The organism is Leptospira ryugenii, assembly GCF_003114855.1.
GTDB classification, from domain to species: domain Bacteria; phylum Spirochaetota; class Leptospiria; order Leptospirales; family Leptospiraceae; genus Leptospira_A; species Leptospira_A ryugenii.
The window spans coordinates 864,455-922,125 of the sequence record NZ_BFBB01000008.1 but is presented as its reverse complement, the minus strand read 5'-3'; the positions used below and the strand labels follow the sequence as shown (position 1 = coordinate 922,125).

Genomic DNA, 57,671 nt, shown 5'->3' with positions numbered 1-57,671 from the left:
ATCTGATTTTCTCACCAAGAGGTGCCATTTCCTGGTATCCTCGTATAAATGATGTTTTATGAGAAAATTTTTCCAATTTACCTTCGTACTCATCGTATAATTCCGCAGTCATTAGAATCTCTGCATTTGACGCAGTGAATTCACCAGTAATGGAATAATGGCAATCCATTGTTTTTGACAACGAATACATATCTTCGACAAATGGTGGCCTTTTATCAAAAAATTGTTTGATTTTTAATTTCAGATAACGCGGGTCTTGTGCAGGTGGTAGATATCGATTTGACTTACGTAGTTCATTTAGCTCCTCTTCGCTTTGGACTTCTTTCTTTTTTCGCTTGGCAGAGCCTTCACTCTTTTCTTCAACCAATTGGTTCAATGTTTTTTCTGGGTTGGGGCCAAACGAATGGTAGATGATTTGTGGTTTTGGGTATTCCACATACACATATTCTAAATTTCGAATTTCGGATAAAATGACTGAAGGAAGTCCTTTTGAGAGGTATTGGAACTTTTCTTCCTTAGTTTGCGATCGAAAGGAAAAGATGCATAAATTTCTTTCTTTCTCATAGGAGGCTGTTCCTTTCACCGAGACCGACGGAAAGTTATAGTATTCGTCGACTGCCCAAATTGCTCCGGAATATGGAACTAATAGGCAAAGGATCATCAAGGATGCGATGGATCGTATGCCTATCATTTGATTTTCTCCTCACTGGAAAACGAATAAACCAAAGATACAATTCCTAAAACTGGAAGCAAAACAGAAAGAGGACTGACTGAAAAATAATCTTTCGAAAACGAGATCTGCTCTCCCAGGCCAGGCCCAAAGGAAAATACATCTGTATTGATCCCCAAATAGGAAAATAATGCAATCGTCATGATAACAGAAGGTATTCCAGTAACAAATAGAAATTCTAATATATTTCGAGTAGCAGGAATATAGTGGAAAATAAGTAAATGAGAGGAATTTGCTCCTAATGCTTGTGATGCGGATATAAAACCACTCTTCCTTATTTCTCTCAACTTTCCTTGCAAAGTTTCGAATGAGATGGCCCAATCTGAAAAGACAATCGAAAGTAAAATACCCAAAATAGAATCAGAAAGTATTGCTATCGTAACCAAGGCAACAAGTAAGGAAGGTACGGAAAGGAATACAGAGGCAAATACTTCCGAAAGTAGTGCCAAGAATTTATTTTTTCCCATACCTGCGAATGAAACGAATGTTGCAAAAAGAAGTGTTAAGATACGTGAAGGAATTGTGATGAGAATCGTAGTGAGTGCACCATAAGAAAGCATTGCCCAATGGTCTCTTCCCAATCGATCACATCCAAATGGGTGAGCCAAAACTTCGAGGGCACCTAAATGCGAAAGTTGTAGGTCTACCCTTGTGGGAGATTCAAATAAAAACAAACCGACAAACACAAATAGAGCAAAGATGAATCTAAATAAATTCCGAATCGAGACTGTCATTCAAAGGAACTCTCTTTATTGGCCATCAGACTCTTCTGCCAATGAAATGATGTTCTATTTACAAAATAAAAAATCAAACCAACATACAAAAGTAAGGTTGCCAGAAGATTTCGATCCATGGATTTGATCGAATAATACATTGATTTTCCGATACCAGGGAAAAAGAAAATCTCTTCCACAATCATCGCACCAGAAACAAGAGATCCAAAATCCAAGAAAACCAATATCATTGTAAAAGGTAAAACCTTACGAAAGATTTCAACATATACGATATGAGTCCAGGGATACTGCCTAGTCTTTAAGAGATTCACATATGCCGTATTCACTTCCTTCCAAATTTCACTTACTTGGAACAAATAGATTCGAGCAAAAATTCGAATCCCTAATGTAACACCAGGTAGTATCACATAATACGTATTTAATGATTCATAGCCACCAGGTGGAAGTAACTCCCATTGGTAAAAAAAAAGGATCAAGAATAGAACGGCAAAAACAAAGATAGGAGTCGAAAGAATCAGCTCCGAAATTCTCTTCAATGTACTCGCTAGAATCTGTGATTCGACATGCAATGTAAATAAGGATAACAAAATACCCAATCCAGCTCCAAATAGAACAGCAAATAGAGCCAAATGAAATGTAGGGAGGAGACGTTGGGAAATATGATGGTAAATAGACTCTCCAGAATCCGTTTGCCCGGAAGCAAAGACAAGTGAGTTCAAAAAGGATTTATAATTGGAGAAGAAAGTCCCAAGTTGGTTGGTTTTTATGCTACTTTCCAGATTACTCAAACCAGCATCTGCGTATAAATATTGTTTATCGGTAGATCTAAAACTAGCTAAAGTAGAGGCACATATACTTAAGAGTATGAAAAAAAGTAAGAAGCGGGTCAGTTCAGATTTCACGGCTCAGTTTGCCGAGAGAAACGCCTTTTGAATCTCATCAAAGTTTTTCGATTTGATTAATTTCTCTCTTTCTTCCGGTATATTCAGTGTTTTTGCAATCAAAGCAAGAGTCTTAATGTGGTCTTGGAATTTGTTTTTAGGTACGATTAACATAATGAAAATTTGTACCAGTGCATGATCTAAAGCTTCAAAATCTATCCCTTGTGGCGCAATTGCCATAGCACATTTCAATTCATTGACATAGTGTACAGAACAATGTGGAATCGCCACACCACTGCCGATTCCAGTGGACATAGACTTTTCTCGATTTAAAAGAGAGACTATAATTTCCTCTTCGTTACTTTTTTCGATACTGCCTGTTTGGACAAGATGAGCCATCATCTTTCTGATAGCATCTTCTTTGGAAGTTGCGGAAAAATTGAATATGATATTCTTAGGATCGAGAATCTCTAACAACTGATTCATACGTTCGGTTCTACTTCCATTATTTTTGGCATTCTTTATTTTCCAAGAAAAACCCGATTCAATAGAGACTCAATGAAGAAAAAAAAGAGATATATCAAAATCGGATATGGGATCCACTTACCTACCACAAAAGATATCGGCAGAATGATCACAAACGTGAGTAAAGAGGCATAAAAGGAACCATAAAAGTTTCGGCCTGGGATCAACTGTAAAAAGAAACCCAAGGAGGCATAAGTAACTACCAAGGGAATTGGAAGGCTGGCACCGAACGAACTAAACACAAAAAATGTAACTAACCAAGCCACAAAAAAAGTAGCTAGGATCGATCTCCGAAATGCAAACCAGGACACAGATACCAACAGATACACAGAAAGGTACTCCGCAGGAGCCCTAAATTGGTCCAATTTAAATCCTTCTCCAGCTAACAGTGGCAATGAGTAAAAATTGCCTAAAGTATCTGATTTTATCTCTCCTAAAAGGAATAAATCCAAACTTGATGGTGCTTCCATTTGCCTTAATGGAACCGCCAAATATGTGAACAGATAGTCCCATAGAAAAGCAAAAGTTAGGACCAACAAACTAAGATACATTCTTACCCTATACTTGGAAAGCAATAGAAAATGAACAAACATTCCCGTAGCCAAAGAGAGTGGGAATAATATTTGTTGGTGAAACGGGAGAGGTAAAAGCAAAAACAAAATCAGTAACTGCGCAAGTAAAGAAAAGAGATAGGTCTTTTCATTGTATCGCATTAGAAAGAAATAATATCCGATGAGTAAGACAATAGCCTGGACCGAAGTAATCCAGGCAAAATTTGGAAGAGCTAATACATAGATCCCATATACGAATAAAAGAGTCAAGGTATAGAATAAGTCCGCAAAAATCTCATAAGACTTGAGTGTCCAAGAATTTTCAGAAAGAATATAAAGACTTTTTAACATTAGGCTGACTTTTCCAACTGTATCATGGTTCTTAAATCAATACCGGCAGGACAATAGAGAGTGCATATCCCACAATCAACACAGTCCTCTTTTACAAATTCATCATTTCTATGTTTTACAAGTGCGAATGGATTTGCTTTGGTTGGACAATAGGAATTGCATTCAAAACAATCAATACAAGCGAAGGCACTTCTCTTTACAGGCTTTCTTTCATAGAGAAGCAAGATGCTATGACGATAGATATTAAAAAAACCCATCGACTGTATATCAATCGATTCGACAGACTCAAACATCGATTGGAAGGAAGCCACTTTATAGCGGTTTTCCATATCCTTACTTAAAAACTCCAACGATTGGCCGTTTGTTAAAAGGTAATAACGTTGAACTGTGTCTATCCTTCCGCTTTTGTCCACCAAACAGATGTAAAGATGTCTTTTGGTAAAAGGTTCCCCGTAGTATAACTTTCGTAAGATATGGTAAATGGTTTCAGGACCTAAATAGAGAATCTTTCTATCGCTAATGTCCTTCTTGGCATCTATGATATTGCACTTCCTCTCTTTTGACAAAAAATATTCAGGAATCCCATCTGGGTGCGCATAATCATCTGTGTTTGCGCGGAGGAAGGAAAGGATGTTTGCTTTCGGAAAAATCTTCTGCAACAAAATGGGAAAGTCTTGGCAGGCCTCCGGCATCTCTTGCCATAACATTTCCGAAAAGGGAAGGAAATGATAACGGGAATAAGGTGCTAAATAAATATCAAAGCTAGTTTGTGGTGAGAAAGAACGAAAGTATTGGTCAAGTGGGCAGTCAGGAAAATCAAGAGAAGCAAGCGCGCCTTTGGTGCATTCTGCGAGTAGGCTTTCTAAATTGAGTTCTGGAATCTGGAGTGGTGAATTTGTCTTCCAAGCACCATCTTGTTGGACATAGAAAAACGATCCATCTTCACTTTTTGTAACGATGCCATGGACTGGTGCTAGGATCCGCATTTGGTCTGTAAAGACCAGGGTATCACCGAGTTCGACTCTACGAGGGAAATCACCTTCAATTACCACTCCCGTAGGAACGGGAATGACAAATTGACCTTGTATGGTTCTTTCTCTACGATTCTCGGTTTTGTGTAACTTCCTTGTAAAGGTACGGGGAAGCTTCGGAAAGTTCACTTTGACTAAACGGCTTTCACCATGTAAATTTCATCTTTGATGGGAAGCTCTTTTTTGAGGTTCTTGATGTAAGGTAGGATCTCTCCCATTTCCTCATAGTATTCACAATTGGTTTGCATACGGCGCGCCACAGTGAAATACTTATAGAGTTTTTCTTCACCAGAACGTTTAGACCATTTCTTTTTGTTACACTTCACACGAAGTATGTATTTGTCTTGTTCTGATTCATATTGCCGAACCACAACGCAGTGTAGGCAGTTCGCACAGTATACTTTTTCACTCATGGAGGACCTCTAAGCTAAGTTGAATGTACAATCTTTAAAAATGACCCGATCCGTCAAGTAAAGTACCCTGGCCTAAGCCAAGGCACTCGCTTCTTTCTCTTCGGCGGAGGCTGGTCGGAATTTCCAGAAAGATTCAGCAATGGAGAGAAAGGAGACATAAAAGAATCCTATCGCATATAAAACCATAAACCCAATCACATAGGGCTTACCCACTAGGAAGGAGAGATAAATGCAAAGGACACAATACAAACCCATGAAAAACTCTAGAATCGCTCGGTAATCCACAGGAACGACATACTTCATCTTTTCTTTTAAGTTGTCTTGGCTCCCTTCAATCCGAAGTTTTGGGGTTCGCTTGAATCCGGACTGGATCCCAAACACGGCTTCCATCCAAGCGAAAGTATTCATCACGGCAATCCCAGTCCCTATCATAACGAGGACTGGCAAATAGATGAGTTTTTTCTTCCAATTGGGGTATATCTCTCTTTGGGAATAGGCATAAAAGATGACAGGTCCTAGTGAACCGACGGAAAGGAGAGCGGCTGAACCGAAGAGGATCTCTATCGGAAGGTCATCCATTTTGAAGCCGGCCCAATACTCCATGAGAAGTAAAGGAGCAGTCAAAAGAATATTCAGAATCATAAGCGGATGGACTGAATAGTTGATCAAATGAGTGATTGCTTCTGCTTTGATCTTCCAAGGTTCATTCGACTTCCAAATGGTCGGAAGTAATTTAACGGCAGTTTGGATGGAACCTTTACACCAACGAAATTGTTGGGATTTGTATGCATTCATAGTGGCAGGAATTTCTGCCTTACATACAACATCTTTGATATAACGGAATTTCCATCCTTTCAATTCGGCACGGTAAGAGAGATCAAAGTCTTCAGTCAAGGTATCGTGTTCCCAACCACCTGCATCTTCGATACAGGTCCGACGCCAAATACCGGCAGTTCCATTGAAATTCATCCAAAGGGAAGCACCATTTCTAGCGACCTGTTCGATCATGAAGTGACCATCGATCCCAAAACTCTGTGCCTTTGTGAGGATATTATAGTCCTCATTGAGGTGTCCCCACCTTGCTTGCACCATGCCTATTTCGGGGGATTTGAAATAACCGAGAGTTCGGAGCAAAAAATCTGGTTCAGGAGTAAAATCCGCATCAAAGATTGCGATGAATTCACCTTTTGCTTTTTGCATCCCTTCTTCGAGAGCTCCTGCCTTGTGGCCCCTTCGGTTGGTACGGTGAAGGTGCTCAATCCAAATGCCTTGCTTTTGGTATTCCCGCACTAGGCCTTTCACTTTCTCAATGGTCTCGTCGGTGGAATCATCCAAGACTTGGATTTGGAGCTTTTCCTTCGGATAAGAGAGAGCGCAGGCAGACTCAATCAAACGGTCTACGACATAAAATTCATTGAATATGGGCAATTGCACCGTAACTGTCGGGAGCTTCTTGTCATTTTTTTTCAAGAGGAGGCCCTCATCCTCCGCACAGTTCTCTTTGTACTTTCTGTAGAGAAACACCATCAAGTAGGTGTGGAGACCGAAGTAAAATAGGAAGAATATATCCATCCCGTAAATGGCTAAAAAGGAAAATGATAAAAACGTAAGCATGGCTACACTCCATTTCTAGAATCGGCATCCCAACGTCAAATCTTTTGTGCACCGCCAAAATATCTTCTCCGAACACTCTTTCCCTTGAATCCAAACAGTGGTTTGAAAGATTTGGAAGCCATGGATTCTCCTTGGAAACGTTTTTGGGAAACTGGGCTTTTTCCCTTTCTAGAAATTAGCTTAGGCTTATCCTTAGGATACACTCTATCCTTTCTGTTTTTTGTTGCATCTAACGAGTTGCGCCTAGTAGACACCTCGGATACCAGTTTCCCTGTTTTACAAGCAGTGCTTTTGGTTTTCTTTGGTTTTGGATTTTTACTACGCAAGTATGTCCCAAAAGCGCCCAAAACTCTGCTCTTGTTTCTGTTTTCTGGAAATACTTTGCTCTTGGTGTGGGTTTACCTTTATGCCTCCAGCGAGTTTTTAATCGATTATATCTTTTCGTTTCAATTCATACTTCTCAGTTCGGCACTAACCTCATTTAACACGGGTATGTATTGTGGTTCGATCAAAGATTTTCGTTCTTTAAGTTTTGCATTGGGAATCACACTATTTACTTTTTATTCCCTGTTTGATATTGGAATCATTGTTCCACTCAACACATTGATTGTAGTTTTACTATTTTTGTTAGAAGTCTATCTGAGTAGTATTTTTTTCAAACAACCAAGTTTCTCGATACGATTTTATAAAATTCGTTCCAAGATAGGCAATCATCCATTTTTTACTCCATTTTATCGATCAGCCTTATCCATGTTAATTGCGTATTTGGGGTTACATTTATATTTCCAACCAGGGCCCAAAATACCAGTCATCCTTTCCATCTCTTTTGCTCTCTTTATGGGCAGAATTCTCTCTTTGGTAAACGGAATCAGAAGAGAGACGAAAGCAATTTATCTCATTGGAAGGATACTACTTCTCACTGGTTTTTTCTTTTTTATTTACCAATCCTATTGGAATTATTTTTATATAGCGCTTTGTATCATTCTTGCCGGACTTGTGGGTTTTTTCAAACCAAACAATACCAAAGTCAGCGAATACGCGTTTGTTGCACTTGAGGCGGTGGCCTATTTTGGTCTCTCGCTTTTGTTGTATCATTGGAATTTACCCATTTCTCTGCGTACACTTTTGGCTTTGCTTTTTGTACCTATTGTAAGCTATCAATTCTTCAGAACAAGGTCGACGGTTAAAATACCCAAATATGCATTTGTTGGGATTAGCGGACTTTCTGTACTGTTTTTCTTTTATCCACCATCGATTCGGTCCACTACTCCTTTCTCCAAAAAAGAAATCTACGAACCTATACCATTTAAGATTTCAAATATTGAAATTGCAAAAAAGGACTATATCTTTTATCGCACGATTCTCCCACAAGAATCCAAATCCTTTCTTCCTAAAGAATCTGAGATTGAGGATAAGGTTGTGATTTTAGGTTTAGTGGAAAATACAACGCAGATGATTTCTTACATTGAAAAATTAAGAAAAGAAAATCATAAATTTATCATCTTTGTTTCTCGGAAAAAAAACCAAACATCCACAGCGACAAATGCACTTTCCTTATTAAAAAGACAAAGTTTCTGGGGATATGATATTTACTTTCCAGCATATATGGAGAGACCGTTTCAATTTTCTGACCTCATCCCAAAGGATTGGCGCTTCAAATACTTCCAAGATAAATTAGAAAACGCTGATACCAACGAAATTCGTCTTCAATTGGAAAATACGATACGTTACTCTTCTGGTGACTTGAGAAAGGACGCTCTCACCATCAAACGTCTTTACTATGAATCTTATGCGGAATATGCAAAGTACTACTTCCGCATAGGTCAAAACAAATTGGCCTTAGATGCCATCATCCTTGCTCGTAAATTTGAAAATCCTGATATCGAACTCTTACGCATTGCCTACAATTCTTTAAAATTTACCTCCCCGGAGCCTGAGTTCATTCCAATCCTAGAAGACTTATCCTTACAAAACGAATTTAAAGAATTTGCCTGGAATACTCTCATACCAATGTTTGAGTCAATAGGAGATTGGAAAAATGCCCTCTTCACGATGGAATCTTTGGAACGATACTATCGAGATAAAAATGAAATCAGTCTGGCAAAAGAATTGGAACTCGTTCGCGTGCGACTCTACCTAAACCAAGAAAATTGGAAAGATGCAGAACCTCTCATCAACCAAAGGGCAAAAGAAAATCCAGATTCTGTCATCTGGGAAAGATTGAAAAATGAAGTTTTGGAAAAAAAAGAATCAGCAAAAAGAGTTTACCAGAGACCTGAAGCAAGAGAGGCTCGCATCCAATAATGCACCCATCTATCCTTGGTATCTTAATTGCGATTTTTTCTGTCTTCCTTGCCATACTATTGGAAGGAGCCTCCCTACGATCCTTTTTCCATTTGCCTGCATTTTTATTGATCTTTGGTGGTACGATTGGGGCTAGCATCGCATCTACTTCTCTTTCTCAACTAACAAATGCTATTAGTGCAATCGGTGCCATACTCCGAGATCGAGATCAATTCGATGTTCAAAGCATCTTCTTTCGCTTTTGGGAAAAGGCAAGAAAAGATGGTCTTTTATCTTTGGAAGAAGAAGCCAAACGTTTACAAAACCCTTTTTTGCAAAAAGGCATACAACTCATAGTAGACGGCGGTGATCCCCGAACAATAGAAGAGATTCTTTGGGAAGCCCAAGAAGAGTTGGAAAAAAAAGAAATCCGTGCGGCAAAATTTTTTGAAACTGCAGCTGGTTTCTCTCCTACCATTGGTATCATCGGTACAGTACTTGGACTCGTAACAGTTTTAGAAAATTTAGAAGGAGGCACAAAGGTCCTTGGCCAAGGGATAGCAACTGCCTTCATTGCAACTTTTTATGGGATTTCTTTTGCAAACCTCATCCTACTTCCTCTCTCAAACCAATTGAAAAGTATCTCCAAACGCAAATCTAACGAACGACAGGCGATTATCCGAGGTGTCTTATCTTTGCAATCCGGTGAAAATCGTAGGATTTTATCAGAACGTATGGAACCTTTTGTAGAAAGATAAGTATAGAAGCGATCATATGGCTTTTATTTGAAACAATTTGTGAATTTTTGTGTTTCGGAAATCTTTGGGGATGCTTTCTAAAGATCTATCCAAACAAGTATAGCCTCGGCTTAACCACTCTTCCTCTGGGATTAGCATCTCAAACTTTCTAAAATTGGTGGAAAACCAGATCTCCCCGCCTGGCGATAAAAATTTTCCAAGAAGAGAAAGTAAAATATTCCTATGTTGCGCTTGGATGTCCCATTCTTGTCTCATTTTTTTACTATTGGAAAAAGTAGGAGGATCTAAAAAAATCAAATCATACCTTTGCCGGGCTTCATTTCTAGATTCGTCAACTAACCACTGTAAAATATCGGTACAAATAAAGGAGTGATCTTCAGTCTTTATTCCATTCAAATTAAAATTCTGTTTTGCCCAGTCCAAATATGTTTTCGATAGATCTATACTCGTTACCTGTGAGGCACCTCCCAAGGCGGCAGAGACACTGAAAGATCCCGTATAACAAAAAAGATTTAGAACACGTTTACTGTTGGCTGCTTTAGAAAACCAGGAGCGTGTGAGCCTGTGGTCCAAAAATAGACCTGTATCCAAATAGTCGGACAAATTGACCAAGTATCGGGCAGAGTGTTCGGTGACTGTGAGTGCCTTTTTGTCCTCGTCTAATTTTTCGTATTGTTCTTTCCCTTTTTGTTTTTTTCGAGTTTTTAAAAACAATTGTGCTTTGGAGAGCTGAAAGACAGAGCGAACTATATCTGAGATGGTTTCAAAGCGTTTCTCTTTTTCTTCTTCCGTTTGGAAACGAAGAGAACTCTTATCGTATAAAACATAATCATCCAAGTATCGATCAAGGATAACGGGTACTTGGGGAATGTCCTCTTCATACACTCGATAGGCTTGTATTCCCTCTCTCTTGGCCCACTTCTCTCTCTCTTTTTTGAGTTTCTGGAGGCGATTCTCGAACATTTGTAATGCGCCTGTCAGGATCTGATTTTGTTCCATAGTTTTGTATAAGACTGGAAAAAATAACCGTCTTACTTGTTATCGTTTATAAGGGCATCCCTTTAGAATGCCAATTTGAAAACAAAGATGAAAACAAACTATTCTTTGGTAAAACGATTTCTTTTTGTCCTTCCCATCAGCTTTTTTCTGAGTAGTTGTGTGCTCAATCCATTTATCCAATCCCTTTTCAACTTTGAGCAGGGAAAAAAGGATCTAAACCCTTTTCTTTTCGCATTGGCGATCCCATCTCAAAGCCCCGAGCCCACAAAATCATTTGCCTTCAGCAATTGTTCTCCTGCCTTACAACTCTACAAAAATGAAACACAGTTGCTTGTGGCAGTTTACAAAGAGAATGAGTCCAACAAAGATTCTACCATTCAGTGGACAAGCTCAAATGCAACGATAGCTTCTGTCTCGGAGACAGGCCTTGTCCAAGCAGTGGGAGTAGGCATTGCGACGATTACCGCTAGTTCCAATGGCCTACAAGCCAGCTGCAGGGTGAGAACCTTTTCTGGAAATCTCTACGTTAGTTTAGACCAAAACAACCAAATTTACCACCTAACAGTAAACCAAAGTGATGGGATATTAAGTCCAGATAGTAGCTATAATGTAGACCTTGCTCCTACTGGTATCGCCGCAGACCCTTTGGGTCGGTTTCTGTACGTCGCAAATTTTACAACAGGCAGTATCAGTAAGTTTACAATCAATTCAAGTACAGGAGCATTGACTGCAAATGGATCGCTCGGAGGCATCACCAATCCACGAAATATGGTCATCTCTCCCGATGGCAACTTTCTTTACCTGGCAGCAGAAGGGAACCAAAGGATTCTCACATATCCAATCCAAGCCTCCGATGGTGACCTATTAACACCTTTGCAAACAGACACAAATGCTCTCACTGCTAATGTTGGCATTTCTCCAGACGGAAAGTACCTTGCTTCCCTTGTAAATTCCCTTTCCCGGGTTAGGACTTATAGTCGCAACTCTACCTCGGGTGAATTGTCTGTTGCAAAGACAAGCGAGAACCTTTCTCACACAGGTTCTGGAAACATCGGTTTCAACCCTAACGGAAACTATTTTTATCTCGCAAATAATGCACACATATTTGCCTTTCAATTCAACCAGACAAGTGGCGATTTTACGCAAATTGGTTCGGCCACATTACAATCGGGGAGTGCGATTGCGAATGGGATTTGTGTCCACCCTTCCGGAAACTTTCTATACACAGTTGGCCTAAGCGACCAAATCGTCCGCACATACAACATCAACCAAAGTGATGGATCCATAAGCTTCGCAAATGAGATCAATACGTCGGGAGGTAGCATACGTTATTTGGTCTTTGACCCCAAAGGTAAGTACGCATACCTAGCAGACAATTCGGGAGATTTAAAATCCTATTCCGTCAATTCGCAGACAGGTGCCCTATCTTCCTTACAATCGATTAATTTGAGCGCAGGCCAATGGAATCTCCACTTCCAATGATGCGAAAAAATCCTTGAACCCACTGTCTTACACGGGAACTATGCAGGCTAATGCAAAACAAGGAATTGTTGTACATCTATTGTGATGGCTCCTCTCGTGGTAACCCAGGCCCCGCAGCCATCGGTGTTTCTTTCCAAACTCATGAAGGTGAAGAGCTTTTTTACCTCTCCGAAAGGATTGGAAACGCAACCAATAATATTGCGGAGTGGACGGCACTCAAACGAGGTATGCAAGAAGCCATCCAAAGGGAGGAGAAAAAGGTAAAATTTAGATTGGATTCTGAATTGGTCGTAAAACAGATGAAAGGTGAGTATAAGGTAAAGAATGTGGGCCTTATGGAAATGAAAAAAGATTGTGACCTTCTCAAACAACAATTCGAATTTTTTGAAATCCAATATGTGCCGAGGGAACAAAATACCAGAGCAGATGCCTTGGCAAATTTAGCCCAAGACCAAACATGATCCGCCTCCTGTTGCTTTCTCTACTCATCTCCACACAATTCTTTTGCAAACCATCTGCTGTAGACCAGTTCGATCGGATGAAACGAGAGGCTAGTTTTTGGCGGCTTGCTCGTTTCTGCGCCGAAAATGAAAAGGAGCTCCAAAGCCGAGACGAGGAGTGCAAAGCCGCTTTCCTTAGTTCTGAGAAACAATTGCAAAGAATTTTCCAAAGGCAAATGGACCTTTCGTTCGCAAAGTTGCGTATACCGAAGGGAGAAGCCGAGGAAATCGAAAGCCTCCTTCGGGCCAAAACAGAGTTTGGGATTCGTTACTGGGAAATCTGGAAACAAACTGTGATTTTCGAATAGACAAAGCGCTCCTGTCAGCAAAATCAAAGTATGCAGGCCTCGGATCCCTCCCAGATTCTCAAACAGATTGGTCTCAAAGTGACCAAAAATCGTGAAAAGGTCATATCCATCCTCCAAGAGTCCAACCGACCCTTGAACCACCAGGAGATCATGGAAAAATTGCCAAAGGATGAATCTTGGGATCGAGTTACCATCTACCGAGCATTAGCTGACCTGGAAGAAAAAGACCTTCTCAACTCATTGCATTCTACAGACAGAGTTACCTACTTTGAACTCAAAAAAGATGATGGTAAACACAATTCAAAGGTGCACGGACATTTGATCTGCAACCAATGTGGCAGGATAGAATGCGTTGAGGAAGCTTGGGACGGAATACCCACAAGCAAACAATTGAATGGCTTTCGTGCAGAGTCCGTGGAAGTTGTCTTCCGTGGTAAATGTAAAATTTGCCTTTGAGCCTTAGCTCTCGGATCCCAGAGCCCCACCTGGCTCATTTGCGTTTCCTGATCGCCACCATCAAATCTGCGGGCCATGAGGCCTACCTCATCGGTGGCTCGGTTCGGGATCTCTGTATGGGCAAGACCCCAAAAGACTTTGATCTCACCACCTCAGCCCCCCCAGAGACCATTCAAAAGCTCTTCCCTAGGGTCATTGCCACAGGCATCCAACATGGCACGGTTACTGTTCTCTTAGACAAAATTCCCTATGAAGTGACTACCTACCGCATCGACAAAGACTACCAAGATGGTAGGAGGCCAAGCCATGTCGAGTTTGGGACGAGTCTATCCGAAGACCTACGGAGGCGTGATTTTACTATGAACGCATTAGCCTATGACCTGGACCGTGACCTTTTGGTGGATGAGCACGGGGGACAAGAAGACATCCTTCGGAAAACCATCAAAACAATTGGCAAAGCTCGGGCAAGGTTCGAGGAGGACGGCTTACGTCCCATCCGCGCTCTGCGCTTTGCCTCTGTCTTGGGATTTTCCCTTGAGGCCGAGACCAAGGCGGCCATAGCCCAAACCAGAGCTGTGACGGCAAAGGTCTCCGTAGAGAGGTTTTTAGACGAATTGCTGAAATCCTTCCGTGGTCCCTCACCAGCCACGATGCTCCGCCTCCTTTGGGAAGAAGACCTCCTATCTCTGTTCTGCGAAGGATTGCCAAGGGAGCCTTTGGATCGGGAAGAACTTGCCCTCCTAGACCAAGTCCCAAAAGAACCAGTGCCTTTCCTTTTGGGGCAATGGAGTCTTGCCCTATCCTCCGAGGCTTCCCCCTTGCTTTGGGAGGGCTACTTCCAAAACCTACGCTGTTCACAGGCACAGGTGCGGGGGGCTCTCTTTTACCGTACGGTCCGTAACTTCCCAAAAGAGGAAAGTTATCCCTCGGATCGTCTCTGCAAAGAGAGATTCCTTTCCCCTCTCAAACTGTTTCTAAAACAAAGTAAAGAACCAGAAGCCCTTGTATGGGAATTTCTTCTATCGCTACCGGAGCCGCTTTGGCAAAGGGCCAAGCTGATTTGGGACAAACAGCACGCCTTGGTACTGGCAGATTTGGTTGTCAATGGACGAGATTTGGAAAAAAATTTCCCAAACCTAGAAAAACAAAGGTATGGGTACGTTTTGTCCGAACTTTTGGCACGCGTTTGGGAAGACCCAAACCGAAACGAAGTACGTGTCCTTCTAGAACATTGTGCTGAAATAATCAGCAATATGCAAGCTACTTAGCTGCTTTTCCCATTGTAGAGGAAAAGACTAAATATTTTTTGTCCATTTTTTACTCAATTTGCCTGCACCTCTGGGCATTTTCATCCAATAGAAACATTAATTTTTTGGGAACCATCCTAGCTGGTACGCTACTTGCACTAGACTTGGCATAGGAGAAATGGCAAATGAGAAATAAATACACTCTCTTAGTAGCTTCGGCTGCTATTCTAATCAGCCAAGGGTCTCTGTTCGCGCAAACGGCAACACCAGCCGCTAAACCGACAAAAGACAAAGCTTGGTACGACTTAGTCAATTTTTCCGGTTATGTGGATGTATATTACAACTATACAAGCAACAACCGGCAAGGTGGAACTCAAGATACAGCGGGGACTTTTCACACATATAACAAGCAATTTGCGGTAAATGCAGTGAAACTTTCTATGGAGAAGTTGGCAGATAAGGAAAGCCCTTGGGGTTTCCGTTTAGATATGCAAAATGGACAAAACTTGATGTACCAAGAGCGTCCTTACCAAACAACGAACTCCTTGCACAATATGCAGTTATTACAACAGGCATATGTGTCCTTCTACTTCCCAGTATTGAAAGGTTTGACTGTGGATGCTGGTAAGATGGCAACCCACATCGGTTTGGAACTACTTGACTCCAAAGACAACATTGCTTACACCATCGGGTATGTGTTCTTCAACACAATCCCATTTATCCACACTGGTGCCAGAGCTAACTTGCAGATTTCAGATAAGTTAACCACTTCTCTTTATCTCTACAATAGTGCACAAGGTACTGGTTACACTGCCAATGGAAACCAGTTTGGTTATAACGGTCTAACAGCGTATGGCGATACTTCCGCAGGCCTTTCCCCAAGTTTAGCAAGCACCCAACAGCATGCATATGTGGACGGTCCGAACCCAACACGTTCCATCGGAACACAGGTGCGGTACGAAGCGACAGATAAGTTCACTGTGGTTTACAACACCTTGTTTGCCAATGACAACATCAAGGGAAGAGACAACAACGCTCTTTACTACATAAACAACAGAATCGGAAATGGTGGTTTTGCCCAGCAGTCTAACTTTAGACAAGACCATTGGATGATCCAAAACTTAATCTTGATCTTCAAGCCTACTGACCGTTTGACAACCATCTTTGACTTCACACATGGAGAAAGAGTTGGCCAAACAAACACTGCAGCCTTTGGTTGGGAAGAACCGGGAATTTCCAGAGGAAGCTTCAAAACAGCTACTGGTCTTAGCGATGCACAAGTTGCTCCGCTCCCAGCCGCGCTCGTAGAAGCAGGGTTCACAGATTCCACATCTTTCACTCGTCCTAACACGATCAAAAGAATCTACCAAACGTATCAATTGCAAGCTAAGTACCAGTTCACTGAGAAGTTTGCCCTTGGTTTCCGTTATGAGTACTTGGATGACAAACGTTACGGTGGAATCTTGCCTGTTAACCCGCCACTCTTCAACGTAACCCCAGCTGATCGTTATGACCTACGTTTCCAAGATGCTCTTGGTTCCAGACCGTCCGGAAGCAACTTAGGACAGATCCGAACAATTACCTTCACACCAACCATCAACTTCACAGAGAACCTTCAAGTGAAGATCGACTTACGAAGAGATTACGGTCCTGGTTCACAGTTCGTAGACGTTAACGGACGAGCTGCAAGCTACCAAAACGGTATCATCATCGGTGCGGTTGCGAAGTTCTAAGGAGAAACAAATGAAACTCAACTCAATGAAAAAACTAACAATCCTTCTTTTCATCTCCACTATGGCGATGATTACGGTGAGTTGCAAGACCGAGGATAATAGCGATAGAGGATTAAATACCGCTCTTCTCTACCTCGTGAACGATCGAAATACACCAGATCCTGACCAAGTGGTTTGTTTGCAAGCTTACAGCCTCGCAAACTCTTGCGTGAGTGGCTCCCTCCAGTTGTTCAATGCGGGTGTTGGTTGCAGTAGAGCAACTATCGGCGCAGTAGACCCAACTAAGGGAACAACCAGCGAACAAATGGCCGCTCTTAGAGAGTGTGTCCGCGCTGCGGTGAACGATCCGATCCAGCCTTGCAATATGCCACAATTTTCCTACCCAACTGCGGGTCAGGTTGTGACAAATTACATCAAAGCTAAGTGTTCTGTAGCAGAGTATACAATTGCTCCTGCAACAGTGAAAACAAAGAACGATATCACTAGCCTCTTAAAATACTAAGAGACGTAAGTCTATCGGAAACGACAGGAGGAGAGGTAGCTCTCCTCCTTTTTTATTGCTTCTCGGTTTCGGAGTCTTTTTTCTGATTCGGGTTTAAAATTTTATAAAACTTAATGGAAGGTTCTTTTTCAGAATCTGGTTTAATATGTTCCACACGTTCCACAGAAAAACGACGAAAGATGACTGTGATTTTTTGGTCGGGCTCCGATTCGGGAGAAAACTTGGAAACAGGTCGGTAGTATTCCCAATAAATCCTTTCCCCGCTGTGTTTGACTTCATCTGGTTCTCCCAGATAGTTCTTCACATAGATATCATTTTTTCCTTGTAAAATGTCTTTGATATCTTGTCTAAGTTTCAAGCCCGCCAATTGCTCTTTGCTCAGATTGGCTCGTTCTATGTTTGCTTTCTCTTCTGCAGAGAGAGTTTCTTTCATAGTCCTCGCTACCATTTCATTGCATTTGACTTCATCTTGGAAGGTATCCATACACTGCTGGAATACGATCTTCTGGTCCTTGATCCCAGTTTGTGCAGTGGAACAAGCAATGAGACTGTATAGAAGGACAAGTGAGCATTTATTTTGGTACATGCTCTCAATCCTAAACAGCATTCAGAATTTGGATAGTAGAAATCCTAGGTAAATTTCTATGAATGTAGGAATAATTTTGACTAGTTTTGCGTATAATAGAAGGTAAGACAGGATGAAAGTAATGAAATTTTTCGATCACCTAACCATACAGAAGCGATTGATATTGCTGCCGATCCCTTTACTCATTCCCATCATCACCCTTTTATTTTTGCTCACCTCCGAGCAAGACAGAACGATCAACTTCTCAAAACTGGAAGTAGAAGGTATCCATGCCTTAAAACCTGTTTACCTTTCCTTAGAAGAAGGGCTCACACTCTTAAAGATCGGGAATGAAGATAAGGACACCGTCCATGACTTTGTCCAAAAGAGCAAGGCACAAGTGCTTGCAACAGGTCTCGTAGACAAGTCTACTCCCGAGTATAAAAACTGGATCACGCTAGCCAAAAAAGATACCTATGTGGACAAGGATGCGATCCACTTTCTCCAAGCGGCAAAAATCCTCTCTTTAAAGTTAGGTGACAATTCAAATCTAATTTTGGATCCGGATGTAGATTCTTATTACCTGATGGACATCATGATCTTTCGGATCCCAGAACTCTGGCAAATCGTAGCAGATTTGAAACTAACCCTCAGGGAAGAATACAGTGAAGCCCAACAAAAGTATCCTCAATTTTCAGAAGCCGCCAAAACCAAGGCAGTGATTTCGATTGCTGCCATTCGTAAGGCCAAAGAGGACATTAAATTTTCATTCCACAAAACGATCTCTGCAAATGAGACAACCAAAGAGGATCTAGAAAAGGCAATCAAAAGTCTAGACAAGGAAGTTGATTTGGTAACGAGCCAGTTAGAATCCTTATTTACAAAGAGCAAAGAAAAGCCCAAAGACTTTAACCCTGCTTTTGATACGATCCATCAATTAACAAAGATTGGACACTCTGTTCAGATACTTGCGATGGAACACCTAGAACGGTTGATCCAAGAAAGGATCGGTCGCTTTGTTCGAGCAAAGTATTTGTCTCTAATCTTTGTCACATTGCTTTTGGTTTTTTCTACTTTGTTTACCATTGCCATCATCCAAAGCATTACAAAACCTCTCACTCATGTCCTTGAAAAAGTCGAGGAGCTTTCTAGCGGAGAGGCAGACTTGCGTAAGACTTTACCAGCCACTGGCAAAAATGAAATTTCAAAAATTTCATTCTCCTTCAACCAGTTCATCCATAAACTGGCAAAGATCATCAACCAATTGAAAAGCTCTTCATCAGATGCTAGAATGGCATCCGATAGCTTACGAAAAGAATCAATGTCCGTTTCTGATTCGGCACAAGAATTGGCGGCGACCTCCGAACAATCTGCAGCCTCATTGGAAGAATTAACAACAAGCTTTGAGATTATGTTTGAATCCATTGCGAGTGAAACCAAAAACATATTCAAAATCGTAGACGAAATGAAAAAGATCGAAACATCCATTGGCAAGATGGATACTATGTTGATTGATCTTGACCGACAAGCTGTTACGTCATTCGACCTTGCGAAGCAAGGTGACCAAGCGGTCAAAAATACGGACAATGCTATGGACGATATCCGTAATGTAACTCGAGATATCAGTGGCATAGTTGAGCTTATCAATGAAATTTCAGAACAAACAAACCTCTTAGCTCTCAATGCCAGTATCGAGGCAGCTAGAGCAGGTGATGCGGGCCGAGGCTTTGCTGTCGTTGCGGAAGAAATTTCTAAACTCGCCGATAAAACTCAAGAATCGGTCAAGAATATCAAAAAGCTTGTGGAAAAGGGAAATGGAGCCGTCAAAACAGGTGCGGACCATGTTGGCGAAACTGTGAAGTCTCTAGGAAAGATTTTAGAAAAATCTGCCGAAGTACAAAGTTATGTGGCGGAAGTAAAAGAAGAAATGATCAACCAAACGAGCAGTATCGAACGCATTAACGAGGAGTTAGTCGGTTTGAAAGATATGGCTGAAATGATCGAGTTTTCCAGCCGTGAACAGAAAAAAGCTTCAGAAGATATGGTAAACTCCATCAATGTTCTCTCCGGTGGCGCACAAACCTTGGCTACCAACGCAGAAGACCTCAAACTTTTGAGTGAAAGACTCCACCATGTATCAGAGACCATTAAAACAATCTCCGATGAATTTATCACGGACTAGATTATTTTTTACGTCTACTAGTCTTTCGTTCAGAACCACCGCCTGAACTTGTGATTGTGGATACGTTTGTTTTGTTTTGATTTTTCTTCACTTCATTGCCAAACATATCCACTTCCGCTCTCGTTTCTTCGCCTATTTTTTTGTATTCTTTCGGAGAAGATTCGCTAACAGAACTTTTATCACTTTCAGTCACTTCAATTTTGAGAAGGAAAGAGATAACTTCATTTTTAAGATTGTCGACTAACTGATCAAAGAGTTTAAACCCTTGCAATTTGTATTCGACTAGGGGATTTTTTTCTCCATACCCAACTGTCCAAATCCCCTCTTTCAAATGGTCCATAGCATACAAATGGTCTTTCCATCGGTGGTCCAAGATATCTAGGAAAACATTTCTTTCAATTGACTTCCAAATCTCTTCACCGATCCGAACATTTTTATCTTGGTAGGTTGCCTTTATCGCAGAGGATACATCTTCAAACAATCGTAATTGAGGATTGGATTCTTTGCGGTATGTCTCTGCATCCAAAGATATACTGACACCAAGAGACGCGAGCCACTCTTGCAAACTTTCCAAGATCCAACCGCTGGTGTTGTTTCCTTCGCAATAAGCGATGATTTGGTTTTCAGTCACTTCGTCGATAAATTGGATGACTTTTTCAGAGATAGAACCTTTTTCAAGTAGCTCATTTCGAATCCCATAGATATAGATCCTTTGGCGATTCATGACATCATCATACTCTAGCAGGTGTTTTCTGATGTCAAAGTTATGGCTTTCAACTCGTTTCTGTGCTCTTGCAATTGCATTTGAAACCATGCTATGCTCCAACTCTTGCCCTTCTGGCATTTTTAAGGTGTCCATAATCCGAGCAATGCGATCAGAGCCAAAAATTCTCATCAAATCATCTTGTAAGGATAAATAAAACCTCGAGGAGCCTGGATCCCCTTGTCTTCCGGACCTTCCCCTTAACTGGTTGTCAATTCGTCGAGACTCATGTCTTTCTGAGCCGATGATGTGGAGTCCGCCGACTTCAATGACTAAGTCATGGTCTTTCTTCCATTTTTGAGCAGATTCCAATATATCCTGGCAAACTTTTTTAAGAGAACCATTTGCAATTGAATTTATAATTTCAGAAGATTCGTCAAACTTCTGTTTAATGAGTGCTTCACGGAATGAATAGAGCACATCCATTTCGGCTTTGGATTGTATTCCTAATTTTGCAGCTTTTTCGTCTAAAGACTCGAGTTCTTCCTTGTACTTAGCAGCTCCTCCTAGAACGATATCTGTTCCTCTACCCGCCATGTTTGTTGCTATGGTGATTGCTCCTGGTTTTCCAGCATTGGCAACAATTTCAGATTCTCTTTCGTGTTGTTTCGCGTTTAAGACGTTGTGGGCGATACCATTGGCAACCAGCAATTTGGATAACACTTCGGATTTTTCAATGGAAATGGTACCCACTAAGACTGGTTGTTTGTTGGCATATTTTTCCTTAATGTCTTTTATGACTGCGTCAAACTTTTCTCTTTCCGTCTTATACACACGGTCAGGTAAATCATTTCTTTTGACTTTTACATTTGGTGGAATAACGATTACGTCGAGGTTATAGATTTTTTTGAATTCCTCAGCCTCTGTATCGGCTGTTCCTGTCATACCAGCTAACTTGGAATATATCCTAAAGTAATTTTGAAATGTAATAGACGCTAAGGTCTGGGACTCTCTGGCAATCGGTACACCTTCCTTTGCTTCCAAAGCTTGATGGAGCCCATCGGAATAGCGTCGTCCTTTCATGAGACGACCTGTAAACTCATCTACGATAATGACTTCGCCAGCTTGCACCACATAGTCTTTATCTTTTGCAAATAATTTGTGTGCTTTGAGTGCTTGGTTTACGTGGTGGACAAGTTCTATGTTTTCGGAATGGTACAGGTTTTCTATGCTAAGTAGTTTTTCTACATGATGGACACCATTCTCAGACATGATCACGTTGCGGGCTTTTTCATCAACTTCGTAGTCTTCGCCTTCAATGAGCTTTGGGATGATTTTGTCTACTTTGATGTATTTGTCTGTAGATTCTTCAGCTGGACCGGATATGATGAGCGGAGTTCTTGCTTCATCGATGAGGATTGAGTCCACCTCATCCACAATCGCAAAATTGTGCATTCTTTGCACTTTATGCTCCAGATAAGAAACCATATTGTCTCTCAAGTAGTCAAAACCGAACTCATTATTTGTTCCGTACGTAATGTCCGATAAATATGCAGCCTTTCTTTCTTCGTGGTCCATATCATGCTGAATGACACCCACTGAAACTTTTAAAAATTCATAAATAGGCTTCATCCAATTTGCATCGCGTTTGGCAAGGTAATCGTTCACAGTTACAACATGAACACCTAGTCCAGACAGGGCATTGAGATAGATCGGCAAAGTGGATGTTAAGGTTTTTCCCTCACCCGTTTTCATCTCGGAGATATTGCCCCAATGCAGAGAAATACCACCCATCATTTGCACATCAAAATGCCTCATACCTAAAGTTCTGTAAGCAACTTCACGCACCGTTGCAAAAGCCTCAGGGAGGATATCATCCAAAGTTTCGCCTTTAGCTAACCTTTCTTTAAATTTTATAGTTTGAGAGGAAAGCTCTTCATCGTTTAATTCGCGGATGTTCGCTTCAAATGAATTGATTTTTTCTACTATGGGTGTGAGTCTTTTTAGATCCCTTTCGTATTTACTTCCGAATAAGAGTGTTAGTATTTTTTGAAACATATATTTTCCATTAGAGATTTAGAATATTTCGGAATATAATTTTACCAGATTCTTCCATTTGTTTTTGTTTTTCTTCCAAATGATCTAAATCTGGTTTGCCTTGTTTGAGAAACTCTTTGTGAACCTCTTTCCAAACTCCTAGCATTGGTAAAGTCGCCTCGATATGTGCCTGGAAGGCAAATACTCTATTTTCATAAGAATACATTTGGTTTGGATACATATCTGTGCTTAAGAGATGTTTTGCGCCTGGGGGAATCGAAAATACATCCTCATGCAAATGAAATCCCATGAGCTCATTTGAGTTGATGCCACGAAACACTTCGTCCTGCGTATCAATAATTTTCATGGGTGCAAATCCCAATTCTGGACCTTTGTCTCCCTTTTTGACCTCGGCACCCAAGGCTCTAGAGATGATCTGACCGCCAAGACAGATCCCAATGATTTTAGAGGAGCGTACCGCAAGGGCATTTTTTACCAATTGCAAATAGGGCAAAAGAAGAGGATCCTCTCCATTGTTTTGAATCGAGTTCGGACCACCCAAAAGAAGGATCAGAGGGAAGGTGATGTGTGCTTCAGGCATCAAAGAAACTCTTGTATCATAGGCATTGTGATAACTAACTCGATAGCCCTTTTCCCTTAACAAAGGTTCTATGATCCCAGGGCCTTCACAATCTATAAATCGTATAACAAGTGCTCTCATAGAGAATTCATCCCAAATTGAAACTTAAAAAACTTAACTTTTTGGTCAGCCAATATCACTTCTGGCTTGGACTCCTCTGAAATAGAACCTAAAAAATTATAATATAAACGCAAAGGTTTGGTTTCTAAGAGAAGGGTTTCTGGTGTTCCCGTAATGAGTCCCTTCTCCTTCACGCGAAAAGGAGCCTTCATAAATAGAATCGGAACTTCAATGCCACGGTCTTGTTTTTCTTTCTGCATCCTGGCCTTCGCCTGTGAATAGACCTCTCCCCATGGCGCATCCTCTTTTGCATCAACGCTCACTTGGTATGGGTCTACGACCATGTACAAGGCATGGCGCGGAAAATTTTTTTGGATTTCACGGGCTAGTAAGTTGAGAGTGGGGATTTCCTTCCAACAAGGAACACAATCAGGAGAGTAGACATTCAGTGCAAGGTAGTCCAAATCAAGATCCGCCAATCGAACTGTCCTTCCCTCCCAGTCCAAGGCGGACCAGTCAGGCTCCTGAAAGTAGGAGGACTTGGCCGGAGCACAGTGGGGAAGAACCGAAATGATCAGAAGGCAAAATGCCAGGAGAATCTTTTGTCTCATTGCTAGTCTTTCTACTATCCTCCTCTGGCTGAGGAGGCTGTAAAGTATGATTTCAAAACTTTCCCTTGACAGTAAGGGTCCGTTCTAGAAAACTGTCCTAACATTCCACTCCTTCCTTCGGAGACCCAAAGCATGAGCCAATCGCACAAAGAAGATTTCGATATTGTATCCCTAATTGAACTCTGCCGAGAGAAAAAATACGAAACTTGTGTCGCAGGCTTTGGAGCCATTGACAAAATTGAAAAGATTAGCTTACCAAAAAAGTTAAAAAACCGCAAACTAACAGTCCAAGCTCTCTACGCTCTGACAAACCAGTCCATCCAATGGAAGTACCTCTCCAAAGAAGAGAGAGACCAAATCCAAGCAGAAAAAGACAAAATCGCAGGCGTTTCTTCCACAAACACTACATCCTTTGCACCTCATGCCGAAGAGGATATTGATGAAGATTTCATTCCAGAAGAAGAAGCAAAGAAACCAGAACTTTTGGATGAGGACGGCTATGAAGACGAGTTTGGTGACGATTCTGATGATGACGACGACGACTTCGATGACGACGATGATGATGACATAGAAGATGACGATGAAGAAGAAGAGGACTAAGAGGTAAGCCAATTCCTTTCCAAGCAGTCCTAACCGAAAACGGACTCTCCAATTTCTACGACCCTTCTCTCAATCTCTATCTACACTCACAAAGAAACCCTCAAATCGAGGGTTTTCGTTTTTTAGAGCGAGTGCTAAGTTCTACTTCAGATACTATCTGCATCGTTGGCCTTGCAGCTCTCCACCATATTGAGGCTATCACCCTCCAAACCAAGATGGGAAAGAACTTGATTCTCATCGAACCCCTTGAAGAAGTCCGAAAGGAACCTCTTTTCCATGCAAAAAAAAAGGACCTCTTCCAAAAGCTAGAAATCTTGGGATATTCGGTCCTCTATCTGGACGAAACCTGGGAACAATCCTCCTCAATCATTTTATCCTTTTTTAGAACAGCTATGTCCCGGAGCCTTGAAATCATTGCCTTCCCAAGCTACCAAAGGCTCCTCCCCGAGCTTGTCCAAGCTGTCCAAAATTCTCTTTCACGCTTACTCAGCCAACCTAATGTAAATGAGGCGACTATCAATCACTTTGGTCGCACTTGGACGCACAACTATCTCAAGAATTGGAATCTAAACAAAAATAGGCCAATTCCTGCCGGTTACCTTCCTGAAAAATGTTTTTATAAGAAAACTCTTCTCTTCCTAGGTGCAAGTCCTGAGTTAGAAGAACAAGTGGAACGCATCCAAAAGATTTCAACTCATTGTATTACCCTTGCTAGTGATACTGCAGTTCAATTCCTTCTAAAACAAGGGATTCGGGTGGATATGATTTTGTCTATGGACCCGGGCCGAGGGACTCTCTATCATTTTTTACCCAAGGTCCCTGATCATATCCCCATTATAACTTGGTTAGGTGGTAGTACATATTTATTTTCTTTGCCGAATCCTATTTGTATCCTGAACACAGGTTATCCAATGGACCAAATTCTTGAGTTTAAACTTTCTACTCATTGGCCATTGTTCAAAAATCCAAGTTTGAACTTAATTGGAACGGCAAAAGCCTTAGCAGAATGGACTCAGGCAAGTAATCTCGTTATAGCTGGCGTTAGTTTTTTAGCAAAAAATGGAAAATCGCACTGTCGCGGAACCGGATATGAATCATTCCGAATTCCGAATATTCTAAGAAAGAAAACTTGGGAAGACCTCCACCATACACAATTGTACAAAAATGACTCTTTGAAACACCAAAAGGCAAAACAAGTCCTTGAAGAGACAAATGGTTCTTTGGATCCAGCGATCATACCAATTCAAAACCTTGGTACAGAATCCTTCTCTTCCGAGAGCAATCAAACAGAGGGCATTCACATCCTTCCATTTCAGGGATTTCCCGAAATTGATAAGGCGGATTGGAATCAGGCTTTCCAACAGGTTCCCGGTGTTGTTTGTAGGGAATCCTTTCTAAAATTCTTCTCTGTTTAAGCTCCAAACAAGACAGGAATTACGCTTAAATCAAGATCTGCAATCTCTCGGTTTGCGGCGATCACCTTTCTCGCAACAGAATTCCTAGGTTTTGTTCGAGTGCTTGTCATGGAATTTACGATAGATTCCAATCGTTCATTCATAAGTGAATGTAGTTCTGCTTTCTCAGCTTCTTTCCATTCGGACCATGGCAGTGATGATTCTTGGTTGGGTTTCATGTTCTTATCTCCTTTCGATAGAACCATCCTAACAAAGTACTGGGACAAAACTCACAGTTTCTCCTAAAAAAAATAAATCAATTGCGCCAAAGAGAAAATCATGGAATAAGAGTGTTTACCAGGAAAAAGCAATCCGTGAACTTTCAGGAAATCATTTCTCAATTAGAATCATCTAAAGAATCTCGCATCAACTATTACTTTGTTACAGAGGAGCAAAACCAAGAAATCTATGCGCTCCTAGTCCACGTGATGGGCTATATGGACAAACTCTTTCTGGTAGAAGTCGTTTTTACAGTTTTAAAAGAACTTCTAATGAACGCAAATAAAGCGAATGCTAAGCGAGATTACTTCCAAAGGCAGAGTTTAGATATCCAAAATCCAAAAGACTATGCAAAAGGTATGGCGCAATTCCAAGAGAACATCATTCAAAAATGGAATGAACAATTGGAACATTTGGAAGGTGGAAATTTTTATATTAGTTTATTAATGAAAGTTGAAGGTAAAAACATTCATTTTGCGGTAGAGAATAATGCTCCCATCACAACGGAAGAGTTAGCAAGGATCAACAAACGGATAGAGGTAGCGAAAAACTACAATGATCTATCTGATGCCTTTGCCGATGTTTCAGATAGCACAGAATCTGCTGGACTCGGACTAGTATTGATTCAACTCTTATTAAAAAATTCTGGCATTGGCTCTGAGAGATTTCGCATTCACACAAATGACAAGTTGACGAGAGCAACACTAACCGTTCCGGAAATCACAACACCGCAGGAAATTACCACAACTCTAAAAACCAAAATATTGAATGAAATTGATGGTCTTCCTCCTCTTCCGCATTCATTGACCAAAATCATTCAGCTTTGCAACAATCCAGATTCCGATCTGAATATGATTGCATCCGAAATTGAAAAAAACCCGGCCTTATCTGCCGACCTTTTAAAATTATCAAATTCCGCATTTTTTGCAAACCGCAGCCAAGTAGGCTCTATCATACAAGCAGTTAAGGTCGTGGGTTTGAAAAATCTTCGAAACTTACTATATGTATCTGGTGTTCGCAAGATCATGGAAGGTCAATACGGAAAGGTTATGGATGTATGGGACCATTCAAATCGTTGCAGTTATTATGCACGATACCTTGCAACCGAACATACTGTAACCAATAAACTTGCAGACATTATTGCTGTGAGTGCTCTTTTACATGACATTGGAAAGTTTTTGTTGCTTTCTGTTGACCGAGCATTTTTCAAAAAAATTGAAACCTTCCAAAGAGGAACAGACTCAGGAAATTCCACACTCTTAGAAGAAATGGCAATAGGCCTTAGCCACCCTCAGTTGGGAGCACTCTTGGCTGAAAAGTGGGAATTCCCTCTGGACCTGCGAGTTGCAATCGAATACCACCACAAACCTTTCATGGCGCCGAGTGAATTACGCGAGTTAGTTGAGATCATCTATATGGCCAATATGATGAGCGATTTCCAAGAAACCAAAAAAGGTTTTTATGCCATAGACAAAAACCTTTTAGCAAAATTTGGCTTGGATAATATCGAAGTCTTCACCAACGCTGTTAAAAAAGTCGAGACCCTATATAAGAGTGTCAGCAAATAAGCCGATCATTCATTTCGAGCAAGTCTATTTAACTCGAAACGATCACCACATACTCGAAAATATCAGCTTCCAAGTGAAAAGAGGAGAAAGCCTTGCCATCCTTGGACGAAATGGCGCTGGAAAGAGTAGCATTATCAATTTACTCTTTGCTTATCTTTGGCCCACTGCTGGTCGTATATTTGTATTAGGGGAAGAGTACGGAACGGTACCTCTTCAACCCATTCAGAAAAAAATTGGGATACTACAAGCCAACCACCAAGAACAACTCGTACAAAGAGGCTTAAGCTGTCTTGAGGTTCTTGCCACTGGACTTCACCAAACGCTAGGTCTCTACAAAGAGATCACGGAAGAGGAAAGTTTTATTGCACGGAACCTCCTCCAATCATTTTCTATGTTGGAAAAAAAAGACCAAACCTATCATAGCCTTTCCTCAGGAGAAAAAACAAAGGTTCTCCTCCTACGCGCCTTTGTGGGAGACAGAGAGATATTGGTTTTGGATGAACCAACGGCGGCACTTGACCTACGAGCAAGGATTGACTTTGAGAAGAATCTAAAAGAAATCAAATCCTTCCAACCAAACATCACTCGAATTTTGATTACACACCGACTCGAAGAGATCCCTCCCGATTTCCAACAAGTTCTCTTATTAAAGGAAGGCCGCCTTCTTGCCTTTGGAGAAAAAGAAAAGATTCTACAAGGTGCTATTTTATCGGAATTGTATGATATCGGTTTGGGAGTAGAAGAAAGGCAAGGTAGGTTTTATACCTATTTACTATAGTCTGCCATCCGTGAACTACAGATGGCAGACTGTCTGAGGTCTTATCTCTCGAACATCCTCTGTTCTATGAACTGTGTCGCTTGGCATGATCCCATACCAACATCGGTAATGGATTTATCCGCTTCGATACAGAAGATCTTCCACCATCGATTTGTATGGTTTGCTCCTAAAGAGTAGTTTCGCACTTCCCCAATAGAACCCTTGAAGACTCGCACAGTCGCACCAGATACTCCCATGATGGCTTCGCCAGACCAATTGTAGACACTGTAATAACGCACTGGCTGAGCCCAGATATTGCCCTTTACAGTGATGGTCTCTGGACCAAAGCCAGTGGTGATATCAAAGTCAAGGTCACCATTCCCCACACCCAGTGGGCTTCGGTTGTTCCATACAATTCTGCCGTTTTTGTCGGTTGGCGAATACTGCATATGGGAATCCAGGTCTCTTGGTTTTGCACCCCAGGACAAGACGACTCTCATTTCGTTTTCCGCAAGGATAGGAGAGACAAGGATGTTTTGGTTGGCGGGTGTTTCAGAACCCGCCGCGACAACGGTTCGGAAGGTTGTCGCATAGGCTTCTACAGCACTTGTGCAATTGCCTCGTTTTCCAGAACCAGTAACTTCCAAGGTATAGTTTCCAGGAGGGACGTTTGGTATCGCATAAGATCCGTCAGTTGCAGTTTTCACTCCAGGGATGGTCTGACCATTTTCATCGATAGCATAAGGTCCGGATTTTACATTCACTCCAGGTCGAATCCGGGCGGTAAGGTCACAGACTCCCGTATTGTAAAGGGCCGAGAGAGCACGACCGGAAATTGCCCCAGGTGTTTGCGAGCCCGGGACAAAGGTGATGATATCAAAAGTCGTTGTCGCGTTTGCTTGGATATCAACGATTCCTTCCACTGTTTTAAAGCCACTCGCAACAAATCGCACTTTCCAACGACCCGCATTGATTTGGAAGAGATTGTATTGGCTAGCATTTGAAAAGGTTGTAGCACCAGAGCTGAGAGAGGCAGGTAAGACCCCGTCAGTTGGTCGGATCAATCCAGTGTTTGGGTCTACAACTTCCAAAGAGTAAGTACCCGTAAAGGCAAAGCCACCTGGAGTTCGGACAGAACCAGCGAGGTTCCCACGTCCGCTGTTGGTGATCACAGCTGTGTTGACGATGACAGTTCCGCCACCACTTCCCACTTCCACTGGGAAGTAAGTTACAATGCCATTCTTTTCTACGCGAAGGCTATAGTTGCCTTGTGGAACAAAGAGGAAAGAGTAAGATCCATTGGAGGAAGAAAGTAGAGAACCTATGGTCTGGTCTTGGCCAGCTTGGCGTAGGCTTGGAACGGAACAAGTATTGTTCACAAAAGTACCGCTACAGTCCCGCCGAACGTCAGCCACAAAATTTCCACCTTCAAACCTTCCTAAGGTGAGTGTGGCGCCTTCTACCGGCAATGTGGAAATGGCATCTGTTACCGTTCCAGAGACTGTAGAACGGACATTATGTACGGCAGTTCCACTGAAATTGAATGTCACGGGATTTGTTGCATATTGGTTTGTGGCAACAGAGGATACATCTAAACTAAAACTTGCAGGAGCTAAGTAACTAGCCCTTGGGCTGGAGACGGTTAGATCTACAACTATGGCTTGGTAAGTAGACTGTCTGAAGTTGTATTGGTTTCCATTTGAGATTGTGACCGAGGCATAGACATCGTCTTCGACAGCTATCGTATCCGCTTGTGCGAGAGTCTGTGCAGTTCCCGACGCAAGGGCTTGGAGGGCATAGGATACTCTTTGCGCATCTGAGGTCAATTGAGACGGAAGGGTAATCACATAAGAAGATCCATTGAATGCAAAGGATCCACCAGAAGTGATTGCGATGTGTGCCAAAGCCTGTCCGTTGCTATTTGTATTGCCTAGCAAAACCACATACAAACCTGTTTGGTTGCTATGGATGCTTGGGTTAGTAGGCGCAGTGTCTCTGACTGAGATGGTTCCGGCAATCTGCGCTCGTCTATCGATCGATGTGAGTGTGATCTGGCCAGCATTCACATCATTGCCATTGAGTGTGATACTCACAGGGTATTGTGAGCATGGTGTCCCCTGGTTGGCACACCAGGTTTCGTAGCCAGGTGCTGAAATGGTATAGGCCCAGAGTCCGGCTTGCGCGGTGAAATACACTTGTTGGTCAGAGGGACGCACTTCATATACTTTCGAGCCCCATGTTTGGTAGTTCCAAGGACCATTGCCTTGGTAGGTTTGCAGGCAAGAAAGACTTGGGTTGGTAGCACAAGAGCAGATTCCAGAGGAGGGATTTGCCAAACAATTCACTCCTGCTACAGCACTCAAAGCTTCCAAAATCCAGAGCTTTACTGCATTTCCAAGAAGTGGGTCTGTGCTTAGGTGGAAGAGTTGAGAAGGCCTCTGCAAACGGTCAGGACGGAAATTGATCACGGATCCTGGAATGTGAACACCATTGGCATCTCTAATAAAGCCAAATACATTGGATTGTTTTGGTACTACGCTGATAGGAGAAGGTAAGGATTGGTTTTTATTGCCCCCATCGGGTGAGGCCGTGAAAAGAAAGGATTGCGAAACTGTCACTAGGTTGGGACCGGATACCTCGACATAGTAAACTCCGCTCGGAAGACCAGATCCGTTTAGTTGGAAACTTCCATTGCCAGTAATGCTTACGGTATCAATGATTGCGCCTTGCTCATTTTTCAATTTGATCGTATATACAGTCGTTTGGTCATTTGAAACTGCCCCGTTGATCACTGAACCAGAAAGACTGAGGCTACTTTCTTGAGCAGCTAACCAAGGTAAATTGGTCTCACCAAGCCCAACTACAGTAGTAAGCGATGGGTTTGTGCCTTGGAATGTAAAGTGGATGAATTCTGAAATAGTTCCATAGGTTTGGCCACTGGTAGTGACACTGGAACCATCGTAAACGATTGTATAATTTCCATTGGAAAGGTTCGGAATTTGGATAGAGAACTGACCAGAAGCATTGCTTGTGGTGCTCGCTACAGTATTTCCATTGGCATCCACTAGATTGATGGTAATGCCAGCCAATGGACCCGATGGGACAACAAATCCATCTGCATTAAAACCACTTGTAACCAAAGACCCTGTAATTTGGGCGGGACCAGAAAGATAATATAATCTCTCCGCATACAAAGTCCCTACATCTACTAAGGTAGGGCCTGAAATACTAGGATTGAATACGAAGGAAAAGTCTTGGTATGCGTAGTTGAGTCCATTGCCATTGTTAATCAAGACCCGGTAATTGTTGTTAGGCAAAGAATTGAAATCGAAGGAAAAATTTCCATTTGCATCTGCATTGGTGCTAGCAACTAACACAGATTGGCTGCCATTTGCCACTTCAATCCGAACGATGATTTGCGAAAGATCCACACAATTTGGATAGGAAGGAGAGCCTACTTGTCCGCACACATCGTTCGATGGATTGCCAGCAACCACTGGTTGGATCTTTCCAAAAACCCTAGCAGGTCCTGAAGTCGGAATTTCTTGTTCCGCGTTGTTTTGGGGGATCTCGCCCGTGGAAGAAGGTGAGACGGAACCATTGGAAGGCGGAAGTGCCACGCCATTGGAATCAGGAGGAGTTGTAGAACCAGCCGAATCAGAGGGATTGCCCGCTCCACCTGAGCCAAGCAAAAACCAGAAAGGCATAGATTTTGACTTTTTAGAGCAACCTACTCCAAAAGAAGCTAATACAAAGAGAAGAAAGAGAGTCCCTTTCTTAAACATACATTCACCTCAAACAACATTCGCATTCGTTTACAATTGGGCCAGACGATCCAAGGATGCCTCCTGACCAGGGTCTAGACTCAGGTATCATAAATTTCATGACAATCTTTTTTTTTCGTCCTGGTTGGAAAAGAGGCAAAACCGGACTTTCACCCTACACTTCGGAAAAAGTCATAGGAAACTGAGACCTGCGGTGTTTTTTCTTTCAATTTATCGGCGGGTTTCATAGGAATGACGGGTGTTCGACCTGAGTTTGGCCCATTTCCCCGTACATTACCTATTGATTCCCTTTACCTACGGATTTGTGGGCTGGGTGACCAATTGGCTGGCCCTAAAAATGACCTTCTACCCCATCCGTTTTTGGGGCATTCCTCCCTATCTTGGATGGCAGGGCATCATCCCGAGAAAGGCTCATAAGATGGCCAGCAAATCGGTAGATGTGATCACAGGACGTCTCATGAATGTCCAAGAGGTTTTCCAAAAAATCGACCCTGTACGTGCAGAGGCGGAATTCTTACCTAGTTTGGAACGTTCCATTGATGATTCCTTAGATGAGTTTGCCAGAGCCATTGACCCAAAAATTTGGGAATCTCTTCCCAAGTTGGTGAAAGAAGAAATCCAATTTAAGATCAGAAGGGAGTCTGGATATACAATTCGAAAGGTGATTCGGAATTTACAATCTGACATCAATTCCCTCTTCGATGTAAAGGCTCTCGTATTAAAAAAACTATCAGGAGATAATGTAAGTTTGGTTGTGGAACTATTCCAAGAGGTAGGCGCACCAGAGTTTAAATTCATTGAACGATCAGGTTTTTATTTTGGATTTCTTTTGGGATTGGGACAGATGGTCTTTTATTTTTTCTTTCCGATCTGGTGGACCTTACCTTTACAAGGAGTGATTGTAGGTTATTTGACAAACTACCTAGCTTTAGAAATGATCTTTCGTCCCTTACACCCAAAATCAATTCTGGGACTCTTCACCTACCAGGGATTATTTTTAAAAAGACAGAATGAAGTCTCTCGACTCTATGCGAAGTTGGTATCAAAGAAAATTTTGACTGCAAAAAATATTATGGAAGAGTTGGTGTTTGGGAAAGCTGCAGAGGAATTGCTAAAGCTTGTGAGAGATAGCATAGAAAAGCAAGTGGATCATCTTTCTACTATCGCAAAACCTATATTATTCGCTACTGGCAAATTACCAGAGTATGAAACTGCTAAGGCTGTCATTTCCGCAAGACTTTCCGAACATGCGATAGGCAATGCCTCCCAATTAGAAAATTATCTTGGTGAGGCATTAGATCTAGAAAAAACCATGGGAGATAAAATGGCAAATCTTCCTCCCGAAGAGTATGAATCTATTTTACGATCTGCCTTTCAAGAGGATGAGATGTTGCTTATTCTTGTGGGTGCAGCATTGGGTGCCGTTGTTGGTTTCTTACAAATATTTTTTATCTAAAGAATCGGAATAAATGAAACAAATTCTTTTGACAGGAGTTTCTGGTGTAATTGGAAGTAAGTTATGCCTTCGATTGTTGCCCAAATACAAAATCATAGCCATTGGCAAACAGTATAGCAATATACCCTCAGAAATTAGACACCACCAAAATTTTAAATTCTATGAACGGGATTTTGAAAACGTACACTCTGTACAAGATCTGCAAATTTCTGAATCTGTTGATTTGGTTCTACACCTAGCTGCGGCCGTTTCAGGAAGTAAAATTACCTACCAACAATTTGAACAAATCAATGCCATTTCTACGAAAGTGCTTGTCACTTGGGCCAACTCGCTAGCAAAAAAACCGATTTTTGGCTTAATGAGCTCTGTGTCTGTTTACGGCAACCCAAGTGGAAAGATTGTTCCTTCCTCAGATCGACTGGGAGAGAGTTTCTATGCCAAATCAAAAATTCTAGCCGAGGATGCAGTGATCTCCTCTCAACTTAGATATTCGATCTTTCGGATTGCTTCTGTATATGGCGAAGGTACAAAAAGTTTTATCACAAAGACCAAAGCCTTGTTTCAGAAAGGGATCCGTCTGCATCTCTGGGAGGAAAAGGAAAAATCCATTTTGCATATTGAGGATCTCTTAGCTGCCTTGGTGTTTTGGTGCCACAAGTCCCTTGGTGGAGAGACGGTGCGTCCCATCTATGTTCTGAGTGAGCCAGAACCAATCCGTATAGTTGAGTTGTATGAGCTTTTCCAGGAATGGAAAGGAAAACGATCCTTTCTGATCCCTGTCCCTCTCTTTCCTTTTTTGGTACGACTCTGGGAAAAATGGCACACCTGGAGGAGGAAACAAAACCCTCACCTAAGTAGAGAATTTCCGCTTGCAGGCCTACTCAAAGCAGTGTGGATTTACGATGAGGAATCCTGGAAAGATTTAGGAATAAAACAGCAGAGGAGCTTACGAAAAGCGAATATTCATAGTCAATAATTCACTAAAGGTGTGCCGATATTCTAAACAATGAAGACACTCAGAATTGTATTTTTACTCTTTTTCCTATCCTACCCTCTCATGGCAGGCACATGGATCGAAGATTCATTGGGCTTTGCTTTTGAATTTCCACGAGGATGGAACAAAGCCGTTTTGCGGAATTCTGAGACGGCACGCATCCAATTCTATAAATCGAACCGGGAGGCAGTTCTCCAGTTGGATGTGGTTCGACGTACCAAAGAATATGATTTGGATCGGTTTATTGAGGAGTCAATAGACCTTTTTCTTAAGCGTTATACTGACCTAAAAGTTGTCCGAGAAAAAATGCTGGAAGATCAGTTTCCAAGTTTTGATGAATCGGTTTTTTTGGTCTTACATTACCATGAAAACAAAACTTTGGTAACCAATCGATTTCTCTTCCATAAGAAAGGAAACATGTACTATGTTTTGCAAACTAAAACCCCTCGCAATCGATACAACCAATACGCAAAAGATTTTGATCTAATCATGAAAAGTTTTCGTATGGAGCCTAGAATTAGAACCAGGTGGCGAAATGATAGTTTGGCCTATCTAGACCCCGTAAGAGACGAAAAGGCAATCCAGTACATTTCAATAACGATTCGTCCTATTGAATCCTATCCAAACCAAGAAGGTGCCCCTCAACAAAGTAGTGACCAGTGGTTGAACTCTGTGGAAGGTTTCCGCAATCCATTTTCTGCTGATGGTGATTATCCCAAAACAGAGCCAAATAACAATGGATTGATTTCTCCCCCAAGCACCTCACCCAACACAAGTGAACCAGGTAAAAATCCAAATACTGAACAGAGCGGGCCGGTATTGCCACCCGAAACGGATCCTCTTTGAGCTATGTCCTTCTCAGATTATTCTCGGTTTCTCTTTAATTTAGCTACTCTAAGCAAAGAGGAATCGAAAGAATTTGAGAGATCTCTTTCCGAACGAAATGTACGATTTCTATATATTTTAGCGCCCATTATCGTCTTTCTCAATAGTATACACATAGTTCTTTTTTACTATGGACTAGAGGGAAGTTCTCCTATCGAATACAAATGGCGTTTAGGTATCATAGTATGCCATTCTTTGTCACTGTTATTCTTTTCCTCTCTCTTTCTAACTTTATTTTTGCTAAAAGATAAAGTTGATAATCGCACCAACATTGATCTGTTCATTTCAATTCTTTCTTTTATGATGGGGATTTCTTTTGGAATAGGACTTTCCTCCTTAGACCAGCTCATTACGCCCGCTATTTCACCTTTTCTTTTTATTTGTGTAACTAGCCCAATAATCATTGTTCTTCGGCCAATTTATTCCATTTTAATTTTTTTGGTTTCGTATACGATTATGCATTTTCTTATGACGTCCTTTCAGACAAATGAGGCAATCTTACTTTCAAATAGGGTAAATGCACTCTCTTTCGTAGGAATCGGAGCTTTTTCCTCTTTTTTGATGTGGAATACCAATTTAAAAAGATTTCAACAAGAGAAGTTAATCAAAAAGCAAAAGATAGATCTAGAAAAAAGTTATAGTTCTTTACTGGAAACATCAGAAACCATCAAACTTGCTAACTCAACGAAGGATAAATTCTTTTCTATAATTGCACATGATCTGCGATCTCCATTTAATTCAATCCTGGGTTTTGCAGACTTGATAAAGACAGATTTATCAGAAGGCAGATCTGAAAATTTGAGCCAATACATTGAGTTTATAGAATTGAGTGCAAAAAAAACAATTCAGTTATTGGAAAATCTACTTCTTTGGGCAAGTTCGCAAACAGGCAAACTTCAATTTTCACCTAGCACTTTTGACATTGCGAAAGTTATACAAAATGTTGTTCAACTTGTATACGGTTCCGCAGAGAAAAAAGATATCTCGATCCAAATCGTCAACTTACATACATTGTACGTCCATTTAGACGAAGCGATGATTCAAACCATTCTACGGAACTTAGTTTCAAATTCGATCAAATACACCAAAGTAAAAGGCCAAGTCAAAATCGAGATGCAATCCGATGGGCAGGATTTAGTTCTCAAAATTAGTGACAATGGGATTGGAATACGACCTTCTATTCGCGAATCTCTCTTTCGCATTGATCGATCTATTTCCACAGAAGGCACAAATGGAGAGTCTGGCACTGGCCTGGGTTTGATCCTTGTGAAAGAATTTTTGCACCTCCATAAGGCAAAGTGGGAGATACAGAGTGAAGTAGATAAAGGGACGCAGTTCTTACTTAACTTCCCACAATGTGTTCGAGACCAGGTTACGGAAAAGGACTAGGCCTTGTTTAGAAAAGGCAAAGCTTTTTTGTTTAATGTGGTGACTAGGTGATGATCATCTGCTAAAATTGTTCCATCGCCTATGTCTGGATTCAAAAAACCCATGCCACTCCAACTGAAGCGAGTTGAGACTGCATCGCAATCATCAACTTGGCAGGCAAAATTTGAGAGCATGGAAGCCTTTCGGATGAAGCTCTTTCTGCCAGAAAACCAAGTCAGTTTGGAATTTGGTTCCGATATCACGGTCCACTTTCGTGATAACAAGCATTCCTACCAATTTGATTCGACTGTTTTATCGGAGCGCGAGGGTGAATTTATTTATATACGAAAACCAAAAGTAATCTACAAAAGAAGGCTGTAGTTCCCTCTTTTTCCTCCTCCTCAGAATTAAAACTTGTCAATTTAGAATTATTCTACCAGACTAAATCCAATCATCGATTTATTTTTGGGAGTATCGAATGGAAAACTTAGATGTTAACGCCTTGGGCTTGTTTGCCGTGCGTTGGGTTCATTATGTAGCAGGGGTTTGTTGGATTGGACTTCTCTACTTTCTCAATTTAGTCAACGTTCCCGTACAAGGCAAATTGGATGCAGGTGTCAAAAAAGTTTTAGTACCTGAACTTATGCCTAGAGTACTTTTCTGGTTCAGATGGGGTGCAATGGTAACTTTCCTTTCTGGTTTAACGTATTATGCTCTACTCTTTGAGAAGGGTGGATTGCGTGTTTCCGCGCCAAACTGGACTTCTTGGATTTTATTGGGGATGCTGCTAGGAAGTATCATGTGGTTCAATGTGTGGTTTGTCATTTGGCCAAGCCAAAGAAAAATTATAAACGGAGTTAAGTCTGGAAATGCAGCAGACCCTTCGATTCCAAAAAGAGCTCTTCTCTTTTCAAGGATCAATACCTTCTTGTCAGTTCCCATGTTATTCTTTATGGGATTCGGAAGACATGCAGGAAGCAGCGTTCCATTCTTGTCAGTTGATGGCTTGGTAGTTCTCTTGCTCGCTGGTGGAATTGGATCTTTAGTGGTTTGGTTCTCAATCAAACAATCAGGAACAATCAGTACGGAAGTATAGATTGTGATTTAGGCTACCAATTTTCATTGGTAGCCATCTTTCAAATGTTTATGGCTTCGCCGAGCACTGCAGCCGAAGCTTCCATCACCCCTTCGGAAAGGGTGGGATGAGAGTGGATAATAGAAGCGAGCTCTCGAACCGTTAGTTCCATACTTGCACCTACCGTAAGTTCAGCGATCATTTCTGTTGCAGCCCCCCCAATGATATGGGCTCCTAAAATCTCACCATGCTGTTTATCTGACACAATCTTTACCATACCTGTTGTATCTCCTTGCGCTTGCGCACGTCCGCTAGCAGTAAAAGGAAACTTTCCTACAGAAACCTCATAACCCATGCTAATCGCTTTTTTTTCCGTAAGACCCACGCTGGCAACTTCAGGATGGCAATACGTACAACCAGGAATGTAGGCATAATTCAAAGGATGTATATTTAGGTGGTGAGGATTTCCATTCCTAATCGAGATGTGTTCTGCTGCGCGGATCCCTTCCGCACTGGCCACATGCGCAAGACTGGGTGTTGGTATACAATCCCCGATGGAATAGATATGTTCGACACTCGTTTTGTAATGCGCATCTACTTCAATGAAACCATTTTTCATTTTGATTCCAATCTGCTCTAAACCTAGATTATCCGTATTGGGAGTGATTCCGATGCCAACAATCACCTTCTCAAACGTTAGTTTATCTTTTTTTGCTGTCTTACGGTCAAGTAAGGTCAATTCCACGGAGTCCGCTCCCATACTAGCAGACTCAAGACCAAAGCCCAGATGAGCTTCTATCCCTCTTTTTTTAAAAGATCGTTCCAATATAGCTGAAATCTCCTCATCCTCATTCGGCAATAGATGTTCTTGGAATTCAACCATGCTTACCTTGGATCCCATGGAAGCATAGAAGTCAGCGAATTCGACTCCAATGGCACCCGCGCCGATAATGGCCAGAGATTTGGGAATGCTAGGAAGTACCATTGCATCTCTAGCAGCTAATATTTGTTTGCCGTCGAAGGGCAAAAAAGGCAGAGCCTTACTACGTGCTCCAGTTGCAATGATGATATAGTCCGCAGAAACTTTGGATATTTCCCCAGATTCGGTGCGGATTTCAAGTTGGTTGCGATCTACAAATTTTGCAGTTCCAGGAAGGGTTGTAATTTTGTTCTTTTTCATCAAGAACTCAACTCCCTTTGCCATTTGGTCAGCCACAGAACGTGAGCGTTTAATTACAGCATCAAACTCAACTCCAACCTTTTCTGCCTTCAAACCGAATTGGGCAGCTGACCTAAGATGTTCCAGCACGTGGGCACTCTCTAACAGAGCTTTTGTGGGAATACAACCCCAATTCAAACAGACTCCACCCAACCTTTCCTTCTCGACCACTGCGGTTTGGAAACCCAATTGTGCCGCACGAATAGCTGCCACGTAGCCGCCTGGCCCGCCGCCGATCACAAGAACTTGGAACTTTGTATTTTCGGCCATATATACTCCCAGACAATGGGAATATCCGATTTCAGAGGAAAGTCAAGACCTCTTTTTGGCAACAACCAACATCCTAGCTCCTGACCGGATGTATTTGTCTCCCGCGTAACTGCCATAGACATGCAAAATTTCAAATTTTGCATCCTCTAGGAAGGTTTGGATTTGAGGGTAATGGAAAACGCGCATGGTGTGGCGGTCTTTCAAATCCTTATGGTTAAGATTATAAACATAATTTACTTCGACAATCGCTACATCGTCTGCCCTAGTCATCCTAAAGCCACGATTCCGTCGGATGGCGACAGAACCTTGCCTTACATTACTTACCGTTGTTAGCGGCTTTCGTTTGATTTTATAGATTGGGTCAGCATTCCAGATTTCAAAGATAGCTAAACCTGCTTGTTTGAGATTTCTATGGGTATTCCGTAAAAAAGTTATGACAGCATTATCATCTAATAAATAATTAAAAGTGCCAAATAGACAGGTAATTGCATCTACAGGCTGTTTTGCGAAATAATCTTCCATTCTGCCAAATTCAAATTTACAGTGCGGAAATCTTGTTTTTGCAATTTCCAACATGCGATTTGAGCCATCTACTCCCAATGCCTTAAAACCCATAGCCTGGAGTTCTTTGACATGTTCCCCAGTTCCACAGCCTACATCAATGACTGTAGCTATTTTATGTCGTTTAAATGTTTCCCGTAGAAATTCCACTTCCTCGTGAAATTTTCGGCCAGCTTCTTCAATGGAGAAATAATACTCTGCAAGTTCTGTATATAGTTTCATGTGCTGGCTTTTGGGAAAATCGTTTATGGGATCTCACATTTTGCCGTTATGTATAGTAACGGCAAAGAACACATGAAACGATATTTTATTCCTCTCATTTTTTTCAGCATCGGATTAATTCTTCAATTCTGGTTGTACTTTTCTTGGGTGACCTTTGGTTTGTTACTTAGCTCCACATTACTGTTGTCTTTGCTCATTTACAGTGTAAGCGAAATGTCTAAGCCGCCAGAGACATTCCATGAAGAAACGGGAAATCTTCACAGTGTCGAAAGAAATACGAAACCAAACATTTCTCTACCGAATTTCCCCCAAACCCCTATCTTAAACGGTGAGGATCCGATTCTTTTGGCAAAGGAAATTCTTGAGAAAGAAAAACGAAATCGTTTTGCAGATACAGTTCGTAGCTTCCCCATTCGATTTGCTCTTCCAAAAATCAGCAGTGTCATGTATGCGTATTTTGATGGTATCAAATTCAACGAGACATTATGGCAAAAAGGAAATCTATTAGTCGATTCACTTGCTGATGGCATCGAATGGGAAGAAAACGATGAGATCCATGTACGCAAAGGAAACCCCCAGTTGTCAACTGACCGAAAAAGACTTTTCCTACCTATTCTTGCCAACCGAGAGATTTTGGGACTTGTGTACTTAGAGACAAAAGAAATCTTTTCTGATTTAGAAATCAACCAACTCTGGTTATCGACTCTACCGCTTGCAGAACGCCTCCTCGAATCAAAACAATACGAAAAAGCGATTTTAGATCCAAGAACCTATTTGTTTAACAAGTCTCACTTTTATCAGGTGGCAAAGGAAAAGTTTGATTCCAAAGAAATCCAAAACTTGATCCTCATGAAATTTGTCCTAAAGAAACATGACTTGGAATATGCAATTTGTTTGAACCAAAGTTTGAAGGAGAAAGGGTATTCAGATTTGGGCTTATTCTTTCTAGAAGAGCAACTCCTTGCAAGCATCATCCCAAATCGTTCGGTATTGGAGTTTTCAGGTTTCATTCATAGTTTTGTGAGCGATCTCGAATCCTTAGGTTATGAATGTGAGATCGCATTGGGCTTTGCACCAAACAAATCTATCCAAGGGAAATACAACCATTGGATCAAACAAGCATTCATATCTTTAGAGGATAGTTTGCTAAGCAATGCTGCCTAATGGATCCTTTACTCGATGAAAAATTTATTTTAACTTTGTCTCAGGTACTGCCAGAGCAGTTCCATAAAATGCTCCTCATCCAGGCTGATAGGGAAGCCTATGGTCCCTCGAAAAATGAAGGGCTTTGTTTTGAAAATTGCACCTGTGTTGAATTTCATGGGGATCTAAACGGTAAATTGTACCTTGGCCTAGACGGCTATACCAAGTTGAAACTATTACCGAAGATTGCTCGGAATTTCCAAATCGACCCAACCTCAAAAGCTCATTCGTCTTCCATTATGCTTGAGTTTGCAAACCAGCTCTCTGGACATCTGATTACTGAGATGCAATTGGGACGTTACAATATCGAAATCTCTTCTCCTATTGATCTGAACCATAAACTAGTTCCTATTTCCCTTTCTGATTACCGCCAATATATTTTAATCTTCTTTTTAAAAGATAGGCGCGAGGAACAATACGTCGGAAGGCTTCATGTCATTTTGTTGTTGGAAAAATTTTCTAAGATACAATAACTGACCAAGCATGAGGCCATATCTCCTCTCTCTCCCATTGGTATTCACCTATGGGGGATTGATCAAAAACAAAAATATCCTTTCCGAAGCCATCCAACTAAAAGGCAATCGCAGAGCAAGATGCTATTGGCCTAAAGGCAAAGAAAAAACAAAACTGCCAGGTATTTACCTCCAACATGGCCTAAGCATTTTTGGAATTGATGATAGGCGGATCATTGACCTAGCAGAAAATTTATCCCATTGCGGTTTTTCTGTCATATTACCAGAGTTAACCGAAGTAGTGCAATTGCGTATGTCTTTGGAGACAATAGACAATATCGAATCTCTAGGTTTAGAATTGAGTGATCTTAAATCTTGGTATGACGGAAAACGATTTGGTTTCTTCTCTGTCAGTTTCTCAAGTGGGATGGGTCTCATTGCCTGTTCCAGACCTGGTCTTGCCGATCGTGTTCGCTCTTTTATGGCAGTTGGGGGGTATTGTGATTTCTTAGATACCTTTCCCTTTGTCTTTCAAAACTTTTCCAAAGACAACTATGGTGTGATGGTCCTTCTTTACAATCTTTTGGACAGAGTGGACAAAGCCCTGGGCGAAGAGCTCAGAGAAGTATTCTACCTTGCTGCTGTGGACAATGCGAAGTACAGATTGGGGGAGGAAGCAGAAGCTCCCAAACTACTCAAGTCGCGGAGCCCAAAGGCCCAGGATTTTTTCTGGAAGGTGATGGATTCTGAAGAGTTTCGGACCCAGCTCGCCAGAGACCTGCAAAACAGCTACCCCATCGAATTACCAAAATCATTTTCCCCCTACTACCAGATGGGAGGGCTGAAATCGCCTGTCTCTCTCTTGCATGGGGATAGCGACCCAGTGATTTCTCCCGAAGAATCTAAAAAGCTTGCCAATTACTTCAAGGAAAAGGGACATAAACATGTCTTCCGGACCTCGACAGCCCTAACCCACGGGGACAATCTCCCCCTCCACGAGCAGATTTCCGGGGTACCCTCCTTGTTAAAAACCTTTGGGAGCTTCCTATATTGGTTAAAGTCCTAAGAAACGGGATGGATTTTTGTTGGATTTGTGCCGATAATTAGGACTAGAATGAGTAGCGCGACAGGGGTCACAGCTGAATTTAATCCAAGCCGAGGTCTGCACTTCCAAATCTCGGATGACCGACTAACTTGCACCATGACGGCAAAACCTATGTGGCTTGCTGGTGGTGAAGTGAACAACATTCTGATTTTGGAATACATAGAATCCACTACAATCCACAAAGACCGGATAGATATGAAGGCAGTCGAAGAAGCTGCCAAAAAAATCCAAGAGGCCGTAAAGGATCCAGAACAGCAAAAAAACCAATTAGAATTTGTAGTGGCAAGGGGTATTCCCGCAAAACAAGGACAAAATGGTTGGATTAAGTTTCACTTCCAAAGAGCACAGAGAGTTGCACTTCGGGAAGATGGTTCTGCAGATTTTAGAAATATCAATAAATATGTTCATATCAATGAAGGGGATAAACTCGCAGATCTATTTGAAGGAGTTCCCGGCGAACAAGGGATAGATGTAGAAGGCAAACCCATTTATCCAAATCCGATCGATAGACCCAAGCTCACACTTGGAAAAAACGTACTTCCGAAAACAGTGCCTTTGCCTGATAACCCTGGCTTAACCATGAAAGAGTACTATGCGGGTTTAAGCGGAGTTGTTTTTTCGACCGACAATTCTTTGACTGTATCTCCAGAATTAAACATTGAATCTAGTATTGGATTAGAAACTGGTAATATAAATTTTGAAGGTGCGATAAAAGTCAAAGGAACTATCGAAGAAGGTGCAGTCGTTCATTGTACGGGTGCCTTATACATAGATGGAAACGTTGAATCTCCTGATGTAACAGTGGGAGAGGATTTAGAAGTCAAAGGCGGCATAAAAGGTAAAAGCAAAGGTGTCATCCGTGTTAAAGGAGATATCCGGACCAAGTTTATAGAGAATGCGATCATCGAAGTAGATGGAGATTGCATCGTAGAAAATTTCATTCTTGGTTCAAAAATCTTTTGTTTAGGAAATGTTGTATTAACTGGTGATTCTTCATCCTTGATTGGATCAGAAGTCATAGCCTATAGCGGTATCACTTTATCTTCTTTAGGTTCTAGTGCACAGCTAGACACTACTGTTGAAGTTGGATTTCATTATAAGAATGATCGTTTGTTAGTGGAAGGAAGCCAAAGAATCGTTGAATTGGAAAAAGAGCTAGAAGCCGTACTCCCTGAAATACACAAGATCAAAGAAGTAGTACAAAGATTGCGCGGCAATCTAGACGAAAACCGCAAACAGAAATTCAAAGACATCTTTGACAACTATTCCAAAAAATCCAAAACCCTGGAATTGCTCAAAGTAAAAGTCGAAGAATTGCGTGGAGCTAGATACAATGCCGACAATGTAAAGGTTGTTGTTAGGAATACTGCACACCCTGGAGCAACAATCAAATACAAGAAACAGATCGAGAAGATTACAAAAACACAATCGGCTTTTGTGATGAATTTCTTTCCTAACCAAGAAAAGGCGATGTTAACCGCCTTTAAATCTACGAAGTAATTCCTTTTCCATCTAATCCAAGTTTTTGCAATTTTGGCAAGATGATAAAATTGCAATATGGATTGTTTGGGTTATTCTCAAAATAATTTTGGTGATAACTCTCAGCAGGATAAAAGGTTCTTAATTCCGTAATCTCTGTTACGATTGGTTTAGGGTAGAGATAACTGAACTCTTGTTTAGACTTTTCTGCAATCGACTTTTGCTCTTCATTGTGAAAGAGAATAATAGATCGATACTGTGTGCCTACATCGTTTCCTTGCCGGTTTAAGGTCGTTGGATCATGTGCATGCCAAAAAATATCCAATACCTGGTTGAAGCTAATTTGTTTAGGATCGAATGTAATCTGGATGACTTCGGCATGCCCTGTCGTGCCCGTACAAATTTCTTTGTAGGTTGGATTGTCCGTTTTTCCACCTGCATACCCAGAAACGACTGATTGGATACCGGGTATCCGAAGGTATACGGCCTCAAGACACCAGAAACACCCACCGCCAATAGTTGCTACTTCGCTCATCATTCTACCCTTTTAGACGATTTTGAATTTCACCGGGAGGAAAACATCCCATTTCGGTAATGAAGGATTGGATTAAAAAATTTGGTGTTACATCAAAGGAAGGATTCAAGGCACGTGCTTCTAAGGGAGATGTCATACCAGGCTTTAAAAGTGGATGGCCTGATGCATCTTTTAAAAAATCATACTGTGTAACTTCTTCTTCTCTTCTCATTTCTATAGGTATCGAACTACCAGTCTCTAATTTCAAATCGAAGCTATCTTTGGTAGCACAAACAAAAAAGGGAACTGAAAAAGATTTCGCCACAATGGCTAAATTGAGTGTTCCAATCTTATTGGCCGTATCTCCATTTCTAGCAACGCGATCACAGCCAACAAGTACAGCATCTATTTTTCTTTGGTTCATCAACCAACCACTCATTCCATCGGATATGATATAACATTCGATTCCCTCTTCCATCATTTCAAAGGCTGTTAATCGAGAACCTTGTAAAAAGGGACGAGTCTCATCAGCATATACAACTACCTTTTTGCCTAAATCCCGTAAGGAGCGTATCACTCCCAAGGCGGTTCCATGGCCTGCCGTTGCGAGCGCACCAGTATTGCAATGAGTTATCACATGGAATTCATTTTGTTCCAAAGGGAAAAGTTTTGTACCCTCAGCCCCTAAGGTTTGGTTATCTTTTAAATCCTTTTCCATCAATTGAATTGCAAATTGAACAAGTAAATTGTATGCTTGTTGCCAATTAGATACATTTTGTACGGTTTCTCTCGCTTGGTTGAGAGCAAATGTTAGATTAACAGCTGTGGGTCTTGAAGAATGAACCTTTTTGACTAGGCCTTCAAAATCGGAAAACTGGAATGAACCACGTCTATGTTTTGCTTCTAGAGCTAATGCAAAACAACCTGAGATCGCTATGGCAGGCGCACCACGCACAACCATTTCTTTGATCGCCGTAATCACATCCTCTAGTCGACTCAATTCCTGAAATACCTTTTTGCCGGGGAGTTGGCGTTGGTCGAGTAGGACCAGTTTCTCTTCTCGCCAGACGATTGGTTGCAATTTGCCAGTTTCCATACGGCAATTTTTTTAGAGAAAGCTGTAAAAAAAGATAAAAAACAGTTTGACAGATTTAGGTGCACTGCACAAAAAGGAATAGTGCATCGCACAAACAAACAAAACGAGGAATCGAAAATGGAACAAGTAGTAAAAGACGGTTTAAACTTTATCTTAGGCGCTGTATCTGCGATCAAAACAGAAACTGAATCTGCAATTTCGAAATTCAACACTGAGTTTCAATCCCTTGCAGCAAAAGGTGCTCAAGACCAAAGCGAAACTTCTGTAAACTTGAGAAAATACCTCCAAGAAGGTCTCACTCAACTCGAAGCTCTTGCTGGAAAAGTAAATAGCACAGTTGAAGAAACAAAACAAAAAGTAGCGTCCGTAACTTCTAAAGCGTAAGCACTACTCAATCAATCGCTTCGGTGAGAACTTAAAGGCTCGCCGAGGCATTTTGCAATTTATCCCATTCTTCTTTCGTAAGAAAACTCAGAAAAAAACTCTCTAGTTCATCCAATTTTAAAAAGTTAGCATAGTTGATTTCAAATGAAGTCAAGTTTTTGTCGTGTAATACTCGTTTTCTAGACTGAATCATAGTATCTATTTCTACATGGAAAGAAAGATAGCCTTCCGAAATGGAGAATCCTTTTAACTGTATCCAAGAGTCGATCGCAAAGAACAAAGAATGATCTGCTGCCAAGTGTGAATACTCTAGACTGTCCTTTACATTTCTGAGAATGGCAGTTTGAATCAATTCACTGTGAATCGATTCTTTATTTTTGCAATCATAGGCTTGGCATATGGATGCCCCGTAGAAAGAAAAATTTTGGCTTTTCGGATCCCCTGTAAAGATGGGATGGATCATACAACCAATCTTTTTTTGATTCTTATCGATATATCCCAGATAAGGGCAGTTATATGTCATTTCATCATTTTTGCTAAGACTACTTTCTTTTTGTTCCCGAGATTGGCGGAAGGCGGCGATGGTGTGGCGAATAGATAGATCTACTGTTGTCTGAAACTCATTTGTCCTTTCCGTCAACAAAGCTTTGTATCCATCAACAGAAAGTTTGACATTGAATAATCCACAACACGACCCACAAGATACTTGTGGATCTCCAGGATGGCAAAGACTCAAGAGAGGCTTTTCTCCACTAACACAGGAAGGAGACCATTAAACACCAAACCAAGCTCACCAGATTCCTTTTTTTCTTTAAAATAGGTAGCGAACGGAATGATTCTTTTTTTCTCCTCGTGTAAGAGAATGAGATTGCCTCTATATTGTTCTAGTAGGCTTGCCAATTTTTCGGAATGTATGTCTTTGTGTTGGAAATGAAAAGAGGGTTTATTGCCTCGAAAAAAATAATGCGACTGTCCGCTATCCGCCATAAGAAAGATATTGATCTGCTCCAAATCTTTCAGTTCAAAGAGTAGATTGTCTATGAAATATTGGAAAATGATCAAATAGGATTCAAATTCTTCTTTGTGTAGTGGCTTTTCTTCCCAATGTTCTAACCAATGTACGATTTTAAAAATCGTCTCTTTTTGGTGGTTTAATCGTTCGGATATTCCCTCTAAGAATGTGGAAATCTTTAATTTTTGAAATTCCCAAATACAACTGTAAACAAGTTCCCACCATTTCCTAAGGTCCAAGGCATCGTCTAAATTGTCAGGAATCGTCTTGTTCATTGAGTGGTATTTGACATCACTAAATACAATCATTCCAACGACTTGGCTGAAGGCTTCAAACACCTGAATTGCAGAAATCAAAATTTCTTTTTCATTCACATTGGACTTTTGATTGGAAATATAACGGTAGTAAGCCTGTGCAATGGGCGTAGGGAATTTATCACAAACAACTTTTGGATCAAAGTACTTTTGTGTTGGCAATATCGCACTTTGTTCTGAAATCAGAGCAAAATCTGGACTTCCAAAAAGTACGTAATTTGCCCATGTCAAATCATTGGATTGGTAATTCAGACGTGCAAATTCTTTGGCTAAGAATAAGGATTCACCCGCTGATTTCTTATTGAACAGATGTGTATAAAATCGCACTGCAAAATCAATGGTCCTTTCGTTGTCTAAGATCTCCCAATTGGTTCCTATATAGGACTTTATCCCTGCGGTTAAAAAGGCACCTGCATGTTGGTTTAAAATATCTGTATTGATTTTTTTACCTGAGGATTTTGCGGACATACAAGCATTTGAAAAAACTAAATCCGTACTGATGCCAGAGGATTTGATCTCTCTTGCCTTTAGCACCTTTTCATCCGAGAGCAACCAACCATTCTCTTGCGGGTCTTCCGAAAAAAACAAATGACCAGAATAATGAATGATATGTTTGTCCTTGATAAGAGATAGTAACTTAAGTTTGGTGACTTGCCTTCCTCCGATGAACTCCAACTCCAAAGTTTGGGAAGAAACTTTTTGGCTCAAGATAGAAAACAACATCTCTCCCTCTTTCTGTGCTCCAGGGAGGTCCTCTGTAGGGTCAGCGATGATGAGCATTTTAATCTTTTGGTTGGGCCGATGCGGAGATTTGTGGACTCCTCCTCGGATGGTTTTGCCCATTCGGAATCGGTCTGATAAAAAACTATGCCCATCGTGTAAAAGTTCCCAAGGAACGAGTGCTAAACTAGGATCGATATTGAAATGAATGCTCTTTCTTTGGGTATTCTTTAATCTTTGTATGATGGATTCAGGAAAGAACTGTCGGAAAAATGTTTCGCCAATGATCCGCAAATCTTGGAGTATGTCAGCATTGACGACTTGGTTGGGGTGGCTAAGCACCGCCTGGGAGACCTTCACCAGTCTTTCAACTTCTTGGATGTATTCCAAGATCAGGTCATCATCAATCGTGGATTGGATATGGGACTCTTCCCCTGGGATGTTGCCATCCAGCAGATTGAAGATATTGACGTTTCCAACTCGGTCGATGATGAGAGATAACACTCTCTGGAGATTAACCGACTAAAATGCTTAAGTCAAATGATTTTGAGGAACGATCCCCCTGGAATTCGATCTTATAGTTTCCAGCTTTGAGACCATTGAAACTTGCAGTGCCATCCGAATTGATTTTGCTGGAAAGTATAAACCGACCATCCTTTCGTAAATTGACCTGGTGGAAAAAACCAGGGAGAGGGGTCTCGGCCTTTACGCTCAAATATATGTCATCAGAGTCTTCTCGGACCAATTGGTAATAGAAAGTTTGGTTTTCCGAAACCTTTTCTTCGAAGATAACTGAATTGGGGTCTGCTAAGAGGGAATCTTGGCCGGCTCTCACGGAAGGCATTGGGCTAAACGTTTCCTGAACGCGGATCGTTTCTAAAAGAGAGCCTACTAAGCGGATGCCTTGGTCAGTGAGCCGTACAAGGATGCTGTCCTTTCGTTCCGGAAGACCAAGATTGGCGTTGCTGTATTCTTTTAGGAAGTCGGGAAGTTCTAGGCTAGTTTTCATAGCCGTTTCTGCCTTGGCAAGGTCCAAGGACTCACAAAAGGATGGGTCCACATTCGCAAGGCGAAGCCCTGCCCCAGACACCAAACTCGTAAGTGCCTCTTCCATTTCTACCCATCGTTGGAAACAGGTCTCGCATCCCAAGAGTACATCACTCGGAATCTCTTTGTTTTCCCAAAAAGAAGTCTGGATAGACTCCCAGGAACAATTATCACCGCAGGAAAGTTTATCACTCATTGGTCCCTACCCCGATCCTTCTTCCTTGAGACGAAAAAATCATGTTACTTCCCCTAATTGATTCATTTTTTTTTGTATTTTTTCCATCACTCTGAGCAAGGTAACGCTGACTCCACCTTCGGAAATCCCTAAGATTCTAGAAATCTCTCGGTAGGGAGTCCGAACTAAAAAATGTCCTTTGTGTTTTTTATCGATGAGCTTCTTTCTCTGTTCATATTTTTTATGAAGAGAATGTTCAATCCTCTCTTTCCACTTTTCTTCATTTTTTGCGTTTTGACCGAGTTTGTTCTTTTTCTGCTCTTTTAAATCTAGAATATTCAAATATAGTGAAGTGATCTTGTCTTCTTGTTTGATATTTTCTTCTTCACGGTCTGCTAAATAGGATCTCAGAGCCAAAATCTGTTGTTTCACTTCTGAGGTGGAAATTGCATTTTTTTGGGCAATGAAGTCCAATTCTTCCGTATCTAAATGTAAGTAATAGATGAAAGAAAGTTTAAAAACGATTCGATTTTCTAATTTTACTTCATTTAAGGCAAGTTGAAATGCGTGGGAGACTTCTTCTGCCTGGTTTAACTTTTCTTGCCTAAGGTCTGGCTCATCTTCTATAGTGCTGTATTCGATGCCGTCTTTATTGACTTTGTTGATCGATTGCATCTTTAGCTCTCGTTTGGTTCTCTGCCAATCGATGAGCAAGTTTCTGAGTACGGAATAAAACCAAGTCTTAAAGCTAGACTTTCCAACAAAGCTAGTGAATCTTTTTCCCGTCTTTAAACGCTCAAATGCATAGATAAAAAAGTCGGAGGCATCATCCTCAGACAAATGAAAAACACGAATCGGAAAGTTGTATATATCCTTGGAATAGATATCAAAAAAAATACGGAGAGATTCAGCATCCCCCTGGCCACATAAGCGCACTATTTCTAGAATTTCTTCATTGGAGCGAGTGACCTGAGACATTAAATTCTTTCCTGAAATCGCATACAAATTATCATTTTCATAAATATGGGAAATAGTGTGATTTACCGTTCATTAATGGCAAGTTTTCTTTTTTTTCTAGGATTGATTTCCATCTATTTTACTGCACCTATGTTGCATGCGGAAGATTCCAAGTTAAAGTTTGAATGGCCAATTAAAGATCTTGAACTAGCCCCTCTTATAACGAGTACATTCGGTGAATCAAGAAAAGACCATTTTCATAACGGTTTGGATATTTCGTCCGTATTTCAACCTGTGCACAGTATGGCCGACGGATCCGTGTTATACTCTAGATACAGAGAAGACGACCCCTTTGAAGATGAGAGAGGCTCTGGAAATATTGTCTGGTTAGCACATGATTCTGGTTATATTAGCGGCTATTATCATTTAGCTGGCAGTCGGCATGAAAATATTCGGACCAAATCGAAAGTTGCGGCAGGAGAAGTGATTGGAATTTCTGGAAATACGGGACATTCGAGTGGTGGTCACCTACATTTCGTTTTGGGCAAAGATTACGGAAAGACTCTACTTGATCCTTTGTCTCATCTCCCCAAAATTGAGGACACCATGCCACCTCAGATTGCGAATCTATTCATTCATGTCGGAGAAAAATTCACCAATCTGAACGACGGAGACAATATAAATGTTTCGAAAGCTTTTCCTCTCACTATGAGTATATTTGATGGCGGTGTAAAAAACAGCCAAAGACGTGGAATACGCGATATCGAATTTCAGTTTAACGGCGAAAACATCAAAAAGACAAACTTTATGTCCATACATTACGAAAAAGGAAAATGGCTTACTGAAAATGGGTTAAGTTTTGAAGATTTATACTACAAAGACAGATACTTAGTAGGTATTTTGAATTTAAAAGCAGGTGAAAACACCATCAAAGTAAAATCAAAAGACTTCAGTGGCCAGGAATCTGAAAGATCCTTTAGCATAAATATAACTAGAATTAGCGGAGAGAATTAAGGTCTTACATTACCCAAATACTCTAACTTCTTCGCCTATCGTATAACGGACAGAACCTTTTCCTAGCATATCTGTGAGCATTTTGAGTAAGTCTGCGGTAATCTCAATGGAGTAGTAGTTGTGAGCTCTGACAACTTTTTTCTCCTCTCCCTGGCCGACTAAATGGAAAAATACTGCGGAGGTACCTTTGTGTCCCGAGAGGATGTCTTGAATCTTTAATATCAACTCGCGATCCTCTTGTTTAGACATATTGATTGTTAGGTGCAAAGACTTCTCCATTTTCTTTTCTATGGTTACTTTGTTTAACTCCTCAACTTGATTGACCAAAATTTGTCCTTTGAGTTCGGACTCCTCTACATCGACTCTTTCCAAAATCCCCCGAATAAATAGAGTTTTATCTTCAGTAAATAGATGTTTAAATTCAGAATAAGTTTTAGGAAAGGCAACACATTCTATTTCGCCTGTTTGGTCTTCTACAATGAAATTGATAAACTCTTCTTTCTTTTTGGTTAGTTTCAGCGTCTTTTTTGAGATTACACCGGCAACTTCTACTTTGGTTTTAGGTTTTACATCCTCAAGATCTTCTATCTTTGTAGGCTTCAGCGATTTTAGTTGCTCAGTGTATTTATCCAATGGATGACCAGTTAGATACAATCCAGTAGTCTCTTTTTCTTTTTTTAAAAAATGGTCAATCTCCCATTCAATAGAATCCTTTGGTAGGTTGAGACCAAAGTTATCCTCTCCACCACCACCGCCAAAAAGTGAAAACTGACCTTCCTTTTCTTCTGATTGTTTTTTTTGCGCAAAAGAAAGTATAGAGTCTGTCGATTCAAATATACATTTTCTTGAATAGCCAAAGGAATCAAAGGCTCCACCTTGTGCCAATGCCTCCAAAACTTTTTTGTTGGCTAACCTGGTATCGAGATGTTTTGCAAAATCATTTATATTTTTGTATCCACCTAATTTGTGTCTGTTGGCCAAAATATTCTCAGCTGCAAGTTCACCAACTCCCTTTAAGGACGAGAGTCCAAAGCGTATTGTCTTTTCATCTGTGATTTCAAATGAAAGTCCTGATTCAGCAATATCTGGCCCTAAAATACGAATTCCCATTTCTTTTGCATTGTTGATGTATTTTACCACGTCTGTGATTTTTGAATGCTCGCCAGATAAAAGCGCTGTTATATATTCTATTGTAAAATTTGCTTTTAGATAAGCAGTTTGATAGGTAACAAATGCATAGGCAACGGAATGTGATTTATTGAATCCGTACTCTCCAAATTTTTCCATGGTCTCGAAGAGTTCGACTGCTAATTTTTCGTTTATCTTTTTTTCGAGTGCACCTTTGACAAATTTTTCTTTAAGAGCGGGCAATTTAGATTTATCCTTTTTTGCCATCGCCTTACGCAGAACATCTGAATCCCCAACCGAGAACCCACCTATGATCCTGGAAATACCCATTACCTGCTCTTGGTATACGATCACTCCATAGGTTTCTGCAAGGATTTCGGCAAGGCTTTCATGTGGAAACTGGACTTTCTTTTTGCCATTTTTACGATCCAAATAATCATCTAACATCCCTGATCCCATGGGACCAGGTCGATATAAGGCCAATAAGGCGGCGATCTCTTCAAATTTCTGAACTTGTGCTTTTGCAAATAAATCTCGAATCCCTGTTGACGAATCCAATTGGAATATTCCCAAAACATTCGCTTTGCGGAGAAGGGAAAAGGTCTTTGCATCTTCTAAAGAGATTTGATCAAGATCAAGTTTCAAGCCATGTCTTTTTTCAATCAATTGTAAAGCATGTTGGATGGTAGTTAGGTTTTTTAATCCTAAAATATCCATCTTAATCAGTCCAACCTGCTCAGACATATTTTTGTCGTATTGAGTAACTATCGAACGACCATCTTTACCTGCTTCACTTACAGTGGATAATGGAACGATATCTTCCAAGGCGGAAGGAGCGATTACAACACCAGCAGCATGCCTTCCCACCTGACGATAGTTACCTTCTAATTTTTGAGCGATACTGAATACTTTTTTGTTAAGGTCCGTCTTTTCTGCGAAATCCTTTAAATCTTTGGAAGTCTCAAGCGCTTCCTGGATTGTAATTCCCAATTTTTTAGGGAAAAGTTTGCTCATCTCATTGACTTCAGAAAAAGGTACATTAAAAACTCGGGCAACATCTTTGATCGCCGCCTTTGCAGCAAGCGAACCAAAGGTGATGATTTGACCGACTCGATTTTCACCATACTTATGTTTGATGTAGTTGATTACCTCTTCTCGTCTCTCTACACAAAAATCCGTATCAATATCTGGCATATCCTTTCGGTCTGGATTTAAAAAACGCTCAAAGAGCAAATTGTAACGTATCGGATCCACATTGGTAATACCTAATGCATAAGCTATAATACTACCGGCCGCGGAGCCTCGTCCTGGGCCGACAGGAATTCCAGAATGCCTAGCAAAATTGATATAGTCTTGAACAATGAGAAAGTAACCCGCAAAGTGCATATTTCGAATTGTCTGCAATTCAAATTCAGCACGTTCTTTTACAATTGAATCGATAACGGGATACTTTTTCTGGATTCCATCCCAAACTAATTTTTCTAAGTAACTATCTGTATCGTATCCTTCAGGAACATCGAACGGTGGCAATAAGGGATTACCAAATTGAAAATTGAGAGAACATTTATCTCTAATGTTAAGTGTGTTATAAAAGGCATCTGTGTGGTCGGGAAAGAGCCCAAACATTTCTTTGGGACTTTTAACATAAAAATGTTGGTTAAAGCCAAACCGCATCTCATCGTCAATATTCTTACGCATCCCAATACGCAGTAGAATGTCCTGAGCTTCTTTATCATCTTTTGAAAGAAAGTGAGAATCGTTTGTGAGAACCAGTGGGATGCCCGTCTTTTGGGAAAACCGAATCACTGTTTCTGCAACGATCCTTTGCTCAGGAATACCATGGTCCTGGATTTCCATGTAAAAATCTTCCTTTCGAAAGATTTCATGAAGTTTGCCCGCAAGAGCATATGCCTTCTCTTCTTTTCCCTCTAAAATTTTACGGTTTACCTCTCCAGCCAAACAGGCCGTCAGACAAACCAAACCTTCGCTATGTTTTTCCAGTAGATCATAATCTATCCTAGGTTTTCTATAAAATCCTTCTGTGAACGATCTACTTGCTAATTTTATAATATTCTTATAGCCGGTTTCATTTTTACATAGAAGGATAATGTGGTAGGCACCACCATCCGCAATTTCTTCTAATTCTGTTTCTTCAGAACGAGAACCCGTTACATAAAATTCACAGCCTATGATGGGTTTTACTTCTTGTTTAATCGCCTCTTTATAGAACTCTATGGCCCCATACATGTTTCCATGGTCTGTAATGGCTACAGAACTCATGCCTAGATCCTTCACCTTTTTCATCAATTCTGGTATCCGAATTGCCCCATCCAGCATGGAGTATGTAGTGTGCAAATGAAGGTGGGTAAAGTCGTCCATGTCTCAGGTGACATAGTGATCGACGGGGCATTCTCCGTAAAGTCTGCTTGGATTTTCTTTTTGGGAATTTTTCAAGGGAATGACCATGCGGAAATGTGAGGGAAATAGCCAAAATCAAAAACCGTTGTTAACGAGAGGAAAAATTTGGAAATTATCTTAGTACGACATCCTGAGACAGTGGCGCCAAAAGGCATGTGTTACGGCCATTTGGATTTAGATATCAAAGATCCCGTTGAAAAAGCCAAGGAAACAGTTTTAGAACAATTGGTCTCTGCGCCAGATTTGATCGTATCTAGCCCCCTCCTACGCGCAAAAAAATTGGCAAACTCACTTGCTGAACATTTTTCCCTACCTGTTTTTCAAGAAGATCGCCGACTGATGGAAATGAATTTTGGAGAATGGGAGGGAAAGCTCTGGGATGAACTTCCCAAAGAAGAGACCGAAAAATGGATGAATGACTTTGTAAATCTAAATGCCCCCAATGGAGAATCATTTGTAGAGTTGCAAAGTAGAGTTTTACATTTTGCCGAGGAATGGTGGTTAGCTGAACAGAACAAATTGCAAGAGCTAGGCGCAAAACGACTGCTTATCGTTTCTCATTCTGCACCGATTCGGGTTTTGATTTGCCATAAAAGGCAAATCCCTTTGAATAAAGCCTTTCGGATGAAACTAGACTTTGCATCCGTTACGTATCTCTGAACTATTGCTTTTTTGAACCTAAGGGACCTATCTTTGCAAGAATCATCTCATTGACTATCTTTGGATCGGCTTTACCTTTTGTTTCTTTCATTACAGCTCCAACAATGGCCCCAAGTGCCCTATCCTTTCCATTTGCCCAAGCTTCTATAGACTCTTGTTGGGTTTCTAGAACTCTGTTTACGATTTCTTCTATGGCTTTGTCGTCACGAACAACTTTCAAACCCTTTGTTTCTACAATGGACTCAGGATCATCTTTGGATTGGAGCATCTCTTCAAACACCGTTTTTGCAATTTTTCCGGAAATTTCGCCGCGGTTGATAAGATCAACTAACTTGCCAATACGCTCTGGACCAACGGAAAATTCACTGATGCTGATACTCTCTTTGTTCACGATTCCAAGAACTTCGTCCTTTACCCAATTGGATGTTTTTTTAGCATCTTTAGAGATGGAAAGTGCCTTCTCAAAATATTCAGCTATTTCCCGTTCGCTGGTAAGAACTTCGGCATCATATTCTGGCAATCCCAGCTCTTTTATATACCTTTCCTTTTTTGCGCGAGGTAGCTCAGGGAGGTGCCTTCGAATGTCATCAATGTATTGATCTGTAATGACAAGTGCTGGTAGGTCAGGTTCTGGGAAATAACGATAGTCGTGGCTCATTTCCTTTGAGCGCATGGGAATGGTTTTAAGGAGTGCTGCATCCCAAAGTTTTGTCATCTGTTTGAACGTCTCACCACGTGCATACATGTCTTTTTGCCATTCAACTTCGTAGTCTATGGCTTGTTTGACTGCTTTAAAAGAATTTAAGTTTTTAATCTCCACACGAGTTCGAAACCCTTTTTCACCCTTGGGTCGAATCGAAACATTTGCATCACAACGCAATGAGCCCTCTTCCATGTTACAATCAGATACCTGTACATAACGTAATAGTGTTTTGAGCTCGTTTAAATAAGCATATGCTTCATCCGAAGAACGAATCTCTGGTTCAGAGACAATCTCAATAAGAGGTGTACCAGCGCGGTTGTAATCGACATAGGATCGATTTATTGAGGAGTCATGTGAATGTATGAGTTTTCCCGCATCCTCTTCCATATGGATTCTGGTTAAGGGAATGAATTTTTCAGTCTCTTGCCCTTTCCACTTAACATGTATTCCACCTTTAGTTGCATATGGCTTATCATATTGTGAAATTTGATACCCTTTTGGCAAATCAGGATAAAAGTAGTTCTTTCTATCAAACTTGGTAAACTGAGTGATCTCACAACCGAGTGCTAGGCCTGCTCGCACAGCCTTTTCTAAGACTACTTCATTTAAGACGGGTAAAGTGCCAGGCAATGCAAGGCAGAGAGTGGAAATATGTGTATTTGGCGATCCACCGAATTCATTCGTTGCTGTAGAGAAAATCTTTGATTCGGTGTTTAATTGGACGTGGACTTCGAGTCCGATGATTACTTCATATTCCATAGTATAGGAACATGATTTTAAGGAAATTTTCCCTTGGCAATTGAAAAACCCTAGTGTAGCTCCTGGGGGTCTGATTGCACCACTGCTTTGTAGAGGTTTTTCTGCTCACCTGTGATCTGGATTTCTCCATTCTGGTGCATTTTTTTTGTAAACTCAGAAAGGTCTCTCACCCTTGTTTGGAGTGAAATGCCAATCTTTTTAT

The 57,671-nt window shown here is 41.1% G+C and carries 53 protein-coding genes (2 of these 53 running past the window's edge); 27 read left to right on the top strand and 26 right to left on the bottom strand.

Annotated features, from left to right (window positions below; genetic code table 11):
- The 8 genes from DI060_RS16995 to DI060_RS16960 all read right to left on the bottom strand — a co-directional run.
- Positions 1-691: the beginning of a PEGA domain-containing protein gene (locus DI060_RS16995; protein ID WP_108978102.1), read on the bottom strand. Its footprint begins 989 nt before the window's first position; the window shows 691 of its 1,680 coding nt (coding positions 1-691); its start codon is at positions 689-691; its stop codon lies beyond the left edge, outside the window.
- Complete coding sequence (locus DI060_RS16990) at positions 688-1,464, bottom strand: ABC transporter permease subunit (protein WP_108978101.1); 777 nt, start codon at positions 1,462-1,464, stop codon at positions 688-690. The genes DI060_RS16995 and DI060_RS16990 overlap by 4 nt, the downstream gene beginning before the upstream one ends.
- A complete protein-coding gene (locus DI060_RS16985; RefSeq protein ID WP_108978100.1) occupies positions 1,461-2,366 on the bottom strand; it encodes an ABC transporter permease subunit in 906 nt (301 codons plus the stop codon). The genes DI060_RS16990 and DI060_RS16985 overlap by 4 nt, the downstream gene beginning before the upstream one ends.
- A gap of 3 nt (positions 2,367-2,369) precedes the next feature.
- The gene (locus DI060_RS16980) at positions 2,370-2,831 is read right to left on the bottom strand and encodes a PTS sugar transporter subunit IIA (RefSeq protein ID WP_108978099.1); all 462 of its coding nucleotides are present in this window, start codon (positions 2,829-2,831) and stop codon (positions 2,370-2,372) included.
- 35 nt (positions 2,832-2,866) lie between these two features.
- Positions 2,867-3,772 carry a hypothetical protein gene (locus DI060_RS16975; RefSeq protein WP_108978098.1) on the bottom strand — a complete coding sequence of 302 codons (906 nt, stop codon included), beginning with the start codon at positions 3,770-3,772 and terminating at the stop codon, positions 2,867-2,869.
- Positions 3,772-4,932: an oxidoreductase gene (locus DI060_RS16970; protein WP_108978097.1), complete on the bottom strand. Its 1,161-nt coding sequence runs from the start codon at positions 4,930-4,932 to the stop codon at positions 3,772-3,774. Before DI060_RS16970 ends, DI060_RS16975 begins: the two co-directional genes overlap by 1 nt.
- A 5-nt stretch (positions 4,933-4,937) precedes the next feature.
- Positions 4,938-5,216, bottom strand: coding sequence for a hypothetical protein (locus DI060_RS16965; RefSeq protein WP_002973362.1), 279 nt, complete (start codon positions 5,214-5,216; stop codon positions 4,938-4,940).
- A 72-nt stretch (positions 5,217-5,288) separates the two neighbouring features.
- Positions 5,289-6,830: a cellulose synthase family protein gene (locus DI060_RS16960; RefSeq protein ID WP_108978096.1), complete on the bottom strand. Its 1,542-nt coding sequence runs from the start codon at positions 6,828-6,830 to the stop codon at positions 5,289-5,291.
- A gap of 84 nt (positions 6,831-6,914) precedes the next feature.
- On the opposite strand from DI060_RS16960, the gene DI060_RS16955 reads away from it, so the two are divergent.
- Positions 6,915-9,134, top strand: coding sequence for a hypothetical protein (locus DI060_RS16955; RefSeq protein WP_244594466.1), 2,220 nt, complete (start codon positions 6,915-6,917; stop codon positions 9,132-9,134).
- A complete protein-coding gene (locus DI060_RS16950) occupies positions 9,134-9,871 on the top strand; it encodes a motility protein A (protein WP_167837039.1) in 738 nt (245 codons plus the stop codon). The genes DI060_RS16955 and DI060_RS16950 overlap by 1 nt, the downstream gene beginning before the upstream one ends.
- 12 nt (positions 9,872-9,883) lie before the next feature.
- On the opposite strand, the gene DI060_RS16945 is transcribed toward DI060_RS16950, so the two are convergent.
- Complete coding sequence (locus tag DI060_RS16945) at positions 9,884-10,870, bottom strand: class I SAM-dependent methyltransferase (protein WP_108978093.1); 987 nt, start codon at positions 10,868-10,870, stop codon at positions 9,884-9,886.
- Between the two features lie 87 nt (positions 10,871-10,957).
- Between DI060_RS16945 and DI060_RS16940 the strand changes: the two genes are divergently transcribed.
- The 7 genes from DI060_RS16940 (at position 10,958) to DI060_RS16910 (ending at position 17,098) form a co-directional block, all read left to right on the top strand.
- Positions 10,958-12,352 carry a beta-propeller fold lactonase family protein gene (locus DI060_RS16940; protein ID WP_108978092.1) on the top strand — a complete coding sequence of 465 codons (1,395 nt, stop codon included), beginning with the start codon at positions 10,958-10,960 and terminating at the stop codon, positions 12,350-12,352.
- Between the two features lie 50 nt (positions 12,353-12,402).
- The gene (locus tag DI060_RS16935; RefSeq protein ID WP_209452063.1) at positions 12,403-12,813 is read left to right on the top strand and encodes a ribonuclease HI family protein; all 411 of its coding nucleotides are present in this window, start codon (positions 12,403-12,405) and stop codon (positions 12,811-12,813) included.
- Entirely contained in the window at positions 12,810-13,160 is a 351-nt protein-coding gene (locus tag DI060_RS16930; RefSeq protein ID WP_108978091.1) for a hypothetical protein, read from the top strand. The genes DI060_RS16935 and DI060_RS16930 overlap by 4 nt, the downstream gene beginning before the upstream one ends.
- A 30-nt stretch (positions 13,161-13,190) precedes the next feature.
- Positions 13,191-13,616: a Fur family transcriptional regulator gene (locus tag DI060_RS16925; protein ID WP_108978090.1), complete on the top strand. Its 426-nt coding sequence runs from the start codon at positions 13,191-13,193 to the stop codon at positions 13,614-13,616.
- Positions 13,613-14,884, top strand: coding sequence for a CCA tRNA nucleotidyltransferase (locus tag DI060_RS16920; RefSeq protein WP_135355089.1), 1,272 nt, complete (start codon positions 13,613-13,615; stop codon positions 14,882-14,884). Before DI060_RS16925 ends, DI060_RS16920 begins: the two co-directional genes overlap by 4 nt.
- Before the next feature lie 164 nt (positions 14,885-15,048).
- Positions 15,049-16,596: an outer membrane beta-barrel protein gene (locus tag DI060_RS16915; protein ID WP_108978088.1), complete on the top strand. Its 1,548-nt coding sequence runs from the start codon at positions 15,049-15,051 to the stop codon at positions 16,594-16,596.
- A 10-nt stretch (positions 16,597-16,606) separates the two neighbouring features.
- Complete coding sequence (locus DI060_RS16910) at positions 16,607-17,098, top strand: hypothetical protein (RefSeq protein ID WP_108978087.1); 492 nt, start codon at positions 16,607-16,609, stop codon at positions 17,096-17,098.
- Between the two features lie 52 nt (positions 17,099-17,150).
- Here the strand turns inward: DI060_RS16910 and DI060_RS16905 are convergent, their stop codons facing one another.
- Positions 17,151-17,684: a hypothetical protein gene (locus DI060_RS16905; protein WP_244594465.1), complete on the bottom strand. Its 534-nt coding sequence runs from the start codon at positions 17,682-17,684 to the stop codon at positions 17,151-17,153.
- Between the two features lie 121 nt (positions 17,685-17,805).
- On the opposite strand from DI060_RS16905, the gene DI060_RS16900 reads away from it, so the two are divergent.
- The gene (locus DI060_RS16900) at positions 17,806-19,845 is read left to right on the top strand and encodes a methyl-accepting chemotaxis protein (protein WP_167837038.1); all 2,040 of its coding nucleotides are present in this window, start codon (positions 17,806-17,808) and stop codon (positions 19,843-19,845) included.
- 1 nt (position 19,846) lies between these two features.
- Here DI060_RS16900 and secA read toward each other — a convergent pair whose 3' ends face one another.
- Genes secA through DI060_RS16885 form a run of 3 tightly spaced genes read right to left on the bottom strand, consistent with a single transcriptional unit; the run spans position 19,847 to position 23,896 of the window.
- Complete coding sequence (gene secA, locus DI060_RS16895; protein WP_108978085.1) at positions 19,847-22,606, bottom strand: preprotein translocase subunit SecA; 2,760 nt, start codon at positions 22,604-22,606, stop codon at positions 19,847-19,849.
- A 10-nt stretch (positions 22,607-22,616) separates the two neighbouring features.
- Positions 22,617-23,306, bottom strand: a complete 690-nt coding sequence (locus DI060_RS16890; RefSeq protein ID WP_108978084.1) for a type 1 glutamine amidotransferase — start codon at positions 23,304-23,306, stop codon at positions 22,617-22,619.
- Positions 23,303-23,896 carry a TlpA family protein disulfide reductase gene (locus DI060_RS16885; RefSeq protein WP_108978083.1) on the bottom strand — a complete coding sequence of 198 codons (594 nt, stop codon included), beginning with the start codon at positions 23,894-23,896 and terminating at the stop codon, positions 23,303-23,305. The genes DI060_RS16890 and DI060_RS16885 overlap by 4 nt, the downstream gene beginning before the upstream one ends.
- A 132-nt stretch (positions 23,897-24,028) precedes the next feature.
- On the opposite strand from DI060_RS16885, the gene DI060_RS16880 reads away from it, so the two are divergent.
- Together DI060_RS16880 and DI060_RS16875 are read left to right on the top strand one after the other, a co-directional pair.
- Entirely contained in the window at positions 24,029-24,496 is a 468-nt protein-coding gene (locus DI060_RS16880) for a DNA primase (RefSeq protein WP_108978082.1), read from the top strand.
- Positions 24,497-24,627: 131 nt separating this feature from the next.
- Positions 24,628-25,911, top strand: coding sequence for a 6-hydroxymethylpterin diphosphokinase MptE-like protein (locus tag DI060_RS16875; RefSeq protein ID WP_108978081.1), 1,284 nt, complete (start codon positions 24,628-24,630; stop codon positions 25,909-25,911).
- On the opposite strand, the gene DI060_RS16870 is transcribed toward DI060_RS16875, so the two are convergent.
- Positions 25,908-26,129: a hypothetical protein gene (locus DI060_RS16870; protein ID WP_135355088.1), complete on the bottom strand. Its 222-nt coding sequence runs from the start codon at positions 26,127-26,129 to the stop codon at positions 25,908-25,910. The genes DI060_RS16875 and DI060_RS16870 overlap by 4 nt on opposite strands.
- 135 nt (positions 26,130-26,264) lie before the next feature.
- Between DI060_RS16870 and DI060_RS16865 the strand changes: the two genes are divergently transcribed.
- Both DI060_RS16865 and DI060_RS16860 read left to right on the top strand, forming a co-directional pair.
- A complete protein-coding gene (locus tag DI060_RS16865; protein ID WP_108978079.1) occupies positions 26,265-27,737 on the top strand; it encodes an HDOD domain-containing protein in 1,473 nt (490 codons plus the stop codon).
- On the top strand, positions 27,724-28,515 hold the full coding sequence (locus DI060_RS16860) for an ABC transporter ATP-binding protein (protein ID WP_244594464.1): 792 nt from the start codon (positions 27,724-27,726) through the stop codon (positions 28,513-28,515). The genes DI060_RS16865 and DI060_RS16860 overlap by 14 nt, the downstream gene beginning before the upstream one ends.
- Before the next feature lie 41 nt (positions 28,516-28,556).
- On the opposite strand, the gene DI060_RS16855 is transcribed toward DI060_RS16860, so the two are convergent.
- Positions 28,557-32,279, bottom strand: a complete 3,723-nt coding sequence (locus DI060_RS16855) for a Cna protein B-type domain protein (protein WP_108978078.1) — start codon at positions 32,277-32,279, stop codon at positions 28,557-28,559.
- Between the two features lie 280 nt (positions 32,280-32,559).
- On the opposite strand from DI060_RS16855, the gene DI060_RS16850 reads away from it, so the two are divergent.
- The 6 genes from DI060_RS16850 to DI060_RS16825 all read left to right on the top strand — a co-directional run bounded on the left by DI060_RS16850 (position 32,560) and on the right by DI060_RS16825 (position 38,078).
- The gene (locus DI060_RS16850) at positions 32,560-33,735 is read left to right on the top strand and encodes a DUF445 domain-containing protein (RefSeq protein ID WP_108978200.1); all 1,176 of its coding nucleotides are present in this window, start codon (positions 32,560-32,562) and stop codon (positions 33,733-33,735) included.
- A 13-nt stretch (positions 33,736-33,748) separates the two neighbouring features.
- Positions 33,749-34,711, top strand: a complete 963-nt coding sequence (locus tag DI060_RS16845; protein WP_108978077.1) for an NAD-dependent epimerase/dehydratase family protein — start codon at positions 33,749-33,751, stop codon at positions 34,709-34,711.
- A gap of 30 nt (positions 34,712-34,741) precedes the next feature.
- Complete coding sequence (locus DI060_RS16840; protein WP_108978076.1) at positions 34,742-35,575, top strand: hypothetical protein; 834 nt, start codon at positions 34,742-34,744, stop codon at positions 35,573-35,575.
- A gap of 3 nt (positions 35,576-35,578) precedes the next feature.
- Entirely contained in the window at positions 35,579-37,003 is a 1,425-nt protein-coding gene (locus DI060_RS16835) for a sensor histidine kinase (protein WP_108978075.1), read from the top strand.
- Positions 37,004-37,084: 81 nt separating this feature from the next.
- Positions 37,085-37,363: a hypothetical protein gene (locus DI060_RS16830; protein ID WP_135355087.1), complete on the top strand. Its 279-nt coding sequence runs from the start codon at positions 37,085-37,087 to the stop codon at positions 37,361-37,363.
- A 97-nt stretch (positions 37,364-37,460) separates the two neighbouring features.
- Positions 37,461-38,078, top strand: a complete 618-nt coding sequence (locus DI060_RS16825) for a urate hydroxylase PuuD (RefSeq protein WP_108978073.1) — start codon at positions 37,461-37,463, stop codon at positions 38,076-38,078.
- 40 nt (positions 38,079-38,118) lie between these two features.
- Here the strand turns inward: DI060_RS16825 and lpdA are convergent, their stop codons facing one another.
- Together lpdA and DI060_RS16815 are read right to left on the bottom strand one after the other, a co-directional pair.
- Positions 38,119-39,546, bottom strand: coding sequence for a dihydrolipoyl dehydrogenase (gene lpdA, locus DI060_RS16820; protein ID WP_108978072.1), 1,428 nt, complete (start codon positions 39,544-39,546; stop codon positions 38,119-38,121).
- 42 nt (positions 39,547-39,588) lie between these two features.
- Positions 39,589-40,329 (bottom strand): class I SAM-dependent methyltransferase, encoded by a 741-nt coding sequence (locus DI060_RS16815; RefSeq protein ID WP_108978071.1) that lies wholly within the window; start codon positions 40,327-40,329, stop codon positions 39,589-39,591.
- A 72-nt stretch (positions 40,330-40,401) separates the two neighbouring features.
- Between DI060_RS16815 and DI060_RS16810 the strand changes: the two genes are divergently transcribed.
- The 4 genes from DI060_RS16810 to DI060_RS16795 are packed head-to-tail and all read left to right on the top strand — an operon-like array spanning position 40,402 to position 44,589.
- Positions 40,402-41,493 carry a hypothetical protein gene (locus DI060_RS16810; RefSeq protein WP_135355086.1) on the top strand — a complete coding sequence of 364 codons (1,092 nt, stop codon included), beginning with the start codon at positions 40,402-40,404 and terminating at the stop codon, positions 41,491-41,493.
- Entirely contained in the window at positions 41,493-42,005 is a 513-nt protein-coding gene (locus DI060_RS16805) for a chemotaxis protein CheX (protein ID WP_108978069.1), read from the top strand. Before DI060_RS16810 ends, DI060_RS16805 begins: the two co-directional genes overlap by 1 nt.
- A 10-nt stretch (positions 42,006-42,015) precedes the next feature.
- Positions 42,016-43,050 (top strand): alpha/beta hydrolase family protein, encoded by a 1,035-nt coding sequence (locus DI060_RS16800; RefSeq protein WP_108978068.1) that lies wholly within the window; start codon positions 42,016-42,018, stop codon positions 43,048-43,050.
- A 48-nt stretch (positions 43,051-43,098) separates the two neighbouring features.
- Positions 43,099-44,589, top strand: a complete 1,491-nt coding sequence (locus DI060_RS16795; RefSeq protein WP_108978067.1) for a DUF342 domain-containing protein — start codon at positions 43,099-43,101, stop codon at positions 44,587-44,589.
- Here the strand turns inward: DI060_RS16795 and msrA are convergent.
- A complete protein-coding gene (msrA, locus tag DI060_RS16790; protein ID WP_108978199.1) occupies positions 44,579-45,103 on the bottom strand; it encodes a peptide-methionine (S)-S-oxide reductase MsrA in 525 nt (174 codons plus the stop codon). The two genes, DI060_RS16795 and msrA, sit on opposite strands and share 11 nt — an antisense overlap.
- Before the next feature lie 4 nt (positions 45,104-45,107).
- Entirely contained in the window at positions 45,108-46,178 is a 1,071-nt protein-coding gene (gene mtnA, locus DI060_RS16785) for an S-methyl-5-thioribose-1-phosphate isomerase (protein ID WP_108978066.1), read from the bottom strand.
- Positions 46,179-46,295: 117 nt separating this feature from the next.
- Here mtnA and DI060_RS16780 point away from each other — a divergent pair, with 117 nt between their 5' ends.
- Entirely contained in the window at positions 46,296-46,562 is a 267-nt protein-coding gene (locus DI060_RS16780) for a sigma-54 down-regulated protein (protein ID WP_108978198.1), read from the top strand.
- Positions 46,563-46,593: 31 nt separating this feature from the next.
- Here DI060_RS16780 and DI060_RS16775 read toward each other — a convergent pair whose 3' ends face one another.
- From DI060_RS16775 to DI060_RS16760, 4 genes are read right to left on the bottom strand one after another with little or no spacing between them, the layout of a single operon-like run.
- Positions 46,594-47,298, bottom strand: a complete 705-nt coding sequence (locus DI060_RS16775) for a hypothetical protein (protein ID WP_108978065.1) — start codon at positions 47,296-47,298, stop codon at positions 46,594-46,596.
- Complete coding sequence (locus DI060_RS16770) at positions 47,295-49,112, bottom strand: CHAT domain-containing protein (RefSeq protein ID WP_108978064.1); 1,818 nt, start codon at positions 49,110-49,112, stop codon at positions 47,295-47,297. The genes DI060_RS16775 and DI060_RS16770 overlap by 4 nt, the downstream gene beginning before the upstream one ends.
- A gap of 10 nt (positions 49,113-49,122) precedes the next feature.
- Positions 49,123-49,851 (bottom strand): hypothetical protein, encoded by a 729-nt coding sequence (locus DI060_RS16765; RefSeq protein WP_108978063.1) that lies wholly within the window; start codon positions 49,849-49,851, stop codon positions 49,123-49,125.
- Between the two features lie 39 nt (positions 49,852-49,890).
- The gene (locus DI060_RS16760; protein ID WP_108978062.1) at positions 49,891-50,808 is read right to left on the bottom strand and encodes an RNA polymerase sigma factor; all 918 of its coding nucleotides are present in this window, start codon (positions 50,806-50,808) and stop codon (positions 49,891-49,893) included.
- A gap of 75 nt (positions 50,809-50,883) precedes the next feature.
- On the opposite strand from DI060_RS16760, the gene DI060_RS16755 reads away from it, so the two are divergent.
- Entirely contained in the window at positions 50,884-51,801 is a 918-nt protein-coding gene (locus DI060_RS16755) for a M23 family metallopeptidase (RefSeq protein WP_244594479.1), read from the top strand.
- 9 nt (positions 51,802-51,810) lie between these two features.
- On the opposite strand, the gene dnaE is transcribed toward DI060_RS16755, so the two are convergent.
- Positions 51,811-55,308 carry a DNA polymerase III subunit alpha gene (gene dnaE / locus DI060_RS16750; RefSeq protein ID WP_108978060.1) on the bottom strand — a complete coding sequence of 1,166 codons (3,498 nt, stop codon included), beginning with the start codon at positions 55,306-55,308 and terminating at the stop codon, positions 51,811-51,813.
- A 144-nt stretch (positions 55,309-55,452) separates the two neighbouring features.
- On the opposite strand from dnaE, the gene cobC reads away from it, so the two are divergent.
- A complete protein-coding gene (cobC, locus tag DI060_RS16745; protein WP_108978059.1) occupies positions 55,453-56,007 on the top strand; it encodes an alpha-ribazole phosphatase family protein in 555 nt (184 codons plus the stop codon).
- 1 nt (position 56,008) lies between these two features.
- On the opposite strand, the gene gatB is transcribed toward cobC, so the two are convergent.
- Together gatB and DI060_RS16735 are read right to left on the bottom strand one after the other, a co-directional pair.
- The gene (gatB, locus tag DI060_RS16740) at positions 56,009-57,469 is read right to left on the bottom strand and encodes an Asp-tRNA(Asn)/Glu-tRNA(Gln) amidotransferase subunit GatB (RefSeq protein ID WP_108978058.1); all 1,461 of its coding nucleotides are present in this window, start codon (positions 57,467-57,469) and stop codon (positions 56,009-56,011) included.
- 50 nt (positions 57,470-57,519) lie between these two features.
- Positions 57,520-57,671, bottom strand: partial view of a bacteriohemerythrin gene (locus DI060_RS16735; RefSeq protein ID WP_108978057.1) — the 3' portion only. It continues 952 nt past the right edge of the window; only the last 152 of its 1,104 coding nucleotides appear in the window; the start codon falls outside the window, past its right edge; its stop codon occupies positions 57,520-57,522.

Excerpts from the sequence above, each read along its gene's own strand:
- DI060_RS16900 (WP_167837038.1), top strand. The coding sequence starts at position 17,806 with ATGAAATTTTTCGATCACCTAACCATACAGAAGCGATTGATATTGCTG.
- secA (WP_108978085.1), bottom strand. The coding sequence starts at position 22,606 with ATGTTTCAAAAAATACTAACACTCTTATTCGGAAGTAAATACGAAAGG.
- DI060_RS16890 (WP_108978084.1), bottom strand. The coding sequence starts at position 23,306 with ATGAGAGCACTTGTTATACGATTTATAGATTGTGAAGGCCCTGGGATC.
- DI060_RS16905 (WP_244594465.1), bottom strand. The coding sequence starts at position 17,684 with ATGTACCAAAATAAATGCTCACTTGTCCTTCTATACAGTCTCATTGCT.
- DI060_RS16925 (WP_108978090.1), top strand. The coding sequence starts at position 13,191 with ATGCAGGCCTCGGATCCCTCCCAGATTCTCAAACAGATTGGTCTCAAA.
- DI060_RS16960 (WP_108978096.1), bottom strand. The coding sequence starts at position 6,830 with ATGCTTACGTTTTTATCATTTTCCTTTTTAGCCATTTACGGGATGGAT.
- DI060_RS16885 (WP_108978083.1), bottom strand. The coding sequence starts at position 23,896 with ATGAGACAAAAGATTCTCCTGGCATTTTGCCTTCTGATCATTTCGGTT.
- DI060_RS16915 (WP_108978088.1), top strand. The coding sequence starts at position 15,049 with ATGAGAAATAAATACACTCTCTTAGTAGCTTCGGCTGCTATTCTAATC.
- DI060_RS16855 (WP_108978078.1), bottom strand. The coding sequence starts at position 32,279 with ATGTTTAAGAAAGGGACTCTCTTTCTTCTCTTTGTATTAGCTTCTTTT.
- DI060_RS16975 (WP_108978098.1), bottom strand. The coding sequence starts at position 3,772 with ATGTTAAAAAGTCTTTATATTCTTTCTGAAAATTCTTGGACACTCAAG.
- lpdA (WP_108978072.1), bottom strand. The coding sequence starts at position 39,546 with ATGGCCGAAAATACAAAGTTCCAAGTTCTTGTGATCGGCGGCGGGCCA.
- DI060_RS16945 (WP_108978093.1), bottom strand. The coding sequence starts at position 10,870 with ATGGAACAAAATCAGATCCTGACAGGCGCATTACAAATGTTCGAGAAT.
- DI060_RS16800 (WP_108978068.1), top strand. The coding sequence starts at position 42,016 with ATGAGGCCATATCTCCTCTCTCTCCCATTGGTATTCACCTATGGGGGA.
- DI060_RS16930 (WP_108978091.1), top strand. The coding sequence starts at position 12,810 with ATGATCCGCCTCCTGTTGCTTTCTCTACTCATCTCCACACAATTCTTT.
- DI060_RS16990 (WP_108978101.1), bottom strand. The coding sequence starts at position 1,464 with ATGACAGTCTCGATTCGGAATTTATTTAGATTCATCTTTGCTCTATTT.
- DI060_RS16815 (WP_108978071.1), bottom strand. The coding sequence starts at position 40,329 with ATGAAACTATATACAGAACTTGCAGAGTATTATTTCTCCATTGAAGAA.
- DI060_RS16795 (WP_108978067.1), top strand. The coding sequence starts at position 43,099 with ATGAGTAGCGCGACAGGGGTCACAGCTGAATTTAATCCAAGCCGAGGT.
- DI060_RS16950 (WP_167837039.1), top strand. The coding sequence starts at position 9,134 with ATGCACCCATCTATCCTTGGTATCTTAATTGCGATTTTTTCTGTCTTC.
- gatB (WP_108978058.1), bottom strand. The coding sequence starts at position 57,469 with ATGGAATATGAAGTAATCATCGGACTCGAAGTCCACGTCCAATTAAAC.
- DI060_RS16980 (WP_108978099.1), bottom strand. The coding sequence starts at position 2,831 with ATGAATCAGTTGTTAGAGATTCTCGATCCTAAGAATATCATATTCAAT.
- DI060_RS16935 (WP_209452063.1), top strand. The coding sequence starts at position 12,403 with ATGCAAAACAAGGAATTGTTGTACATCTATTGTGATGGCTCCTCTCGT.
- DI060_RS16870 (WP_135355088.1), bottom strand. The coding sequence starts at position 26,129 with ATGAAACCCAACCAAGAATCATCACTGCCATGGTCCGAATGGAAAGAA.
- DI060_RS16760 (WP_108978062.1), bottom strand. The coding sequence starts at position 50,808 with ATGTCTCAGGTCACTCGCTCCAATGAAGAAATTCTAGAAATAGTGCGC.
- msrA (WP_108978199.1), bottom strand. The coding sequence starts at position 45,103 with ATGAGCGAAGTAGCAACTATTGGCGGTGGGTGTTTCTGGTGTCTTGAG.
- DI060_RS16830 (WP_135355087.1), top strand. The coding sequence starts at position 37,085 with ATGTCTGGATTCAAAAAACCCATGCCACTCCAACTGAAGCGAGTTGAG.
- mtnA (WP_108978066.1), bottom strand. The coding sequence starts at position 46,178 with ATGGAAACTGGCAAATTGCAACCAATCGTCTGGCGAGAAGAGAAACTG.
- DI060_RS16780 (WP_108978198.1), top strand. The coding sequence starts at position 46,296 with ATGGAACAAGTAGTAAAAGACGGTTTAAACTTTATCTTAGGCGCTGTA.
- DI060_RS16965 (WP_002973362.1), bottom strand. The coding sequence starts at position 5,216 with ATGAGTGAAAAAGTATACTGTGCGAACTGCCTACACTGCGTTGTGGTT.
- DI060_RS16940 (WP_108978092.1), top strand. The coding sequence starts at position 10,958 with ATGAAAACAAACTATTCTTTGGTAAAACGATTTCTTTTTGTCCTTCCC.
- DI060_RS16835 (WP_108978075.1), top strand. The coding sequence starts at position 35,579 with ATGTCCTTCTCAGATTATTCTCGGTTTCTCTTTAATTTAGCTACTCTA.
- DI060_RS16805 (WP_108978069.1), top strand. The coding sequence starts at position 41,493 with ATGGATCCTTTACTCGATGAAAAATTTATTTTAACTTTGTCTCAGGTA.
- dnaE (WP_108978060.1), bottom strand. The coding sequence starts at position 55,308 with ATGGACGACTTTACCCACCTTCATTTGCACACTACATACTCCATGCTG.
- DI060_RS16765 (WP_108978063.1), bottom strand. The coding sequence starts at position 49,851 with ATGAGTGATAAACTTTCCTGCGGTGATAATTGTTCCTGGGAGTCTATC.
- DI060_RS16755 (WP_244594479.1), top strand. The coding sequence starts at position 50,884 with ATGGCAAGTTTTCTTTTTTTTCTAGGATTGATTTCCATCTATTTTACT.
- DI060_RS16840 (WP_108978076.1), top strand. The coding sequence starts at position 34,742 with ATGAAGACACTCAGAATTGTATTTTTACTCTTTTTCCTATCCTACCCT.
- DI060_RS16845 (WP_108978077.1), top strand. The coding sequence starts at position 33,749 with ATGAAACAAATTCTTTTGACAGGAGTTTCTGGTGTAATTGGAAGTAAG.
- DI060_RS16810 (WP_135355086.1), top strand. The coding sequence starts at position 40,402 with ATGAAACGATATTTTATTCCTCTCATTTTTTTCAGCATCGGATTAATT.
- DI060_RS16910 (WP_108978087.1), top strand. The coding sequence starts at position 16,607 with ATGAAACTCAACTCAATGAAAAAACTAACAATCCTTCTTTTCATCTCC.
- DI060_RS16880 (WP_108978082.1), top strand. The coding sequence starts at position 24,029 with ATGAGCCAATCGCACAAAGAAGATTTCGATATTGTATCCCTAATTGAA.
- DI060_RS16825 (WP_108978073.1), top strand. The coding sequence starts at position 37,461 with ATGGAAAACTTAGATGTTAACGCCTTGGGCTTGTTTGCCGTGCGTTGG.